The 43,011-nt window shown below is 58.9% G+C and carries 34 protein-coding genes and 1 pseudogene (1 of these 35 only partly in view); 19 read left to right on the forward strand and 16 right to left on the reverse strand.

Translation table 11 applies throughout. The annotated features are described in order from the left end of the window. Positions 1-120 carry the start of an alkaline phosphatase D family protein gene (locus ACNQOP_RS17835; RefSeq protein ID WP_416405317.1) on the reverse strand. 1,533 nt of this gene lie to the left of the window's left edge, so the window shows 120 of its 1,653 coding nt (coding positions 1-120); it begins with the start codon at positions 118-120; its stop codon lies beyond the left edge, outside the window. Positions 121-234: 114 nt separating this feature from the next. On the opposite strand from ACNQOP_RS17835, the gene paaA reads away from it, so the two are divergent. The 7 genes from paaA (at position 235) to ACNQOP_RS17870 (ending at position 6,810) form a co-directional block, all read left to right on the forward strand. Continuing rightward, positions 235-1,230, forward strand: a complete 996-nt coding sequence (paaA, locus tag ACNQOP_RS17840; RefSeq protein ID WP_416405318.1) for a 1,2-phenylacetyl-CoA epoxidase subunit PaaA — start codon at positions 235-237, stop codon at positions 1,228-1,230. Next, complete coding sequence (paaB, locus tag ACNQOP_RS17845) at positions 1,230-1,607, forward strand: 1,2-phenylacetyl-CoA epoxidase subunit PaaB (RefSeq protein ID WP_235517303.1); 378 nt, start codon at positions 1,230-1,232, stop codon at positions 1,605-1,607. Before paaA ends, paaB begins: the two co-directional genes overlap by 1 nt. After that, complete coding sequence (paaC, locus tag ACNQOP_RS17850; protein ID WP_416405319.1) at positions 1,604-2,524, forward strand: 1,2-phenylacetyl-CoA epoxidase subunit PaaC; 921 nt, start codon at positions 1,604-1,606, stop codon at positions 2,522-2,524. Before paaB ends, paaC begins: the two co-directional genes overlap by 4 nt. A gap of 5 nt (positions 2,525-2,529) precedes the next feature. Next, positions 2,530-3,075 carry a 1,2-phenylacetyl-CoA epoxidase subunit PaaD gene (gene paaD / locus ACNQOP_RS17855; RefSeq protein WP_416405320.1) on the forward strand — a complete coding sequence of 182 codons (546 nt, stop codon included), beginning with the start codon at positions 2,530-2,532 and terminating at the stop codon, positions 3,073-3,075. A gap of 10 nt (positions 3,076-3,085) precedes the next feature. Next, a complete protein-coding gene (paaE, locus tag ACNQOP_RS17860) occupies positions 3,086-4,291 on the forward strand; it encodes a 1,2-phenylacetyl-CoA epoxidase subunit PaaE (RefSeq protein WP_416405321.1) in 1,206 nt (401 codons plus the stop codon). A 9-nt stretch (positions 4,292-4,300) separates the two neighbouring features. Beyond that, positions 4,301-5,080, forward strand: a complete 780-nt coding sequence (locus ACNQOP_RS17865; protein ID WP_235517299.1) for an enoyl-CoA hydratase/isomerase family protein — start codon at positions 4,301-4,303, stop codon at positions 5,078-5,080. Between the two features lie 266 nt (positions 5,081-5,346). Next, entirely contained in the window at positions 5,347-6,810 is a 1,464-nt protein-coding gene (locus tag ACNQOP_RS17870; RefSeq protein ID WP_416405322.1) for a protein adenylyltransferase SelO, read from the forward strand. A 52-nt stretch (positions 6,811-6,862) separates the two neighbouring features. On the opposite strand, the gene ACNQOP_RS17875 is transcribed toward ACNQOP_RS17870, so the two are convergent. The 5 genes from ACNQOP_RS17875 to ACNQOP_RS17895 all read right to left on the reverse strand — a co-directional run bounded on the left by ACNQOP_RS17875 (position 6,863) and on the right by ACNQOP_RS17895 (position 10,490). After that, entirely contained in the window at positions 6,863-7,042 is a 180-nt protein-coding gene (locus ACNQOP_RS17875; RefSeq protein WP_235517296.1) for a hypothetical protein, read from the reverse strand. Positions 7,043-7,186: 144 nt separating this feature from the next. Then, positions 7,187-7,603: a MarR family winged helix-turn-helix transcriptional regulator gene (locus tag ACNQOP_RS17880; RefSeq protein ID WP_257371367.1), complete on the reverse strand. Its 417-nt coding sequence runs from the start codon at positions 7,601-7,603 to the stop codon at positions 7,187-7,189. Positions 7,604-7,681: 78 nt separating this feature from the next. After that, on the reverse strand, positions 7,682-8,194 hold the full coding sequence (locus ACNQOP_RS17885) for a hypothetical protein (RefSeq protein ID WP_416405323.1): 513 nt from the start codon (positions 8,192-8,194) through the stop codon (positions 7,682-7,684). 109 nt (positions 8,195-8,303) lie between these two features. Then, complete coding sequence (locus ACNQOP_RS17890; RefSeq protein WP_416405349.1) at positions 8,304-8,885, reverse strand: DUF1349 domain-containing protein; 582 nt, start codon at positions 8,883-8,885, stop codon at positions 8,304-8,306. A 78-nt stretch (positions 8,886-8,963) separates the two neighbouring features. Further along, positions 8,964-10,490, reverse strand: a complete 1,527-nt coding sequence (locus ACNQOP_RS17895) for an S-layer homology domain-containing protein (protein ID WP_416405324.1) — start codon at positions 10,488-10,490, stop codon at positions 8,964-8,966. A 139-nt stretch (positions 10,491-10,629) separates the two neighbouring features. Between ACNQOP_RS17895 and ACNQOP_RS17900 the strand changes: the two genes are divergently transcribed. Further along, positions 10,630-11,436, forward strand: coding sequence for an alpha/beta fold hydrolase (locus tag ACNQOP_RS17900; protein ID WP_416405325.1), 807 nt, complete (start codon positions 10,630-10,632; stop codon positions 11,434-11,436). A gap of 79 nt (positions 11,437-11,515) precedes the next feature. On the opposite strand, the gene ACNQOP_RS17905 is transcribed toward ACNQOP_RS17900, so the two are convergent. Further along, the gene (locus tag ACNQOP_RS17905) at positions 11,516-12,592 is read right to left on the reverse strand and encodes an LCP family protein (protein ID WP_416405326.1); all 1,077 of its coding nucleotides are present in this window, start codon (positions 12,590-12,592) and stop codon (positions 11,516-11,518) included. Positions 12,593-12,689: 97 nt separating this feature from the next. Continuing rightward, positions 12,690-14,390 carry a hypothetical protein gene (locus tag ACNQOP_RS17910; RefSeq protein WP_416405327.1) on the reverse strand — a complete coding sequence of 567 codons (1,701 nt, stop codon included), beginning with the start codon at positions 14,388-14,390 and terminating at the stop codon, positions 12,690-12,692. Positions 14,391-15,305: 915 nt separating this feature from the next. On the opposite strand from ACNQOP_RS17910, the gene ACNQOP_RS17915 reads away from it, so the two are divergent. The 7 genes from ACNQOP_RS17915 to ACNQOP_RS17945 all read left to right on the forward strand — a co-directional run bounded on the left by ACNQOP_RS17915 (position 15,306) and on the right by ACNQOP_RS17945 (position 26,415). Then, positions 15,306-16,586 carry a glycosyltransferase family 4 protein gene (locus ACNQOP_RS17915; RefSeq protein ID WP_416405328.1) on the forward strand — a complete coding sequence of 427 codons (1,281 nt, stop codon included), beginning with the start codon at positions 15,306-15,308 and terminating at the stop codon, positions 16,584-16,586. Continuing rightward, a complete protein-coding gene (locus ACNQOP_RS17920; RefSeq protein ID WP_416405329.1) occupies positions 16,583-18,334 on the forward strand; it encodes a glycosyltransferase family 4 protein in 1,752 nt (583 codons plus the stop codon). The genes ACNQOP_RS17915 and ACNQOP_RS17920 overlap by 4 nt, the downstream gene beginning before the upstream one ends. Continuing rightward, positions 18,334-19,221, forward strand: coding sequence for an ABC transporter permease (locus tag ACNQOP_RS17925; RefSeq protein ID WP_416405330.1), 888 nt, complete (start codon positions 18,334-18,336; stop codon positions 19,219-19,221). The genes ACNQOP_RS17920 and ACNQOP_RS17925 overlap by 1 nt, the downstream gene beginning before the upstream one ends. Before the next feature lie 52 nt (positions 19,222-19,273). Next, on the forward strand, positions 19,274-20,098 hold the full coding sequence (locus ACNQOP_RS17930; RefSeq protein WP_416405350.1) for an ABC transporter ATP-binding protein: 825 nt from the start codon (positions 19,274-19,276) through the stop codon (positions 20,096-20,098). A 200-nt stretch (positions 20,099-20,298) separates the two neighbouring features. Beyond that, positions 20,299-22,008 carry a glycosyltransferase family protein gene (locus ACNQOP_RS17935; protein ID WP_416405331.1) on the forward strand — a complete coding sequence of 570 codons (1,710 nt, stop codon included), beginning with the start codon at positions 20,299-20,301 and terminating at the stop codon, positions 22,006-22,008. 25 nt (positions 22,009-22,033) lie between these two features. Beyond that, complete coding sequence (gene wecC / locus ACNQOP_RS17940) at positions 22,034-23,302, forward strand: UDP-N-acetyl-D-mannosamine dehydrogenase (RefSeq protein ID WP_416405332.1); 1,269 nt, start codon at positions 22,034-22,036, stop codon at positions 23,300-23,302. Positions 23,303-23,493: 191 nt separating this feature from the next. After that, the gene (locus ACNQOP_RS17945; protein WP_416405333.1) at positions 23,494-26,415 is read left to right on the forward strand and encodes a glycosyltransferase; all 2,922 of its coding nucleotides are present in this window, start codon (positions 23,494-23,496) and stop codon (positions 26,413-26,415) included. A gap of 522 nt (positions 26,416-26,937) precedes the next feature. Here the strand turns inward: ACNQOP_RS17945 and ACNQOP_RS17950 are convergent. The 8 genes from ACNQOP_RS17950 to ACNQOP_RS17985 all read right to left on the reverse strand — a co-directional run bounded on the left by ACNQOP_RS17950 (position 26,938) and on the right by ACNQOP_RS17985 (position 36,937). Beyond that, on the reverse strand, positions 26,938-29,454 hold the full coding sequence (locus ACNQOP_RS17950) for a hypothetical protein (protein ID WP_416405334.1): 2,517 nt from the start codon (positions 29,452-29,454) through the stop codon (positions 26,938-26,940). Position 29,455: 1 nt separating this feature from the next. Beyond that, complete coding sequence (locus tag ACNQOP_RS17955) at positions 29,456-31,120, reverse strand: CgeB family protein (protein ID WP_416405335.1); 1,665 nt, start codon at positions 31,118-31,120, stop codon at positions 29,456-29,458. Further along, entirely contained in the window at positions 31,117-31,914 is a 798-nt protein-coding gene (locus ACNQOP_RS17960; RefSeq protein ID WP_416405336.1) for a hypothetical protein, read from the reverse strand. Before ACNQOP_RS17960 ends, ACNQOP_RS17955 begins: the two co-directional genes overlap by 4 nt. Before the next feature lie 317 nt (positions 31,915-32,231). Further along, positions 32,232-33,374 carry a non-hydrolyzing UDP-N-acetylglucosamine 2-epimerase gene (gene wecB, locus ACNQOP_RS17965; protein WP_416405337.1) on the reverse strand — a complete coding sequence of 381 codons (1,143 nt, stop codon included), beginning with the start codon at positions 33,372-33,374 and terminating at the stop codon, positions 32,232-32,234. Between the two features lie 90 nt (positions 33,375-33,464). Beyond that, complete coding sequence (locus tag ACNQOP_RS17970) at positions 33,465-33,794, reverse strand: hypothetical protein (protein ID WP_416405338.1); 330 nt, start codon at positions 33,792-33,794, stop codon at positions 33,465-33,467. Positions 33,795-33,988: 194 nt separating this feature from the next. After that, positions 33,989-35,638, reverse strand: coding sequence for a hypothetical protein (locus ACNQOP_RS17975; protein ID WP_416405339.1), 1,650 nt, complete (start codon positions 35,636-35,638; stop codon positions 33,989-33,991). A gap of 202 nt (positions 35,639-35,840) precedes the next feature. Next, a complete protein-coding gene (locus ACNQOP_RS17980) occupies positions 35,841-36,413 on the reverse strand; it encodes a YdcF family protein (protein ID WP_416405340.1) in 573 nt (190 codons plus the stop codon). A gap of 59 nt (positions 36,414-36,472) precedes the next feature. Then, positions 36,473-36,937, reverse strand: coding sequence for an Lrp/AsnC family transcriptional regulator (locus tag ACNQOP_RS17985; protein WP_416405341.1), 465 nt, complete (start codon positions 36,935-36,937; stop codon positions 36,473-36,475). 170 nt (positions 36,938-37,107) lie between these two features. Here ACNQOP_RS17985 and pdhA point away from each other — a divergent pair, with 170 nt between their 5' ends. The 4 genes and pseudogenes from pdhA to ACNQOP_RS18005 form a co-directional block, all read left to right on the forward strand. Next, on the forward strand, positions 37,108-38,301 hold the full coding sequence (gene pdhA / locus ACNQOP_RS17990; RefSeq protein ID WP_416405342.1) for a pyruvate dehydrogenase (acetyl-transferring) E1 component subunit alpha: 1,194 nt from the start codon (positions 37,108-37,110) through the stop codon (positions 38,299-38,301). Next, complete coding sequence (locus tag ACNQOP_RS17995) at positions 38,298-39,386, forward strand: alpha-ketoacid dehydrogenase subunit beta (protein WP_416405343.1); 1,089 nt, start codon at positions 38,298-38,300, stop codon at positions 39,384-39,386. Before pdhA ends, ACNQOP_RS17995 begins: the two co-directional genes overlap by 4 nt. 2 nt (positions 39,387-39,388) lie before the next feature. Then, on the forward strand, positions 39,389-40,831 hold the full coding sequence (locus tag ACNQOP_RS18000; protein ID WP_416405344.1) for a dihydrolipoamide acetyltransferase family protein: 1,443 nt from the start codon (positions 39,389-39,391) through the stop codon (positions 40,829-40,831). 208 nt (positions 40,832-41,039) lie between these two features. Then, positions 41,040-43,011 (forward strand): annotated as a pseudogene (locus ACNQOP_RS18005) (hypothetical protein); the annotation flags it as partial.

Genomic DNA, 43,011 nt, shown 5'->3' on the forward strand with positions numbered 1-43,011 from the left:
GAGCCTTTTGCGGACCAGGGGGATGGCGGCGTAGGCCGGAGTGGTTCCGCTGGCGATGCCCGCGAGCGTGAGGCCTGCAAGGGAGGTCTTGACCAGGGTGCGGCGTGTGAAGTCAGTCATGGTCCCACTGTGGCCAGTCCCAGTGAACGGCAGGTGAGTTGGAAGTGGACCTTGACTGAAAACAGCCGCTCCGCATATTCTGAACGAACGGTCGGTAATTTATTAGGAGCAACCATGGCATCGCAGAATCTGCAGTCAGTGCCCGCTGAGCTGTCCCCGGAAGAGCAGGAGCGGGAGGCAGCCGGACAGGCGTATTTTGATCGCATCATTTCGGAGGACTCGCGCATCGAGCCGCGCGACTGGATGCCTGCGGCTTACCGCAAGACCGTGCTGCGCCAGATCTCGCAGCACGCACACTCGGAAATCATTGGCATGCAGCCCGAAGCCAACTGGATCACGCGCGCGCCGAGCCTGAAGCGCAAGTCCATCCTCATGGCCAAAGTCCAGGACGAGGCGGGCCACGGCCTGTACCTCTACTCCGCCGCTGAGACCCTGGGCCAGTCCCGGGACCAGATGATGGAAGACCTGATTGCCGGCAAGGCCCGCTACTCCTCCATCTTCAACTACCCCACGATTTCATGGGCCGACATGGGAGCCATCGGCTGGCTTGTCGATGGTGCCGCCATCTGCAACCAGGTGCCCCTCTGCCGCGCCTCGTACGGTCCTTACGGTCGCGCAATGGTGCGCATCTGCAAGGAAGAATCATTCCACCAGCGCCAAGGGTTCGAGATCCTGCTTGAACTCTCCAACGGCACGCCTGCGCAGAAGCAGATGGCCCAGGACGCAGTGAACCGCTGGTACGCACCGTCGCTGATGATGTTCGGCCCGCCGGATGAGGATTCCCCCAACTCCAAGCAGTCAATGGCCTGGAACATCAAGCGCTTCAGCAATGACGAACTGCGCAGCCGGTTCGTCGGCATGATGGTGGAACAGGTCCGGGTACTCGGCCTGACGCTGCCTGACAAGGACATCCGTTTCAACGAAGAAACCAAGAAGTGGGAACACGGACCCCTGGACTGGAACGAGTTCAAGGAAGTCCTGGCCGGCCGCGGTCCCTGCAACTCGCAGCGCATCGAGCGCCGCCGCGAGGCACACGAAAACGGTGCCTGGGTTCGCGAAGCCGCTGTGGCGTACGCCCGCAAGCAAGCACAGAAAGAGAACGCAGCATAATGGCTCCCCACGGAAACCCCGAAGCACCTGGCAGCGCCGCCAGCGACATCAACCGCGAGGCTCCCAAGGTCGCGGCCACCACCGAGCAGCACCAGGAATCGCCGTGGTCTCTTTGGGAGGTCTTTGTGCGTTCCAGCCGTGGCCTGTCGCACGTCCACGCCGGCTCCTTGCACGCCCCGGACGCGGCCATGGCCCTCCGGAACGCGCGTGATCTCTACACCCGCCGCAACGAGGGCGTTTCCATCTGGGTTGTCCCGGCCGAGGCGATTTCCTCCAGCGATCCCGACTCCAAGGGTTCCTTCTTCGAGTCCCCGCAGGGCAAGGACTACCGCCACGCAACGTACTACACCAAGAGCGAAGGCGTGAAGCACCTGTGAGCACTCCAGAGACCACTGACTTCGTCATCGAGGGACACGGCGACATTTCCGTTGGTGTCCACGGAGCCGGCGCATCAGGCGACGGTTCCGCCAGCGCCACCCGCATTACCCCGGGCAACGCACTTCGCCCCGAGGACATCGCCCTGGAGATCAGCCGCGGGAAGGTCAAGCCCAGCGAGGACGTCGCCCAGTACGCCCTCCGGATCGGCGACGACGGCCTGATCCTCGCCCAGCGTTTGGGGCACTGGATTTCCCGTGCCCCCGAGCTTGAGGAAGACATTGCCCTGGGGAACATCGCCCTGGACCAGTTGGGACACGCCCGCTCGTTCCTGACCTACGCAGGTGCTGCCTGGGGTAAGTCCGAGGACGACCTCGCCTACTTCCGCCGCGAGCACGAGTTCCGCTCGGCGCACCTTTTCGAGCAGCCCAACGGCGACTTCGCGGTCACCATCGCCCGCCAGTTCATCGTGAGCTACTACCAGTTTGAGCTCTACACGGCGCTCGCCGCATCGACCGATCCCACCCTTGCCGCCATCTCTGCGAAGGCCGTCAAGGAAGTGGATTACCACCGCGACCACAGCGCCCAGTGGGTGCTGCGCCTGGCCGGTGGCACGGACGAGTCCCGGAAACGCATCATCCAGGGCTTCAAGCTGGTGTGGCCGTACGTGGACGAGATTTTCGAGGACGACGAGCTCACCACCCGTCTCGCCGAGGCCGGCGTCGCTGTCCAGCCGTCCAGCCTCCGGGCAGAATTCGACCGCCTCACCGGGGAAATCATGGCCGAAGCTGAGCTTGAGATCCCCGGCGTTCCGCAGTCCCTGGGCGGCGGCCGCCGCGGCAAGCACTCCGAATTCCTGGGCTACATCCTTGCCGAGATGCAGGTCCTGGCCCGCGAACACCCCGGCGCGAGCTGGTGACCAAAATGTCAACGATGGAAAAGACTGAAGAGCAGCGGGTCTGGGACATCGCGTCCACGGTCTGCGATCCGGAAATCCCGGTCCTCACCATCGAGGACCTGGGAATCCTTCGCGGCGTTCAGGTCACCCCGACAGGGGCGACGGAAACGCACGACGGCGGCCCGGCGGGTACCGCCGTCGAGGTCACCATCACGCCCACGTACTCGGGCTGCCCCGCCATGGACGCCATTGGTGACGACCTGCGGAAGGCTTTCGAACGGGAGGGTTACGCCAGCGTCCATGTGAACCTGGTGTTGTCCCCGGCATGGACCACGGACTGGATGACCGAGTCCGGCAAAGCCAAGCTGGAGGAATACGGGATTGCCCCGCCCAGCGGCATGGCTGCTGCCGGCGGCCACTCCGGTCCCGTGCGCCTGAGCCTGGCGGTCAAATGCCCGCAGTGCAACTCGTTGAACACCAAGGAACTCACCCGTTTTGGTTCCACGTCCTGCAAGGCGCTGTTCGTCTGCCAGGACTGCAAGGAACCGTTCGACTACTTCAAAGTCCTCTAAGGAAGCAGCCATGACCACCGAAACACAGACGGCCAGCCGCCGTCGTGCGTCTTTCCACAACCTGACCGTCGCGGAAGTCCGGCGCCTCACGGACGATGCCATTGAGGTCACGTTCGGTGTACCCGCTGAGCTGGCGGGCCAGTATGACTACCTTCCTGGCCAATACGTCGCCCTGCGAACCACGCTGCCCGATGAAACCGGTGAGCCGCATGAGGTCCGCCGCAGCTACTCGATCTGCGCAGAGCCGCGCAGTTTCGCGGACGGCAGCAGCGAGATCCGGGTAGCCATCAAGAAGGACCTGGGTGGCATCTTCTCCACCTGGGCCAACGCCGAGCTGAAGGCCGGAGACGTCCTGGACGTCATGAGCCCGCAGGGTGCGTTCATTTCACGCCACGGGAAGGACGGTGCGGCCGTCCAGCACAACGTCATGAACTCCATGAACCACCCGGAGGAACTGGCGGGGGAGCCGGGGAACTTCGTGGCGATCGCCGCGGGCTCGGGCATCACCCCGGTGATCGCAATTGCGCGGACGCTGCTGGCCGCCAACTCGGAAACAACGTTCGATCTTGTCTACGCCAACAAGGCCGCCATGGACGTCATGTTCTTGGAAGAGCTGGCGGACCTGAAGGACAAGTACCCGTCGCGCCTGGCACTGCATCACGTCCTGTCGCGCGAGCAGCGTATCGCGCCGCTGATGACAGGCCGTATCGATTCCGAGAAGCTGCAGGCTCTCCTTTCGTCCGCGATCCGCTCCGAAGATGTTGACGAGTGGTTCCTATGCGGGCCGTTCGAATTGGTCCAGCTGTGCCGGGACACCCTTGCCGCCCGCGGAGTTGAGCCGGAGCACATCCGCTTTGAGCTGTTCACCACCGGCCGTCCGGACCGCCCCGAAGGTAACGCCGGCCGACCGGTGATAGCTGACGAATCTCAGGACACGTACAAGATCACCTTCAAGCTCGATGGCCTGACCGGAGACGTCGCCAGCCCCACGCACGCCCGCGAGTCCATCCTCAACGCTGCCCTGCGGGTCCGCCCGGACGTTCCGTTCGCGTGTGCAGGCGGCGTGTGCGGTACGTGCCGCGCCAAGGTGGTCTCCGGCTCCGTGACCATGGATGAGAATTACGCCCTTGAACAGGACGAGTTGGACAAGGGCTACGTCCTGACCTGCCAGTCCCACCCCACCAGCGAAGAAGTTACCGTCGACTTCGACGTCTAAGGAGTCCCCATGATCGAGCTCTCCATTGCCAACGGCATCGCCGAAATTGTCCTCAACATCCCGGAAAAGCTGAACTCGCTCAACGAGGACGCGCTTGCCGAACTGGATAAGGCGTACGACGACGCTGCTGCCGCCGCCTCACGCGGTGAGGTGCGGGCGCTGCTGCTCCGTGGTGAGGGCAGGGCCTTCTGTGCCGGCCGCGATATCGCCGCAGTGACACCTGAATCCGATGACGCGCAAGCATACCTCGGTGGCCTGGTGGAGCCGCTGTTGAAGAAGATGGCTGCGTTTCCTGCTCCCACTTTCGCCGCAGCCCATGGGGCATGTTTGGGTGTCGGGCTGGGGCTGCTCTTGGCCACCGACGTCGTATATGTGGCGGAGAACGCGAAGTTCGGTTCACCCTTTGCCAAGCTTGGCGCCACCCTGGATTCCGGTGGGCACTGGTACTTCACGGAGCGTTTGGGCATGCACCGCACGCTGGACCTCATCTACACGGCTGACCTCATTTCAGGTGCCGAAGCCGTTGCCCAGGGAATGTTCAGCCGGGCGATGCCCGCCGATGTCCTGCTTGAGGAGACGCGGGCAATTGTCTCCCGCGTGGCCTCGGGCGCGACACAGGCCTTCAACGCCTCCAAGGAACTCGTGGCCCACATCCGCGACCAACGCCTGGGCCTCTGGGCGTCCATGGCGGAGGAAAACACCGAGCAGGCCCGTCTCTGCAAGACCGACGACTATGCCGAGGGTTTCAAGGCGTTCCAGGAGAAGCGGGCACCGGTTTTCAAGGGGTAGTGCCGCGGAATAAAGCTGTCGCACGGTCCGGTTGCGTCATAAAATTGGTCATCGCGGTAGTGCCTTGAACGGAGGCGTCCATGCTCCAGATGATTATGTGCAAACTCAACTTCCGCCACGTTTGGCACGTCGAGTCGGCGGAGGACGGGAGCGGACGCTACAGGCGTTGCACCCGATGCGGGAAGTTCGACCGGGATTGGGATGGCAGCGGCTTCATGCACTGATGCCCCGCCCTTTACCGGCGGAGCTGCAGATATCCTTGGTTAATGAGTGACATCGCGCATTCCACCATTGCCTTCGAAGGCCATTTCGCCCGCGACTTCCCGGAGCTGGCCATTCCGTGGCGGGCGGAGGAAGCCCCGGATCCTCAGCTGTTGGCACTTAACGGGCCACTCGCCGTCGAGCTTGGTTTTGATCCGGACTTCCTGCGGAGCCCGGAGGGCGTGCGGCTGCTGCTGGGCAACGCCGTCCCGGAGGATGCGACGCCGGTGGCCCAGGGCTACTCTGGGCACCAATTCGGCTTTTACTCCCCGCGGCTGGGAGACGGCCGTGCCCTGCTGCTGGGCGAGGTGGTGGGCGCCGACGGGAAGCTCCGCGACATCCACCTGAAAGGTTCGGGCCGGACGCCTTTCGCCCGCAATGGCGACGGCCGGGCGGTCATCGGCCCTATGCTCCGCGAGTTCATCGTGAGCGAGTCGATGCATGCGCTGGGCATTCCCACTACCCGTTCCCTTGCCGTCGTCGCTACGGGGCGCCCGGTCCAGCGTGAGACGGTATTGCCCGGCGCGGTCATGACCCGGGTGGCCAGCAGCCATCTGCGGGTGGGCAGTTTCCAGTATGCCCGGGCCTCCGATGACATGGAGTTGCTGCGGCGGCTCGCTGACCATGCGATCGAACGGCACCACCCGGCGTCATCCGAGGAGGACAACCGATACCTTGGCCTCCTGAAAAGCGTCATCTCCGTGCAAGCGGAATTGGTGGCCCAATGGATGCTCGTGGGGTTCGTACATGGGGTCATGAACACTGACAACATGACCATTTCGGGCGAAACCATTGACTACGGACCGTGTGCCTTCATGGATGGGTTCGACCCCGTGGCCGTGTACAGTTCCATCGATGAGATGGGCCGGTACGCCTACCGGAACCAGCCCGTGGTTGCGGAGTGGAACCTTGCACGTTTCGCCGAAGCAATTGCGCCGCTGATCCACGAGGACCAGGACCAAGCGGTAGCCATGGCCGTTGAGGCCCTGGGTGGGTTCCGGCAGCAGTACAGCGCGGCCTGGTTCAGCGGCATGAAGGCCAAGCTGGGGCTGCCTGAAGAGATTGACGACGGCGTTTCCTCGCCTTTGGTGGACGACGTGCTGAACCTGGTCCAGGAGGCGCGCGCGGATTACACGTCGTTCTTCCGCAGCCTGGGCAAGGCGGGCCGGGGGCAGGCGGAGCCAGCCAGGGGCATGGTGCTGGACTTGCCCGCCTTTGACGCGTGGCTGGTGCGTTGGCGGGCCCTTGCGCCTGATGCGGATGCCATGGACGCGGTGAACCCTGTCTACATTCCCCGCAACCACGTGGTGGAGGAGGCACTCGCGGCCGCAACAGCGGGAGACATCGGACCGACGGAGGACTTGCTCGAGGCTTTGGCGTCTCCGTATGAGGAACGTCCCGGCCTGGAAAAATACGCTGCTCCCGCGCCTGACAGTTTCGGGCCGTACCGGACTTTCTGCGGAACGTAGGGGGAAGCGGCGCAGACCCGCTCGCTTCCCCTCACCTGGCAGGGATTGCCTGCTAGCCCCAGATGGCTTTGACCACCATGCCCGGGCCTGCCGCCAAGTGGCTGCCGGTGTGCCCGTCATCCAGGATGCACATGTCTTCCGAGCCTGGGGGGCCCGTCGAGACCAAGCACTCTGTGGCCCTGAAACTCAGGAGGTCTACGGGAAGGTTGTCGCCGATGCGAAGTTCACTCATGATGCCCTTTTCGTTGTCCGGGCGCGGTGTGAGGCTCCGCCCGGTAGCTGGAAATATGGATTTCCCTTGTCGCCGGACTTCATCAGCGAATAACTCCATACTGCCTTGGTCTACCGGGTTCCTCCAAGTGGGCCTTGTGAACCCCTAGTTGATTTTTGTGTCCCGAACGATGGCAATGAGTTCAGCCCGAAGGCTTTCGGAGTCCAGATCGATGCCTTCGAGTACGGTGTTTTCCTGCCCGTGGGACTTGTTCAGCAAGTCCAGTCCCAACTCGGTGATGGACACGAGTTGGCCGCGCCGGTCGAAACGGTTTACCTCGCGATGGATTAAACCCCGGGATTCCAGCCTGGTCAGCAGCGGACCCATGGTTTGGGCTTGCACACGGATGCTTTCGGCCAGCTTGCCCGGGGAGATGGGCCCAGAAGCCGCCAAGGCATCGAGCGTGAGCACCGTTGGATATGTCAGTCCCAAGGGGCGGAGCCGCTCGTTCCACCCAAGCTCCACTAGCCGCGCTGCGGTGGACAGCAACCGGCTTGTTGGCCAATAGTCCATGTCAGGCATTCGGGCCCCCAGCCTCATAAGAATAGTCAGCTTCCTTACTAAGACTACATCCCAGGGGCTGGATGATGGATTGTGGGGTCAGGAGAGCTCGAATCCGGAGTGTCCCGTGTTGCGCTCAGCGCTGTGCACGTGAAGTGCGTGCCGCATCGCCTGGCGGTTTTCTTCGGCCGATTCAGGCTGGCCTGCGACGCGGTAGAGATCGGCGGCCCACTGGAATTCGTCGGCAGCGGAGCGGAAGCGGGCTTCATCAAAGAGCCTCCGGCCGATGTGGTGGCGGACGTAGGCTTCCTCTTCCGGTGTCCGCGCTGTCCGGAGTGCCTTCTCATGGAGCACCGCGGCGTCGTGCCAGCGGTACTGGCGCTGCTTCACCTGGGCGAGGATCAGGAGGAGTTCCCGGCGGTCGGGTGAATCGGGGAGAAGCTTGAAACCCTCATCCAAGGCCTCGGTGTCCCGGCGGAGCAACGCCAGGTATCGAATGCGCTCCACTGGTGGACACTCGCCTGCCAGGGCCTCGTTCAGGGCGTCGCGGTTGATCACCACGTCGCGGAACGTCGCAGGGTCAGTTCGCCAAAGACTTGCAGTATCTTCCACCGTGATGCCCCCCATAGGACTGTAACGGAGCCAGCTCAGTTGCGGCCTGGGTCATCGGGCCGCAGAAGACTCCATAATCTCACGAACGGTCAGGCCCGCAAGTTCCGAGTCAGTGAAGTTGGCCGTCCGGGGGAGAGCTCCGCCATGTGTGGAACGGGACCGTCAGCCCGTCCCGCGTCGGTGAGCAGGCGAATGGTCCGGCTTGGGCGGTCAGTGTCGGCTCCAGCGGCACAACCCGCACCAGTTGGAGTTCCCCGCCTTCAGCCGCGGCCCGAATGGTAAGGGCGTCGCCCGCGCGGCTGACGCGTATGCGGATACGTCCCCCGTTCCAGTCGGGAACGGGTGCCAAGGACCAGTCCGAGAAGCGGTCGGTGACAACCGCGCCCAGCTGCGCGGCGCCGTCGGCGTATTCCACGCCGGCCTTGATCCAGTGTTCCGGGCTGATCCGCACGAAGATGCCCGCCTGGTCGAACTGCTGGGAAAACGCGGCCGTGAATTCGACCTCCATGGCACTGTCCTGCGGAAAGGGTGCCAGGAGGGCGTGTTCGGTGTCGTGGATGAAGCCATAGGACGTGATGCGCCAGGCGTCGCTGCCCTCAGCGGCGGTTACCAGGAGGTCGCCTTCCAGTTCGACGACGGCGCCCGGCTGGTTGGTCCATTCGCCGCGGCTCCATGGAATGTCGGTCATCAGTGGTCTCCTCGTTACTGGTTTCGCGCAGCAACCGGCGGGCCCTGGCAATCAAGCCACGGCCCGCCGTCGTGCGTCTAGTTATGGGTGACCGGGCAGGCTCTGGCAAGCGATGCCGTCGCCATCGCCGTCCAAGCGGGCGATATCACCGTAGTGCGGGTAGTAGTAGTTGAACCAGTCCTGGGCCTGGCGCCACGTGCTGAAGTCCTTGCAGTTCTTGGTGTCACCCGGGTTGGCCGGCTTTGGCGGCGTCACCACCGGCGGCGGGGGTGTCACCGGGGGCTTCGGCGCGGGCGGCGGCGTCACGACGGGCGGCGGGGGAGGCGAGCAGTTGCTGCCCGTGATCCCGCCATTGCCACCGTTGACGAAGCGGTACATGAACGCGGCCATCGCATCACGCGCCACTGGCTGGACCGGGTTGTAGGCGCGGCAGCCGTAGCCGATGTCCCAACCGGTGGAGATGCCCTGGGCAGCCAGCCACGTGATCTGCTTGTAGAACTGGCTGCTGACGGGGACATCCTGGAAAGGCGACGTTCCCGGTGCCGTGAAGGCTGGGTTGCCTCCATAGCGGTACAGGAAGGCGGCCATGGCGTCGCGGTTGACGGGGCTGAGCGGACGGAAGGTCTTGGTGCCGTTGGCTTCAGTCCAACCGGTGGAGATGCCGCTGGCGGCCAGCCAGGTGATTTCCTTGTAGAACTGGCTCGACGGCGTGATGTCACTGAAAGGCGACGTCGCCGGGGGAGTGAAAGCGGGCTTCTTGGCCAGGCGGTAGAGGAAGGCGGCCATGGCGTCACGGTTGACGGCGTTTAGCGGCCGGTAGGTCCGGGTGCCGTTGGCTTCCACCCAGCCGGTTGAGATGCCCTGTGTCGCCAGCCAGGAGATCTCTACGTTGAACTGTGTGGAGGAGTTGACGTCGCTGAAGGTGATCGGTTGCGTGGGGGCCGTGTCAATGGCGATTGCCGGTACGGTGACCTGCGTGGTTCCGCACGAGCCCTGCAACGTGTTCGAGACCGCCGCGGATTCGGCCGCGTCCATGGTCAGCTGCCAGCGGTATTTCACCAGCACCCAGTCCGTAGCGTACCTGCAGGCAGTTCCGGCCAGCGGCGGCATCCATTCTGCAGGATCGCGGTCGCTCTTGGACTGGTTCACGTTGTCGGTCACGGCTTCCAGGCCGACGTCCAGTGTGAGGTCGTTCGCATAGTCCCGGCGCTGTTCGGCCGTCCAGGCGCTTGCGCCGGAACCCCACGCTTCGGCGAGTGGGACTAGGTGGTCTATGTCGACGTCGGACGCGTTGGTCCACGTCGCTCCGTCATACCAGGAGTTCCATCGGCCAGTGGCCACCGTGCAGGTTCCGGGATTGAAGGTCACCGGCGTGAGCGACTCCTGCTGGAGCACCTCTGACCGGGTGTCGCAGCCGTTGCTGTCAGCGTCCACCCAGTGCTGGAAGAGGTCGCGGTTGTACCCGGTGTTAGTTTCCTGGGTGACAGTCAGTGAAGAGAAAAGTGTGGCGACGCTTGCCGTGTTTGAGGCCGTCGCGGTTTGCGGCAAAAAGACAGCCGCCGACGCGGTCAGCGATAGGATCGCCAACCACGAAAGAGCCTTAGGCATCTGGGTTCCCCATATTCGATTAGTGCGCTCTGAGCAGCGCATACATCATGGGATCGTACCGGCGCGGGCCAGCTAATCAGGAACCTTGCAGTGGTGTGACGCCCGTGTTTCCTTCCGGCGCGGGGCGTACGCTGGGCCCATGGAGTCCGGGGTGAGGACGCTGGCTTTGAATACGGGGATCAGCGTGCCGTGTTTCGTTCAGGGCCGCCTTGATGAAACGCGCTACGACGGCGACGCACCGTTGCTTTTATTGCACGCCTGGGGCGAATCCTGGCGCAGTTTTGAGCGGCTGATTGCCTCGCTTTCGGATTTACTGCTGGTAGCTCCCGACTTACGGGGGCACGGTGGTGCCGACAAGCCTTTGGAAGGTTACTCGTTGGCCGAGGTGGCACGTGATGCTGTGGCGGTCCTCGATGGGCTGGGCGTCCGCCGGGCTCACGTGTTGGGTTCCTCAAGTGGGGGATACGTGGCGCAGCAGTTGGCTGTCGGGTATCCGGAACGGGTCTCGTCGCTGGTGTTGGTTGGAGCCCCGTTGAGCCTGCACAGTAGGCCGGCCTTCGCTGACGAGGTGGAAGCTTTGGCTGATCCTGTGCCGGAATCCTGGGTTCGCGAATCGCTGTCCTGGTACCGACTGCTGCACACTGTGCCGCCCGCTTACATCGAGGATCGGGTCCAGGATGGCCTGGCCATGCCTGCGGCCGTGTGGAAGGCGTCGCTGCGCGGGCTGTATCAGGCTGTTCCGCCGACGGAAACGGGCCATGTTTCAGCTCGCACCCTTATTCTGTGGGGCGCGCACGATCACCTGGTTCCGCGGAAGCACCAGGAGACCTTGGCTGCCCGTATCCCCGCCTCCCTTCTGAAGATTTACGGGGAGACCGGGCATCTGGTGTTGTGGGAGTCTCCGGAGCGGGTGGCGGGGGATGTGGTGGGGTTTCTGGGTTCCTAGGTTGTTGGTGGGCGGTGAAAAAGCAAACCCCACGAACGGAGGACCGTTCGTGGGGTTTGACTGGTTTGAAGGCTGTTTGTTAGTTGCCCTTTTCGAGGGCATGCGCAGTGACATAAGCCCCCAATTGGTCCTTGGAGAGCGCTCCTGCAATATCCGTAATAGCAGTGGTATCCGCTACGACAATTGACTGCCCATCAGCTGAAGTACCTGTACCGAGGGTGGGCAGCGTGAACATGACGGTGTCGTTGGCCCGGAGGTCCTTCATACCCAAAGCAAGACTGCCGATTGCTGCGGCGTCGAAGCCCTTATCGACGCTGATGAACGGTGACACAGCGCTGACCATGCTGTTCACTGTCACGGGGTTAGTGAGCGTTTCACGGGCGATTGTCTTGCTGATGATGGCTTTCATGTACGCCTGCTGGTTGCGCACACGCTGGTAATCGCCATCGCTGAACGATTTGCGTTCGCGGACGAAGGCAAGAGCTTCGTCGCCGTTCAGCGTCTGCTTACCGGCTTGGTAGAAATGGCCCTTCATTGGTCCGGATGCCGGTGCAAACGGGATCTTGACGTCGACCTCCACGCCACCCAGGGCATCGGTCAGGCCCTTGAATCCTTCGAAGTCCACCATTGCTACGTGGTCGATCCGCTGCTGGAACAAAGACTCAACCGTCTGAACCACGAGGGGTACGCCGCCCAGGGCGAGGGCAGCGTTGATTTTCGATTCGCCGTGACCCGGAATATCGACCCAGAGGTCACGCATGAGGGAGACTGCGTAGACGTTCTTACGGTCGGCGGGGATGTGGACCAGCATGAGCGTGTCAGCCCGCTGGTCGGTCGCCGTCTGGGTATCAACATCCAACTCGGCGGTGCCGCGGGTATCGCTGCCCATGACCAGCACGTTCATCGCCGCGGTGCCGTTGACAGGCTCAGCCTTCTGGGGACGCGTGGATTCTTCCGGGAAAGCCGAGTCGATTTTGGTGGTCCCGGAGTTGAACGTCTGCGCCAGGTTGAAGATATAGGCGCCCCCGATCAATCCAGCCACCAGGACCGCTGCCGCGAAGCCGAGGAGCACGTTCCGGGCGGTTTTCTTCCCGCTCTTCTGACGTCGGGGACGGGACTCTGCAGAGGGAGTTTCAGTATCTGTCGGGAGCGTCATGTGTTCCTTGGTGTCGGCATCAGCAGAGACGATTCTATCAAGGGTGCGATTGGGGTTGGCTCAGGGACTTCACGCGTGAAGCCGCTGGCCTTGTAGTTCAGGAGAGCAATGAATCGAATTCCGTAGCTTTGGCACCCCAGCTGTTCGTGACGTTTACGGAGAACGCCTTGCCTTTTACTATGCTCGTGGCGCCGATGTTGACCGAAATCATCCCAAGTTGGGGGTTCATTCCGTGCTTGACGCCGTATGAAGGGTCAAAGCTGGCCGCTTTCCCCGACTTTTCCGTCTCTTCTCCGTCTTTATTCGTCCAATTCAGAGTAGCCGTACCCCCCTCCAGATTGAACCCAATAATTTCAAGCGTGCCCGTATCGGGCTGAAGCGTCACGTCGGTGATTATGGGTGTGGTCAGGCCTGCTTCGACTTGCTTTTTAAGGGTGGTTCCGGTTCCTTTGCAGGTGTAATACGAGTCCCACATGAATGAAATGACCTTCCGAGCGGCGGCGACTTGTTGAAGCTGCCGGTCGATCCTCGCCTTCGTGGTCTGTCCCCGGAGGCTGTCTCCACAGGGATTCTGCTTGGTTGCGGGCGCCATGCCCTCCAAATTTGCCCAAAGGACAGCGCCGGTACCCTTTATCCCCGCTGCTGCGGCTGTGAAGTAGTCCTTGTTGGGTGCGAGGTATTTACTGTTCCAAGTCCCTTGGCCAACGATGGTGGCTGCGTAGGGGTCAACCGCGGACGCTGCCTCGCTGGGGGAGAACGCGCCGCCCTTGCCCGTGCCCATTCCATCCTGGATGGCGATGTTGAGCTGGACGCCGGCCGCTGTTTGGGCCATCCGGCGAATTCCCCTCCGTGCATCATCGACGCTGATGCCTGATTTATCGACACGCGCATCGATGTAGGGACTGATAATCGCCTGCCGGGTTGGAAGGATGCGGTGAATTGCATCGTTTTGGCTTGCGTAAAGAGCAAACACGGAATCGAACGTTGCGCTGTCGGTGAGGGGCATCTCGGTGTGATGGTAGAACCCGGCCAGGCCTGGCAAGTCATTTGCATCAGCTTGGTACTTCAAGAACCGGTCCGTGAAGAGGTCGAGAATCGCCTTATAGGAGAAATCGGGTAGATAAGGCAGGTCAGATCGTTTTGCTGGTGCCGGCAAGCCGGCAAAGTACTTCAGGCCGAGCTTTGTCGCTGCCGTTGCAAGGGATTTGGAAGGGTCTGTAGAGGACGCAGGACTTCCTCCAGCCACCACGATGTTGTATTTATCGTCGGTCGATGTGCACGATTTTCCCGCGTTCGGGAGGACGAGGACAGTGTAGGACTGTCCGTTGTTGGTGACTTGTCGGTCGCCAGGGCACTGCAGCGCCTCCGGACCCCACTTGCTTGCGTCCAGGAACGTGAAATAGCGCTCAACGGTTCTGGGCCCAGCGGCGACTCGGGCGCAACTCTTGCCGTCAACGACGCAGTCAGCAGGAAGGTCGTCGGCTGTCGCCGGTTGCAGAGTGGATCCAAAAGTTATGACCGTGTCGCCGCCGAAAGCCTTGATGTCCTGCAGCTTCCCAAAGTTTGTCTCGTCACGGGAACTGGCCGAGATGAAGTAGCCGCTTATGGGGAAGTCTGGCTCCACTGTGCCCGACCTTGGAAGGGCGGGGGTATCCGGAGGCGCACTGTCGGGCTGGCCAGTAAGGACAACGCTCACCACGCCGGCTCCCACGAGAAGAACGGTGAGTGCAAGGAGTGCAGATACTAAACGGATGGACGTGCGACGTTCTCTGTTGCTGTCGTTTGTCCGCGTTTTCATGTTTTCCTTGGTGTTGGCGTCCGCAGACACGACTCTAACAAGGGCAATTGAGGTTGAGTTGCTGGGTGGCCCCTCCGTGCTGAGCTACGCGTCCAGCAGGCAGCTTCGCGACCGGAGCTAGTCCATACGATAAACTAATTCGGGTCGCCCTCCGATGGTGGCCGTCCGCGCGCTGTCATGACGTTAGACAGATGAGCATGAGCCGGGGGTGCGGAAGCATCCTTATGAACACAAAACGGGGGAAAGATGGGAAAGGCGATCAGACGCGTTCAAGCCGCAAGTGCCGTCCTGATGCTGGCCATTCTTGGGTTTTTCGGAGCCCAGCCTGCCGTGGCCACGGAGACGAGCCCCGGTCCTGGCACTGAACAGCCTGGCGAAACTCCAAACCCGGATCCTAATCCGATCGACCCCCTACCGGTCGACCCCATCCCTGGTAACCCCGTCCCAGTCGATCCACCCGTGATCCCGACGGACCCAAGTCCTGCCCCGACTGATCCGACGCCGGCCCCCGTGCCGCCGCCTGTCGTCCAGCCAGTCGCACCAGTTGCCCCGCCGGTTGTGATCCCGGCTGTACCTCCTGTGGTTTCGTCTGCATCCCCGGAGCCTACGACAACAGCTCCCTCGCCAGAGGAGAATCCGGCAATCGTTGAACCAGTACTCCCCATTGAGCCGGAGACGTCAGTGTCACCGGAGCCAACGCCGACGCCTACCCCTGTAGCGACCAAGACGGCTGCCCCGCCCGTAGTGAGCGCCGACCTTGCCGGTCCTTTGAAAGTAGCGCTGGCTCCAGTAGCTGAGAACAATCCCCTTGTTCAGGGAGCCACCGTTTTGGTGCTGCTTCTGCTGGGCGCCGCGTACTTCCGTGCTCTGCGATCCAAGGGTGTTCGCAGGCCCCGCCTCAGTGGCAAATAAACCATGAGCAGCTCCCTACCCGGGGATAGTGCTGAGCAAGATCAGGTTGAAGCGCCGCTGCGCCTCATGCTTCTCACCCATTCCTATTGGCCCGAACACAGTCCGCCGCAGCGTCGGTGGGGCGCACTGACCCGCGAGTTCCGCAGTGCGGGTTGGCACGTCGACGTCGTTGCACCCGTTGCGCACTACCCTAACGGCCGCCGTGACTTGCCCCGGCGGCAGGCAGGTTTTGCTCTTAGTCACCAAAAGGGGCCGCATGGCGAGACAATTCGCCGCGTTCCATACCTCCGCCACATCGGCACCTCATCGGTGGCGCGGCTCGTCGATCAGGTTTTCTCGGCCGTGCTGTCAGTTCCTGTGGGGCTCTCGGGCAAGAAACCCCACGCTGTCCTCGCCACGGCACCGAGCCTTCCCACCCTTGCTGCTGGCCTAGTCCTGTCCAAGTTGCGCAGGGTTCCCTTCATTGTGGAAATGCGCGATGCCTGGCCGGACTTGGCACGTGATGCCCGCATCGTCCAGGGCAGCGTGAAAAGCGTCGTGGAGCACGTGGTGGAGTTCGTCCAGCGCAAGGCCGATCTGGTCGTGACGGTCACCGAAGGATTCGCGGACACGCTCCGCGCCAGGGGAGTCAGAAACGTCATCACCGTCAGTAACGGACTGGACCTGGGCGCCATGCCGTTCCTTGATCCGCCGCCCCTGGAACGTGATGGCTTCCACGCCCTCTATCTGGGGAACCACGGCAAGAGCCAGCGGCTGGATGTGCTGATCAGGGCAGCCGCTTTGCTAGGCGAGGGCTTCCACCTGACCTTGGTTGGTAGCGGAACCAGCAGGCCGCAACTGGTGAAACTGGCTCGCGAACTGGATGCTCCGGTGACGTTCTACCCGTCCCTCCACGGACCGGCCGTCATGGAAAAATATCGTGAAGCCGATACCTGCATCGTTTCCCTCCGGGATGACTGGAAGTCGTTTGAAACCACGGTGCCGTCAAAAACCTACGAAGTTTTGGCCATCGGCCGTCATGTCACAGCCATTGTCCGTGGTGAGGCTGAGCGCATCATCCTGGATGCGAAAGGCGGCGACGTGGTGACCTCCAAGGCCGAGGCCGTGGCTGAACTGTGGCGGGAACTGTCGAAGGATCGCGCCAGGCTCTCGGCCGGCAAGAGTGGCAGGGAATGGGTGGAAAACCACGCTGAATACTCCAAGCTTGCGCGGAATTACATGGGTCACATTGCAGAGCTGGTTGGCCAGGGCTCCAGCGCACGCAGCCAGGAGCGTGTGGCATGAGGCCCCTTCTGAGAAACATGGTCTTGGCCTTCGGCACGGTCTCGGAGCACCGTTCAGAGGCGCCGTTTGTGCTGGCCCTTCAGGTCCTGCGGCGTCTTCCTTCGAGGATCGTACGGCCGTTGGCGCGTGCCTTCTCGGGCGCACTCCCGGACTCCACGAGTCCGCTTCTGATGATGGCCAGCCATGCTGCCGGTGACGGGGAGGCCTTGCAGCGACGGTTCCGTAACGCACGGGCCGATGTGAAGTCTTCAGAGCACGCCCGCAAAGCTGGCGAGGTGGCTCTCGCAGCAGAGCAGTCCGACTGGGCGGATGCCTTCCTGGATCTCGCAGGCTCCAGCCCACAAGCAGCAGCAACCACGGCGCGCCGTCGCTGGTATGCCGGCGACATGAGTGGGGCCGTCCGCGCCCTCGATGGCCAGCCCGGAAACATGGCGAAGCAGCAGCGTCGTCTTTCTGCCGAACTCAGCGTCTTTGAGGGGTGGCGACCATCGTTGGACAAGGCTGTCTCGCAGCCCGCTCCGAAGCGCGTACTCCATCTCCTGACGAACTCCTTGCCCCACACCGGTAGCGGGTATGCGCGAAGGACCCATTCGATCCTAACCGCTCAGCAGGCCGCGGGCTGGGACACCTTGGCCGTTACCCGCATCGGCTACCCGGTCCAGATTGGCGTGCTCACTGCCAAGGACACTGACGTCGTGGACCGCGTGACCTATCAAAGATTGCTGCCGGGCAAGCTGGCCAAGACCATGGATGGACGGTTGCAGCAGCAAGCGGAAGGACTGCTGGCCGTTGCCCGCGACTTCCAACCCAGCGTCATACACACCACCACACACTTCGTTAACGGTCTTGTAGCCCGTGAGGTTGCTCACTCGATCGGCGTTCCGTGGGTCTACGAAGTCCGCGGCCAGCTCGCAGACACGTGGGCGTCAACCCGCGGACCGGAAGCGCGGGGGAGTGAGCGGTACCGCTTGTTCATGGAGCGCGAGGCCGAAACCATGCGGAGTGCAGACCTGGTGGTGACACTGGGGGAGGCCATGAAAAAGAACATTGTGGCTGCTGGAGTGCCTGCGGAGAAGGTTCTGATCACCCCTAACTCGGTGGGTGGGGACTACCTCAACGAGCCCGTGTCCCACCACGATGCTCGTAGTGTTTTGGGTCTGGACTCCGGGCTGCTGTATATAGGCACAGTGACGAGTTTGGTTGATTACGAAGGCATCGATGATCTGGTCACAGCATTTGCGTTGCTCGCGCCGCGACTGCCAAAGTTGAGGCTGGTTGTGGTGGGCGACGGCACCTCTGCTCCGGCTCTTCGGAACCAGGTGCAGCGGCTGGGGCTCGCGGGGAAAGTGGTCTTCACCGGTCGTGTTCCCGCTGAGCAGGCCAGGCTCTACCACCAAGCCTTGGATGTTTTTGCGGTGCCCCGCAAGGATCTGTCTGTAACCCGTTCCGTAACGCCCTTGAAGCCGGTGGAGGCCTTGGCCTGCGCGCGACCCGTGGTCGCCAGCCGGTTGGAGGCCCTGTGCGAGATAGTGCACGACGGCGTCAACGGCCGGGTTGCCGAGCCGTCAGACCCAGCGGGGCTGGCTGAGGTGTTGTTGGAACTGTTGGAGGATGAAGGTTTGCGCATGCGTCTTGGAGCTGCGGGGAGGCAGGGCGTTTTGGCGACGAGGACGTGGAAAGCGAACGCTGAAGCGTACGGGCGTGCTTATGAAACTTTGGTGTCCCACGATCTAAGGAAGGCTGGCTGATGTCGGCAAAGAAGGCTGTCTTGCCAGAGCCAGCGGCTATCCAGCAGACGTCTGTAGACATGCGAAAGCTCTCCAGAGTTGGGTCGCGACCTGCACTCTTGGATTACCTGGTTCAGCTATGGGAATACCGACAGTTCATTTTCTATGACGCAAGAGCACGAGTTCAAAGCGGCTCTCGACGAGATCGTCTGGGAAGTGCTTGGCTTCTACTCAACCCAGTCTTTAACGGATTAACCTATTACATAATATTTGGCTTATTGCTGCAGACAAGCCATGGTGTTCCTAACTTTGTGGGTTACCTTGTCGTTGGCATCTTCATGGCGCAGTTTAGCACTGGCGGAATAACGGCTGTCGCCAGATCGGTTCGAAGTGGAAGATCTGTAATACAAGCTTTCAATTTTCCCCGTGCCGCCTTACCCATCGGCGCGAACGTGAGGGAACTCTTAGCCGCAGTTCCACTCTTCATTGCCATGTTCATGTTAGTAATTCTACTCCCGCCTGTAGAGCAGATAACTTGGCTCTGGCTTCTCGTTTTGCCTGCAATTGCCTTGATGTGGTTGTTTAATCTGGGCGTCGGAATGATGCTGGCGAGATTAATCTCCAAGATTCATGATGTGACTCATCTATTACCCTTCGCTATTAGAGCTTGGATGTATGCATCCGCCATCTTCTACTCCTATGAGCGTTTTGTCAAAGCCCCTGAGATTCTGGAAATACTCAAACTGAATCCGCTTTTCAACGTCATTGATATTGTTCGAAATTGCCTGCTATATAATCAACCGCCTAGTCTACACTCGTGGCTCTCTCTGGCGCTGTTTTGTATTGCTGCCTTGGTCCTAGGATTTTTCGTCTTTTGGCGAGGTGAAGAGAAGTATGCGAGAGACTGAAGTCCCAGTTTTCCTTGATGGACCACCGTGTGTTGTCATCGACAAGGTCGCGATGTCCTATCGAGTTCCCTCATCTCGCGAGCCGCTGGCACCTACGCGAACTGGCTTAAGGAGCACCGTAAGACGAGTGCTGCATCGACCCAACCTAATCACCGTCAACGCGCTGTTCGAGCTTTCGTTGATAGTAGAGCGGGGTGAGTCCGTGGGAATCATAGGCCGGAACGGGTCTGGCAAAAGTACTCTTGTTAGGTTGATTAGCGGGCAAGAGGCGCCCACGCGAGGAGCTGTGTTCGCGTCCAGCACGCCTATCATGTTGGGAGTCAATGCTGCGCTTGTTCCTGAGTTATCCGGCGATCAAAATGTCGTTCTAGGATGTCTCGCCATGGGAATGGACAGAGAGCTCATCAATAGGAAGTTTGACAGCATCGTTGAAATGTCTGGGCTTGGTTCTGCTATTTACCTGCCGATGAAGTCATACTCCTCGGGCATGGGCTCTCGATTGCGGTTTGCCATTGCAGCTGCGGTTGATCCAGAAATTCTGCTAGTAGATGAGGCGCTCAACACCGGTGATGCTCAGTTCGCGAACCGAACTAAAGCTCGGATGGATGAACTACGCGCCCAAGCCGGGTGTGTTTTCATCGTCAGCCATAGTCTCGGAACAATCACCGATATGTGCTCGCGAGCCATTTGGCTAGATAAAGGACATCTCATAATGGACGGGAATCCAGAAGAAACCGCCGATATTTATCGTGAATTTACGAATCAACTGGCTAAGGGAAATGGGATCACCGCAGCTCGAATTCGTGATGAGGCCCGAGGCAATCTTCAGACTTCTGAGGTATTAGCTAGAAGTAAGGCCCGTAGGAGCAAAGCGTGATATACAGCGTTGCAAGTCTGCGTAAGGCCGCTTGGCACTACAGAGCCGGGGGATTCAGGCAGGTGCACGCCTGGTACAAACGTCAGCGAGCCCTGTCCGGTAGTAGAACGGTCGCTAGGAGCGTTGCCGCTCGTTCAACGACAGCTCAACAGCGGGGAGAAGCACGGCAACTTACCTTTCCTGCCTACGAGTATCCCGAAGTGGTCCCACGCCGCGATGACCTGACGGTGGCCGTTATCCTAGACAACTTCTCGGCCAAGGCCTTTGCCTATGAATGGAACCTGGTCTTCCTCACGAAGGACGGCTGGCCGCAGCAGTTGCAGGAACAGCGCATCGATTTCCTGTTCGTCGAGTCCGCGTGGGAAGGCAACGGCGGTTCTTGGAAGTATCAGCTGACGGGGACCAGCGGGCCCAAGCCAGACTTCCTGAACCTGATGCGCTGGTGCCGGGAAAATGGCGTACCGACTGTCTTCTGGAACAAGGAAGATCCTCCGCACTTCCACGATTTCCTGCCGGCGGCCCGTAAGTTTGATGTGGTCTTCACTTCCGACGAGAACAAGCTTCCGGACTACAGGCAGGCGCTCGGACACAACCGCGTGGACGTGCTGCCGTTCGCTGCTCAGCCGGCGATCCATAATCCCGTTCGCCCAAGGGAGGGCCGCCACTCACGTGACGTTGCCTTCGCGGGAATGTACTTCGCCCACAAGTATCCCGAGCGGCGTGAACAGATGCGGCTGCTGCTCGACGGCGCCATGGCTGGCTCTGACAGGGTGAAGCACGGCCTGGAAATCTTTTCGCGGCAGCTTGGCGGCAATCCGGACTACCAGTTCCCGGAGCCGTACGCATCCCGCGTTGTTGGTTCCCTGTCCTACGATCAGATGCTGAGCGCGTACAAGGCCTACAAGGTCTTCCTCAACGTAAACTCCGTGGTGGATTCACCAAGCATGTGTGCGCGCCGTATTTTTGAGATCACGGCATCGGGCACTCCGGTGGTAACCATGCCGAGCCCGGCATTGCCGCGGTTCTTTCCTGACGGTGAGATCCACAGCGTGGAGACCAAAGAGGATGCCGAGTTCATCATGCGGGCCCTGATGAGGAGCCCGGAACTCAACGACCGTTCTGTCCATCTCGCCCAGCGGCGGATTTGGGGAGAACATACTTACGCCCACCGAGCCGAAAAGGTAGTGGCACTGGCGTTGCCTCACCGGGTCCGTCCTGTGCAACTGGAGTCGGTCAGCGCACTGGTATCCACCATTCGTCCTCACCAGCTCGAACATATTTTCAAGACCGTCGGATCCCAGCAGGGTGTCGACGTCGAACTGGTACTCCTGACGCACGGCTTCAAACCCAGCTGGTGGAAGATCTGGCGCTTGCGCCGCAAATACGGTGTCCGCCAAGTGACGCTTCTCCATGAGCCGCGGACTGTCAGCCTTGGTAGCTGCCTGAATCTTTGCGTGGCGGCAGCGACGGGCGCGGTACTTACGAAGATGGACGACGACGACTACTACGGTCCGAACTACCTGCGGGACCAAGTGAACGCACTAATGTTCTCGGGTGCCGACGTTGTGGGAAAACTGGCGCACTTCATGTACATCGAGAGCCGGAATGCCACGGTGTTGAGGTTCAACCACATGGAACACCGCTTCAGCCACATGGTTATCGGTGCAACGATCATGGCCAAGAAGGCAACCTTCGTACGTTTTCCCTTCGAGGAACTCGGGCGCGGGGAGGACACCGCGTTCATGCGCGCTGTCAGTGACGCCGGCGGAAAGATTTATGCGTCCGACAGATACAACTACTACGTGCAACGCTCGGCTTCGGGGCATACCTGGACCGCCAAGGACGACCAACTGCTTGCTTCTGGAGACATTCAGTTCTGGGGCAATCCGACCGAACACATCACTGTTTAGATAACCAACGAAAAAATCGGGGAATATGTTGAACACTATTAATCGCGTAGCAGTCGTCGGCCTGGGGTACATCGGGCTTCCAACTGCAGCCATTCTGGCAACCAACGGCATCGAAGTTGTCGGTGTTGACGTCAACAGCGGAACCGTGGACGCCGTCAACCGTGGCGAGGTTCCCTTCGTGGAGCCGGACCTCGGCGTACACGTAGCCGGTGCCGTTAGCCAGGGCCACCTGAAAGCCACCACCGAAACGCCTTCCGCCCAGGCATACATTGTGGCGGTACCGACGCCATTCCGTGAGGACCGCTCCGCTGATCTGAGCTACATCGAAGCGGCAGCTCGCGGCATTGCCCCGCAACTCCAGGGCGGCGAGCTCCTGATTCTCGAATCAACGTCTCCTCCGGGTGCCACCGAGCACATGGCCAACTACATTCTTGAACTGCGTCCTGACCTCAGCCTGGACGGATCGGACTCGCGTCCGGCGCTGCTGGTTGCCCACTGCCCCGAGCGCGTTCTGCCCGGCCGGGTCATGATTGAACTGGTCACCAACGACCGGATCGTGGGAGGCATGACCCCTGAGGCCGCCGAAGCCGCAAAGGAGCTCTACGCTGTCTTCTGCCAGGGCGAGATCCTGACCACCGATGCTGTTACCGCGGAGATGGCAAAGCTCGTTGAGAACTCATACCGGGACGTGAACATTGCCTTCGCCAACGAGTTGTCCGTTATCAGCGACAAACTCGGAATCGATGTCTGGGAGCTTATTCGGCTCGCAAACCACCACCCGCGCGTCAACATCCTGCAGCCGGGGCCAGGCGTCGGAGGTCATTGCATTGCCGTGGATCCTTGGTTCATTGTCGCCGCCGCCCCAGATGATGCCCAGCTCATTAGAACAGCGCGCAACGTGAATGATGCAAAGCCTCTGTGGGTGGTTGAACAGGTTGCAGCCCACGTGAATTCTCTTGGGAAGGACGACGTAAAGATTGCTGCTTTGGGGCTGTCGTTTAAGGCGAACATCGACGATTTGCGTGAATCCCCGGCCGTAGAAATTGTTTCGAATCTGGCTGGACGAGCAGCCGGGCATCACATCGTCGTGGTAGAGCCGCATGTTTCTGAGCTACCTAGTAAGCTTGCAGACATTGACAACGTAACGCTCGTCGATCTGGAGCATGCGGTCGAACAAGCGGACGTAGTGTTGCTGCTTGTCGACCACGATGTGTTCAAAGATCTTTCGCCGTCCGACCTTGGCCACGACCGGGTTATCGACACCCGGGGGATGTGGAGCGCACTGGCCGGTTAGAGGCGGTGAGCACACGGTGTGCCACACAAGCTTCAGGTCAGGCAGCATTGAGAACGGATAGTTAATTGACAGCGCAACTAATAGCCACTAGTCACGCACATTTTGGTGTACCCGTGTACTCATTGGAATCGACGGAGGACTTCAAACCGGGGCGGCAGGCAGGGATCTATCAGCTCCCGCTCTCAGACGGTATGACTCTTCAGGTCATGGCGCGTGTGGTTGCCACTGTCGATCAGCCACTGATTGTAGTTTCGCACGGAGCCAAGGAAGCAAACGTAGGGCTTCCCTATTTTAATAGGGTCTCGTCGCTGATGAAGACGGACCGTTCATTCATTATTGTTTCGGACCCCACCTTGGGGGTCGATGAGACACTTGCACTGGCATGGTACGAAGGTACTCTGGACACAGACCCCTTGGACGCCATAGAGGCACTAGTTCGCCGCGTGTCGGCCGACTGGGGAATCCGTCAGGTCTTGTTCCAAGGGAGCAGTGGAGGCGGCTTCTCCTCTCTTCGGCTGGCTGCCAGGTTCCCGGACAGCGTGGCACTAGTATTTTCTCCGCAAACTGACCCCTTCATGTACGAAGGTGGGCGCTTTGCTCGAATACTCTCTGAACGTACTTTCGGCGGTCGGAGTCGAGAAGAACTCGAACGTCAATTCCCTGGCCGCTTCTCGATGCCAAAGCTGTACGCTGGACTCGAGAGTCCACCGTTTGTTTACTATGTACAGAATTCGGGTGATAAGTCGCATATCAAAGATCATCTGGAGCCGTTCCTAGAAGCCAACGGCCTTGATGTGCTCTCGACAATTGACAAGAACGCTCGTGTTCATCTAGCCCTGGTCGAGCAGGGACCGGGACATATTCGTCCGACCCTAGATATGTGGAACGAGCACGAGGCCTTGGCTCTCGAAATGATGGCCAACGTACCCGGCGCTATGCATGAATCTACAGGAATAAGTCCAGGTGATGTTTCAAAAGTTTCCTATGAGGTTCTAACCGAAGATAATCAAACTGTGCCGCTGCACTCAATAAAATTGGAGGGGAGACTAGAGTTTAGAGCGAAGGATCTCACTGACTTTAGTGCCGATTTCAGATCTTCGCCTTCTCCTGATCTGCTTCGCGTCTTCTTCCACGGCGCCATTAATAGGGAACATGGCATGGCCGGAGCTCTAGATTCTCGGATCGAACCCTCGGAGCGAGTCGCTGATCTGCATGTCATTGATCCATTTGTCAGCAGAAGTCTTGAAGTTGGCGTCGCTTGGTACGCAGGTGGCGCTAATCAAGCACTAATGCGCGACCTATCGCAGTTGATCAAGGAAATGGCTCAAGTTCTTGGAACCACAAAGGTTCTCGCTGTGGGCTCCTCCGCCGGAGGTTTTGCGGCCTTACAACTTGCCGCAGAATCCGATGATATAGCGGCGCTCGTCTTCAGCCCAGACCTAAGCATTCGACGTTTCGCAAAAAGACACAGGGATGCATTCCTTCGGGAGGCAGGTTTTGATCTTGACCATGAAGGTAGCTTCGCACTTGAGCGGCGACTGAACCTGGTTTACAGGCTGGCTTCTCGAAAAGGAAGACTGCACCCCGCTACAAGGGTTTTCCTCAACGCTGATGACACAGATTACGCAACCGAGCAGACGGCATATCTTTGCTACGCAACGCATAGGATCGACGCCGTTAGCGGTTGGCGCCAACTTGGTCTGGATGCTGCGTTTATTCCATTCGACACAAGCATTAGGAAGCCAGCATGGGGTGTCCTTTCCCGACACCTTGAAGAGGCGACTCAGACGATGCTTTCGAGAACGAATGATCCTGCTGCGCCTGTCCACGAAATTGACGACGGCGAGCGAACTGCGGGGGACTTGGAGCTCAGTGTTCCATTAAATCTCAACGACGTGAAAGTGATTGCCTATACGCGACTGGGAATCGGGGTCTTCGATCCTGAATGGTGGAATATACGGCTGAGCCTGTTTGAGGCTATCACCCTCCCGTCAATATCACAGCATGTTCGTCCTGGTTTTACTTGGGTGATTTTCTTGGATACCGAGGTTCCCGAAGTTCATCTGGAAAGACTCAAGAAATCTGTGCGAAATAGCGCACTGTCAGATCACGTTACATTTCACTTTTTGGATTTCATTTCCGACTATAGGAGCGGTTTTGTCTCCGCATGTCGAAATATTTTGGCACGAGATGAGTTCGCGATATTTCATGCGATAGACGACGATGATGCGATCTCAGTCGACTTCTATTCTAATATGTGGAAGGTAATCTGCTCTCACAGTCAGGCAAAGCGTCAAATTGTGACAGCCCCCATTTTCTACGATTACAATCCTGAGTTTAATCTTGTTTCGCCGTCCACGTTTGGATTCTATACTTTCAACACGGTCTACTATGGGACGTATCATGATGTGGAACCCATTCTAGAGGTCTCGCATGAAAGTCGTGGTAAATGGGCGGAGGAGAATGGTTTCATAGTCACCTCCTTGACTGACTCGGATAAGCCTTCGGGCTTGTATACCCAGCATGGGCTAGCCGATACGGACTATCCAAGTAGAGTTAGGCGACTCAAAGAAAATCCTGGAACCGTTGACTGTACTGAATCCATCGCGGCACGCTTCGGCATAAGTCTGCCTTTGATTGAGGTTTGGTCAGAACGTCAGTCGAGTATTCCTTTTATTCATGGCACAACTTGGAATAAGCCTGGACCTATTCTTGGAAAGGCCCGTCAGTCAAGTCTCGCGAGGCGGACGCTCAAGGAAGAATTACGAAAATCTATGGCTAGTGTTGTTGAGACAGAGGTTCCTCTGGATGCGGCTGGCACTGAGTTTGCCGTCAGCTGCCGTCCGGCCCCCACGGTGTCCCTAGTCAACGTTGCGGCGGGACAGGTCCTCTCCTCTGGACCGAATACGCTTTACGGTTCCGCACCTGCAAATGTCGGAGTTGAGATCTGGCTAAATGGAAAGATATATCGAAAGGTGCGCTCGACAGAAACTGGTTTTTGGTCTGTACAAATTAGCTTTGGCATTTCCCCCAACTGGCGGTTGGCTGCTCTCCGGAGCGGGGATTCGAGCCCTGCTCCCGAGGACGTAGAAGTGACTTTTGCGGTCGCCTGACCATTATGTTAACGGCCCGGACATACCGAGTCGGGCCGTTAAAGGCTAGCGTTGAGATGTACCCATTCAGTGCGTTATGCCGCCGAAGGATGGCGCTGAACCCGGCGTTCCTTCCCGCGTGCTGCGATGGTCCACAGGTCGCTCCGCCCGGCTACTGGTGTGTTCGATGATGATTTGCCGACCCTCACCACGCACATTAATTGGCCGCCGGTGGGCAGAAATTAATGGCTGTTGACAGCCGGCTAAGGCTGAGCAGTCATTGACTCCATTCGGACAACCAGGCCACCCATCACCGGAAGTAGAACTGGCAACACCCCCAGAAGACCGAACAGGCCACACCCGACTGCCCGACAACAGAAAAGAAGCGCAGGTCAACAGTGCAGATAAGCCTGCGACCATTCTTGCCGGTCGTGAAAAGGCCAGTGGTAGACAGATAAGTTGAAACCGATGCCTTTTGGCACCGGTTTCAACTTGTAAATGCTCGTTTTTCGGTCCTGCTGGACGTTGGTCTGGCGTCCCTGTTTAGCTATTGGCGTACAGCTCAAGCCGTCCGGACTGTGATGAACTTCGTATGGTCAAGTGATCCACGGGATCTGGACTAGCCGACCAAATGGCTTCCTTAAGGGTGCTGCTCACAAATTTCTTCAAGACATCGTTAAGGTCTCTCTCGTGCAACTTAAGGGACACGGCTAGTCTGGCAACGGTCGGGGCCTTAGGATATTGGATCTGGAGCTTAGATACCGTTCGCGAAGCATCGACGGTCTCCAGATATGTGAAATCATCGTCTGACGAGCGCACGATGAGTGTAAAGGGCGAGTTCAATCCCTCAGGGAAGAGGTTGGAGAATGTGAGGCTGAGCAGCGTCGTGGCTGAGGATCGCGGTGTGGACTCGATCTGAACCTCGACGCCCTCAGAGACTACGGATGCGGTCTCATTTACAACGAGTTCTTGTGTCAGTTGAATTCGCTCTAAACGTGAAATCACCTTAGAAATCTGGCGTTCGGCGTTGAGCTTATCCGCGACGAGCTTCCTGGCTTCCGCTAGATACGCTTCAAGAGTCGACGTTGATACAGCAAGTCGCGCGAGCTTCCTCAGAAGCTCCCCCTTCTCGCGGACACTTATCATGGCCGTGCCCGCTTCCGTCACATTCATTGGTCCAAGCGCACGTGGTACAGCCACTAGAGCACCGGAAGCGAGTGCAAAAGGAAGGAGCTCTGAGGGCAGAGGACCCGGGAGACTGGAATCGTGGGGTGCGAGTAGGACGGAAACGTTGAGCTTCTCCGCCAAGGCATCAAGACTTAGCAGGGCGTCGGGCATCTCTTCGACATACATATGCTCTAGTGTTCCGCCGTCCAAGTCCCTCAGGGCTGCGGCTTGCGTCTCGTAGTGCAGCTTCCGCTTAGCTACAGAGACTGCAGCTGATCGTCGCTCACCTAGTTGTCCTAATGCCTTGAAAAATCCTCGGTCAACGAGTGGAGGAAGGAATACGACGTTCTCGTGTCCAGTTTCGATCAGGTTCTGGGTGAACTCGGCATTCAATAGGCAGACGAGGTCCATGCGCTGCAATAGTCTCCGCATCCTCGCATCCAGAGACTTATGGTGCACACCGATGGCGCACACCTTTATTCCCGCTGAGTGCAGTTTTTCTAGACCACTTTCCGTCAATCCGCAATCTATACCACTGAGAAAGACTGCCGCTGGTATCTCATTAAGCTCACTAAGGAGTTTGTGGGCGTTTATGACAAATCTAAATTCACCGTTTGGATCTGGTACCAGAAAATTGCTGAAAGCGGCATCGTATGTTTTCACGTCGTGGCCAAGTTCGGTCAGTCCCCGCGTGAGAACGGAAGTTGTCGATGTTACTCGACGCAGGTCAGACCCCACGACGACAAACGACGTCGACGCCATCGTCTCCCTGTTCACCTCGACAGACGGTCTCCGCCATACGACCTCTGAAGCTGGTGTTTCGGTGAACCTCGCCTGCTGAGCATCGGCGTCGAACTGTGTGAACCACATCGAGCGTTCCCACGCGTTTAGCTTCTTCCAGGAGTCATCTTCCAAGACCGATTCGAGTGCCAGCACCCTGGCTTCGGCTGAGTAGTTTTTCCTGAAACGAAGATGGGTTTCAACGCTCAGCTGTTGAAGGCTCTCCGAATTGACAATCTCGTGGATGGTTCGATCTAGCTCTTCCATCGAAGGTACGGTCATTACCTCCGGAAATGATGATAAGTCGGAGGGCGTAGGAACGACCGAGATTATGGGCAGGCCCATTGCTGCGTACTGAATAACCCGGCTCGGATACTGGAAGAACCCAAGCTCATCGAGTCCAGTAAACCAAGTCTCGAGGCCACGGTGATCACGAAAGTATTGCGGAATGTTAATTGCAACACCGGCTCTAGCCCCGGCCTGGAGTACCTCTCTATCGCTGTCGAGAAAGCCGCCCCAGACATTAAAGTAGTCGCGACCGACGGCTCCGTGGATTCGTACGCTTGAATTCAAGCCGCCGAGGTCAAAGTATCGCTTTCGTCGAACCTCGTCATGAACATTGCCCAAAAACATAGCATCCGTTTCCCTTTCCTCAGTACCGAAGACGTACGGAAACGCTTTCGAATCTGTCCAAAAAGGAAAGTTCACGCCAGTTGGACGGCCGAAGCTGTCTTGATAAAACTGCAGAACTCTCTCGGTGCCGCAGTGCAGCACGATATCGTATTGTTCGATTACCGGACCATATGTAAGGTCCCAGAGGACGGGGTCGTCGGAGAGCCAGACGACAAGTCTGGCTCCAGTCGATTTGGCACGACGAAGAAGTTCCGGGGGCAGGCTGGCGGGTCTGAATACGAATATGACATCGGGCTCGAACTCCAAGACCTTGTCGAGTTCGCGTTTTAGTTTTCCGATGGCAATGGAACCAGTCGCAAACTTGAAACCATGGCCGATCTTCCCGGTGTTGTATACCTTGTGTCCGGCAGCCACAAGCGCTCTTTCAAGAGAGGACGCAACGTGTGTCTCAACAATGCCATCAAAAAAAGCAAACTTCATTTTAGATAACCCAGTCTGTAGTTCTGGAGGTTGAGGCTTCACGAATATTAAACCTGTCCGTAAGAGTCACGAACGCATCTTCAGAGATTCTCTCGGATGGTGAGCACAGAATTCGCTTAATGCGTTCAAACCAGGACCCGCTTGCCCGCGTCATCCAGGCACCGGCCAAGAAAGAGTGGCTTTGGATGTCCTCCGGCCAGCCGCCTTGAACATAAGCCGAAGCAGGTTTGGCCACAGTTCCAGTCATACCCTTAGCGACTGTTTCCGTTGCAGAGTAGTGTTCCAAATACAGTCGCATGTCGAGAAGGTAGTTCGGCGCGATGTCGTAGCGGTCCGAGATGAATGCGATGAAGGCCGTGTCAGCTGACACTATAGGCTGACGATCTAGGTTAGCCGCGATCGATAGTTTCCATTTCGTACCTAGATCATTCTGGATCGTGGCGGCCTCTGGCCCGGTTAGCTTCAGATCCTGTCCAACGAGTGTCACCTGAGCTATGTTTACGCATGCTTGGGACGCCAGCTGGCTCAGCAGCCGACGAACAGATTCGGTCGAAGAAGCGTGCAGGAAAACATGAACTGCATCTGGAAGGTGTGGTGTTGGAAGTCCCAGAACTGAGATTATAGATTCAATTCTGTTGCGATATAGGTGCCGAGTTGCTGTGGTACGCCACGCCAGGTGCGTTGCGGATTCACGGAAGCGGTGATCCAGAGTTAGCCTCCCCAGAACGTCCGCTGCTTCTGCACTGGTCTTTACGGTGAAGACCTCATTGCTGGAATAGGCTTTGTGAATTGCGCTGCTGTGGGAGCTAACAACGGCTGTTTTTGAGCTCGCGAGTTCGAAAATCCGACGTGCACACATGCTCTGGGACTCGGGAACAGAATTAACGTTCAAGTAGACTTTGAAGCGCCTGTAGGCATCGACCATTTGATGATACGGAAGCGAGCCAACGACGTTTTTTTCGTAGCGTTCGGGAAAGGCGTAGTTCTTATCGCCGCCAAGCATCCTCGAAAAGATGCTTAGTCCAAGTTCCTGGGCGGGTGGAAATAGCATGTCCATTTGTTCCCTTCGTTCGGGGAACTTGTGCGCAAAATATTGACCTGCGAATGCGATGTTTCCAGCTCTGAAACCGTCAATTTGGAGGGGGCTGTGGATCGTCGGTTGTGCGCCGAACTGCAGGACGTTTACATTCTCATGCCCGGCCGCCTTCATATATGCAGTTACAAGAGACTCTTCGGTGGTAAAGATATAGTCGAATTCCTTAGCCGCTGGCAAGAACTCCTGGAAATGCGGTGGATCTTCCTTGTTCCAAAATACTGTCGGTATCGACCTATTGCGGCATGCGGTAATTAGATCATAAAACGAATCCTTTGGGCCCGAGTCGCTTGTGAGTTGATAACGCCATTCGCCCTCACTTCCATTCCACGCCGATTCCACGAGCAGAAAATCTGGGGAGAAATGGTCCAAAGCTGCATCGATATCTCGGCGCGCCAAGGACCAGTAGTTCAACTCTGGAGCGAAACACTGGGTTGAAAAATCGTCGAGTATGCCTAAGACCGTTGGCCTATTTTGCGGATTTTTGAGGTAGCCGTATTTGAGAAGCTCTTCTGGGCGCCCACCTAGGAGCACCTTCAAACCATTGGAAATTGACTCCGCAGATGTAATCATTTGATGGCTCGCTTGATCTTGAGGTGAAAATCATTTCCTGAACCGACGGATGCCACGAGGTCCTCTCTAGAATCCAACAATATTTTGGCTGCCAAGATAGGTCTGAGTCGTGAGGAATCTACGACAATTGCATCCGCTTCTGGACGTAGCCAATGCCAATAGAGGCTGGGAATTCGTTCAGCGAGCTGTGCGGGGTGACTAAGGCATCCGAAGTCGACAATCATTAGATCGACTTCGGTTGCTAAAGTATTGCCAATTGAAGCGGCCGGCGGCGGGGCATCATCGAGCAGGGTTAGCTGAACATTTTTGGACCAAGGACGGTAGGCGATATGTTGCTCAAAATCTGCAAGGGCTGCTTGATCGGGAAAGGCGAACGTTATTCTTTCAGCCGCATTGTCATTTCTAAGCATGAGATCGTATGTCCAGGCTGCTGATGCCATGCCGCCTATATGGACAACAGTTGTGTAAAGCCGGTTGTCGAGACATTTAGTTATGGCATCAGCGGAACTCTGTGGAAACTCCCTAAAATTATTCTTTGTGAACTGTTTTCCCCAGTCATCAAAATGCCGATATTTCTTTACAAGTTCTACCTGTTCGACTTGAATGTCGGTAATATGATCAATAGAGGCAATTGTCTTTTGGTAATTTGATCCTAGTTGCCTAAGCTCTTTGTTCGATTCTCCCAGTGTTTGTCTGAGTTTGAGAATTGAGTTTTTGGTAGCTTCCTGCCCCGACGCATGTCGGTCGCCTATTTTACCGATACTTAGATCTTGGTTTGTAAGCCTGTGGTCCAAGCGCTCGAGTGCAGTTAGAATTTCGGCGTGCTGGGATCTGAACCTTAAGTCAGTCCGCAACATTGCTGATCGTGTTCGGTGCAGGGACTCAGCGAGGAGTCCGAGCAGGATGCCGAGGGAGGCGGTCCCCAAGAGGACTCCCGCCGCCGGAAGGCCGACAACTGCTAGGACTGACGCAAGGATCAATCCAGCTGTAGTTGCGAGGACTATCTTTCCTCTAGTTGAACGCACGAAGAAATGCATATATGTTCCTGGTCACTAGTGCTTAGTTGTCAATGCACTTGGTCATGACCTGTGCATGGTGCGGGCGCTAAGAGTTATCCGCGAAATGCGGCAATTCTGGTCCCAATGCCGAGGAGTTGGGCGGCGGCCGCGACGGTACGCTCGGCGGCCTTGCCATCACCGTATGGATTGACGGCGTTGGCCATGGCGTCAAAGGCGTCCTGTTGGTTGAGAAGGCGGTCCACTTCCTTGACGATGGTTTCCTCGTCAGTACCGATCAACGAGACGGTGCCGGCATCCACTGCTTCGGGACGCTCGGTGTTGTCGCGCATCACCAGCACGGGCTTGCCCAAGCTGGGAGCTTCTTCCTGAACTCCACCCGAATCCGTAAGGACGATGTGGGCGAGGGAGAGGAGACGGGTGAACTCGCCGTATGCGAGTGGCTCCGTGACAACCACGTTGGTCTTGCCCTCAAGTGCCGGGAGTACGGCTTCGCGTACCACCGGGTTCTTGTGGGCCGGCAGTACTATGACCAGGTCCGGTTCGGCCTCTGCGATACGAGCCAGCGCCCGGCCAACTCCGCGCATTGCGTCGCCCTGGTTTTCACGGCGGTGCGTGGTGACAAGAAGGATGCGGCGTCCGCTGGCAGCCAGTTCCTCCAACTGCGGATCGCTGAACGGCAGCTGCTTGTCGACAGTGGTAAGGAGGGCATCGATAACCGAGTTGCCGGTCACCACAATGTCATCCTCCGCGATGCCTTCTGCCAGCAGGTTCGCCTTGCTGGTGCTGGTCGGGGCCAGGTGAAGACTGGCGATCTGGCTGGTGATCTTTCGGTTCGCTTCTTCCGGGAAGGGGGAGAACAGGTCTCCGCTGCGCAGGCCCGCTTCGACGTGGATTACTGGGATCCCGTGGTAGAACGCTGCGATGGCGCCAGCTGTAGATGTAGTGGTGTCGCCCTGGACGATTACTGCGTCCGGTTTCTCCTCCGTGAAGAGCTTATCCAAGCCATCAATCGTACGGGTCATAATCGCCGAGAGGGATTGACGTTGCTGCAGGATGTTTAGGTCGTGGTCGGGGGTGATGCCAAATAGCTCATTGACTTGGTCCAGCATCTCGCGGTGCTGGCCCGTCACCGTAACGATGCAGTCGAACTCTGGCGACTCTTTAAAAGCGCTGACGATCGGAGCCATCTTGATAGCTTCGGGACGGGTGCCAAAAATGGGCATGACGCTGGGCATGAATTTCCCCCGGAAGTGGTGTTGAGTGACTCCCCGATGCTATCGCACGTCGCACGTGCCGCTTCAATTTGTGTAGTAAAAGTGCCAGAATTACCGGGCAAGGATCAAAGTCATGGCCAGCACTGGAATGCTGGCTGAGACAATAATCACTACGAGCAGTGCAATTTGGCGCTTGCGACGAAGCGGCATCACGGATGGTTGAGCTCCTGGGGCCTGCGATCCTGACGGAAGGATGTCTTCGGTTCCGTCCGAGACTTCCTTTTCTTCAGCACCATGGGACGGCTGTAACCCGGACTTTCCGGTTGTCGCCGTCTCGTACCCGGCCATGAGGCTGGTCGGCGTTTCGCTTCGAAAGCGGCGTTTACGCAGATGGCGAGGGGCGGGAGAGCTGGCCGAGAGCTGGCGGGCTGGTCCGGTCACGTTTACCTCCTCAGCGACCTCCGGATGAACTGTTGCCACGACCCAATTCTTGCATCTGGACTGCCCCACGCAACATTCGGGGGCGACACAGGCAGGCGCCTCCTCTCTGTGCGCTGGTGCGCGGTGCGAGATTTAGGGCCGGCGAAGAAAGGAAGGGCGGCCCAAAAAACGAGGCCGCCCTTCCTCACAAACCGTCAGCCGCGGTCTGAGTACAGCGCGTCGTTCTTCTGGCCCGAGCCGTTCACCACGTCAATGAAGTAGTTCTTGCCTGAAGCCAAAGACGTGCTGCCGAGCTTCGCTGTGACCGATTCCAGGAGCGGATTGATGCCCAACTCCTTGCCATACGAGGGGTTGTAGTTGGACGCAGTCACTGTCTTGTCAAGCGCCCTCCCTGAGTCGTCTACCCACTTGACCTGGACAGTCCCCCCGCTCAGGTTTTGGCCCGTGACCAGCACGTCACCGTTGCCGTTGAAAATTGAATCTGTGATGATCGGTGTTGTACTGCCCGACTTAAGCCGGTCGATCATCGGGATGCCAGTCCCGGCGCAGGTGAAGTACGGATCCCACATGAAGGAAATGACCTTAACTGGCGTGTTTCCGAATTGCTGCACCTGTTTGTCCAGGCGGGCTTTGGTCGATTGGCCTCTCGTGCTGCCACTATCGCAAGGATTTTGTGACGTTGCCGGCGCCATGCCCTCCAAATTTGCCCAGAGGTCTGCACCCGTTCCTTCGATTCCTTCGGCCATAGCCCAGAAGTAGTCGCGGGTTGGTGCCAGGTACTTGCTTCCCCAGGACCCACTTCCGACTATCGATGCGGCGTACTGGTCAACATTGTTGCCGCTTTCGCTCCCAAAGAAGGAGCCTCCCTTGCCTGTGCCCATGCCGTCCTGAACGGCGATGGAAAGATGGACGTCGCCCGCCGTATCGGCGATGTTGGCGATAGCGTTCCGTGCTTGGTCCACTGTTACGCGCCCACCGAAGTTGGAACGAGAATCGATATAAGGACTGACAACGGCGGAACGACTCGGTTGATACTGAGCGATTCTGGCGTTTTGCATGCGGTATACCGTCAGGACAGCGTCCCACACGGCTCCGTCGCTGAGAGGCATTTCGGTGTGGTGATAGAAGCCGGCAAGCCCGGGGACGTTATTGACTTTGCCTTGATATATCAAAAAGCGGGCTGTGAAAACCGACAGGGTGGCTTGATACGACAGGTCAGGGAGATACGTCGTGGTGGTACTCATGACTGGAGCCGGAAGGCCGGCGTAGTATTTCATTCCCAAGCTGGTGGCGGCCTTTCCCAATGACACTGACATTGAGAATGAGGTTCCGCCACTAATGACGACTACGTCGTAGCTTCCACTCGGAGAGTTACACCCGCTTCCTTCAGTAGGCAGGACCATGACTGTGTAGATCGTGGTGCCACTTGTGACTGTTCTGTCGCGTGCACATAAGAGGGCAGGCAACCCCCATGAGTTTCCATCGGAGTAGGTGAAGTACCGCTTCACCTTGACTCCGGATGCGGCAGCTGTCGCGCAATTGACCCCTGAGATGGTGCATCCAGCGGGGATAGTGGAAAGCGTGGCTGGTTTCAGTCTGGAACCAAAGGTGATGACAGTGTCTCCGCCAACGGACTTGATGTCACTCAGTTTCTTAGTGTTCGCTGCGTCGCTTGTAATTCCATAAATGAAATATCCGCTGATGGGATAAACGGGAGCGGGCGCCGCGGTGGCTGCGGGTGCATGAATAAACCCGACGACCAAAAAGAGTGCGGCCAGTAGGCCGGCGCCAGTACGCCGACCATTTGAGATGAAGGTGGAGCGCGGAAGCCTGATTTTTTCCACGATGGATCCTTGGGCTCGTAGGGTGAGACCTTGGACCTATGCCAAAAGGATGAACCGACGAGTCAGCAGAACTCAAGTCATTGACGAAAACCTTCAAGCGCCTAAATAGATGTCAAGAACCGGGAGATAGTGTTGACTTGGGCTGTTGGATATTTGTGGTCGCTTAACAGCTGTTGTCATGGCCTTCAGCACGGCAGCGTCTCTAGTGAGAAGAACACTCCGGCTGCATCCACACGTCAATCAGGCCGCCCGTTTCGACCACGAACCGGTCCAGCCAGGCGCCCGCGGAAAGATCGGGACGGGACCCCACCATCTGTATCTCCGCAGGCGTACATTGCTCGATCAATGTACCCGCGCGCATGAGATGGTATTCGGACGTCACGATCGTTACGGATTTCCAGCCGTGCTCCGCAATCAACGAGCGCAGGGCTTCCGCTTCGCCCCTCGTGTTGAGCGGCGAGGGGCGGAAGCACACCAAATCAGGGTCGTCTGGGTTCTCGTCGCATAACGAGTCGCCCTCAACATTGCCCGCAAGACCAGTGGTGGAAACAACGAGGACCGGTATATCCAAATCCTTCTGCAGTTTTTCGGCCGCCGGCAGTCTCTCCTTGCTCATCCCACCCAGGACGACAATCGCGTCGGTGTGGCGGGGATTCGCCTGGGGAGGATCGTAGAGGAACTGGAAGGCGGCAATCAGCCAGAGGAGTGCCGCCAAAAAGCAGGCCGCCACGAAAATGCCAATGACACGCGTGGCGGAGGCGGTTTTGAGGGGCACGGGGACAGTCTAAGGTCAGGAAATGAGCGCTTCCTCCCAGCTGCGGACCACGGCATCGGTTACCTCGTATCAACATCCTCAAAAACAAGGAAAGTCTGCGTATCCAGAACGCCATCCATGGACTGCAACTGGTCGAAGATCACACGCCGGAGGTGGATGTTGTCCGTTGCCCGGACGAGCAGGATGACGTCGAAGTCTCCACCTACCAGGGCAATGTGGTGAACTTCCGGAATGGCGCGGAGCTCTTCCTTGAGTTCGCGCCATGAGTGTTGCTGGACCTTGAGAGTCACATAGGCGGAGGAGCGCAACCCGGCCTTTATGGGATCCACCAGGGCAGTGAACTTTGTGAGAACCCCTTCGCCAGTGAGCCGTGCGATGCGCGAGTAGGCGTGGGCCCGGCTGATGTGCACGTTCTCAGCCACCTGCGTGATGGACATGCGGCCGTCCGTGGTGAGTTCGCGGATGATGTCCCGGTCCACCGCATCCAACAGCACTGCCGCCTGCTCTGCCTCGGTCTCGCTCATAGCACTCCAAATCGTCTACAGCACAGGCTCGTTACCCAGCTCACAATTACATTTCGTCTTTCAGAATAGTCACTTTGAGCAAGCTCTTCCATGATTTTGGCAAAAGCTGGATACGAAACTTCACTCGGGAACATACTGGAAGCACATAGTGGCTAGAGAAGGACGGACCAATGACGATCCACGCAGACCACTCTGCGCCGGAAACGGCTGTAGAGGACCACGCTGCTGACGTTCGGACAAAATTCGGCATCAGCGTTGAGGACTACATGCTCCCCGCCCGACACCAGATCCAGATGGTGAACCCCGACGGCACCCTCCGTTCCCATGACGAACAAGGCACCGAACCCGGCCACGAGTACCCCACGCCCAGCGACGCTGAACTTATGGCCGCCTACGAGCAACTCGTCGTCGGACGTCGCGTCAACGATCAAAACTCCGCGCTCGTCCGGCAGGGCCGTATGGCCGTCTACCCCTCAAGCCACGGTCAGGAAGCCTGCCAGGTAGCGGCAGCCATGTGCCTCAGCGAAGGTGACTGGTTGTTCCCGACCTACCGGGACGCAGTCGCCGTCATGACCCGCGGGGTGGATCCCGTTGAGGTCATGACCATCTTCCGTGGCGACTGGCACGGCGGGTATGACCCTCAAGAGCACAAAGTGGGTATCCAGTGCACGCCGCTGACCACGCAACTGCTGCACGCTGTCGGCGTCGCGCATGCCGCCAAGCTGCGCGGTGAAGACACCGTGGTGATGGCCATGTGTGGTGATGGCGCCACCAGCGAAGGCGATTTCCACGAGGCCCTGAACTTCGCCGCGGTCTTCCACTTGCCCGTCATATTCTTCGTGCAGAACAACAAATACGCGATCTCCGTGCCGCTCAGCCACCAGTCTGTGGCGCCGTCGTTAGCCCACAAGGCCGTGGGTTACGGCATGGCAGGTGAGCGTGTTGACGGTAACGACCTCGTCGCGCTGCTCGCTGTCATGGACCGTGCAGTGAAGCTGGCCCGTGAAGGCTCCGGCCCGCTGCTGATCGAGGCGCACACCTACCGCATGCAAGCGCACACCAACGCCGACGATGCCACTCGGTATCGCCCTGACAGCGAGGTCGCCGAATGGCAGGCGAAGGATCCGCTGACCCGCATGAAGTCGTACCTTACGGATAAAGGACTGCTGGATGATGCCGCGGACCAGAAAATTGCCGAGCACGCCGAAGCAGTAGCCACCCAGCTCAGGGAAGGCCTGGGGGAGGATGTCCCGGTGCAGCCGCTGGACCTCTTCAAGTACGTCTTCTCCAAGCCCACCCCACAGCTGAAGGAGCAGTCCGAACTGCTCGCCGGCGAACTCGCCCGTGAGGAGAGCGCAAAATGACAGTCACCACAACCGTCAATGGCAACGTGAGCGCAGCGACCGCCAGCGCCGCCGCTTCCGCTGCGGCCACCGCCGACGCCGCCGGCCCGCAGAGCCTCACCATGGCCAAGGCCCTGAACACAGCCATGGCCGACGCCATGCGCGCTGACCCATCCGTCCTGGTTTTCGGTGAGGACGTAGGAATGCTCGGCGGAGTCTTCCGCATCACGGACGGGCTCATGGCGGAGTTCGGTGAGCAGCGCTGCTTCGACACCCCGCTCGCCGAGTCGGGCATTGTTGGCATGGCTGTCGGAATGGCCATCAACGGAATGCGTCCCGTCATCGAGATGCAGTTCGACGCCTTCGCCTACCCCGCGTTCGAGCAGATCGTCAGCCACGTGGCCAAAATGCACAACCGCACCAAGGGCAAGCTCAAGATGCCTATGGTCATCCGCGTGCCTTACGCCGGCGGCATCGGGGGAGTGGAGCACCACTGCGACTCCTCCGAGTCCTACTACGCCCACACAGCCGGCCTCAAGGTCTACACGCCGGCCACCGTGGCTGACGGCTACCGCATGCTCCGCGAAGCCATCGATTCCGATGACCCGGTCATGTTCATGGAACCCAAGAAGCTCTACTGGTCCAAGGACCAGGTAGACCTGGGTGCGTTGCGCGCAGAGCACGACGCCGGTACCTCCACCGAGGGTTGCGCGGCTGTGGCTCGTCCCGGCACTGATGCGACGCTCATTGCCTATGGACCGTCCGTCCCCACCGCGCTCGCAGCTGCCGCCGCGGCCGCCGAAGAAGGCCGCTCGCTCGAGGTGATCGACGTACGGACCCTGGTTCCTTTCGATGACGAGACCGTCTGTGCGTCCGTACGAAAGACCGGACGCGCCGTCGTGATTGCCGAAGCTCATGGCTTCGCATCCGTATCCTCCGAGATCGTGGCCCGTGTCCAAGAACGGGCGTTCCACTATCTCGCCGCGCCGGTTCTCCGTGTCACCGGATTCGATGTTCCGTTCCCGTCACCCAAGCTGGAGCACTACTACCTGCCAAGCGTCGACCGCATCCTCGACGCCGTCGACGACCTTCAATGGGAGGACTAACCATGAGCTCAGATATGCAGGTATTCCGTCTGCCGGACCTAGGAGAGGGCCTCACGGAGGCCGAACTGGTCAACTGGCTCGTGGCCGTGGGCGATGAGGTCCGCGTGGACCAGCCCATCGCCGAGGTCGAAACTGCCAAGTCCATGGTGGAGGTGCCCTCGCCGTATGCGGGCACCGTCGCCGAACTTCACGGAGAGGCCGGTGAGACGCTCGACGTCGGCAAGCCGTTGATCTCGATCGCCCGCGCCGGTGCCGCTCAAGCTGCGCCGGAAGCTCCATCAGGCACCGACGGTGCCGTATCAACCGGTGTTGCGACATCGCCCGAGGTTGAGGCGGCCGCCGAGACGTACAGGACCGAGGAGAGGGCCGGCTCCGGCAATGTGCTGATTGGATACGGCACGGCTGGTGGGGCTACCGGAGGCCGCACCCGTCCGCGGAAGGCGGGCGTCGCCGTCGTCGAGCCTGTCACGGAGGCTCCAGCTCCGTCTCTGGAGGCTGCTCTTGCAGCAACCCGGATTCCTGGGAAGCTGAGCGCGGTCATTTCCCCCTTGGTGCGAAAGATGGCGCGCGACCACGGTGTCTCACTCGACGCCATCGAAGGTTCAGGTGCCAGTGGACTGATTATGCGAAGGGACGTCGAAGCCGCCATTTCGGCGCCGGGAGCTCCGGCCGCGCCTGCTTCGCCAGTTACCGTTGGTGCCGGCGCCGCGGAGGGTTCTGTCGATGGCCGGACCGGCCTCGGTGTTTCGGCCAGGACTCCCGTTCGTGGCGTTCGGAAGGCCGTCGCCGCCAACATGACCCGCAGCCGCTCAGAGATTCCTGAGGCCACCGTGTGGGTGGATGTCGACGCAACCGCACTGCTGGAGATGCGGGCCGAACTGAAGAAGCGTGCGCCGCATGACACCCCCGGCCTGCTGGCCTTCATCGCTCGTTTTGTCACGGCTGGGTTAAAAAAGTACCCGGCCCTCAACACGCGCTTTGAGACGGCCACCGACGGGTCACAGGAGATCGTGGGCTTCGAGGGAATCAACCTTGGCTTCGCAGCGCAAACGGATAGGGGGCTTGTGGTTCCCTCGGTGCGCAATGCGCATGAGTTGAGTGCCCGTGAACTCGACGCAGAGATCCGACGCCTCACCGCCGTCGCGCGTGAAGGAAAGGCCACGCCCACTGAACTGGGCTCCGGTACCTTCACGCTCAATAACTACGGCGTCTTCGGGGTTGACGGCTCTGCTGCGATTATCAACTACCCCGAGGTTGCAATGCTCGGGGTGGGTCGCATCATCGACAAGCCGTGGGTGGTCAACGGCGACTTGGCTGTCCGCAAGGTCACCGAGCTGACCTTGGCCTTCGACCACCGGGTATGCGATGGCGAAACCGCTGCCGGTTTCCTTCGGTACGTCGCGGATGCCATTGAGAACCCTGGTGGGGCTCTCGCGGATATGTAGCTGCGCAGGCACGATACGACAACAACCTGATCTATGGATCAGGTTGTTGTCGCTTAAATCAATCAAATGACTTGTCATAAACGTGTAATTGGCAAAGCGCAAGTCAAGTGTCTGCTTAGAATCTCCCTGGGGGATCAGCTGTGGTCTCCAGCTGTCTGCGATCGGTCGACTCAGGGCTGTTCGCAATATCCTTAGGATTCCCAGAAAAATGCATAAGAATTACCGCGCCCAAACGCTGACCGCGTTGGGCACAGCTTTGACTACGCTCGTTATCAGCGGAGGAGTCGTTGCACTTCCTGCTTCGGCCAGTGTTCGCGAAGTTCCAGCTATTGCCTCGCTGCTTGAACGCCCTACCGTTGCGGAGCCTGCACAGTTTCTTTTGACCACCAAAGACGGTGTCGATGAACCTGCGATCAAGGCTGGAGCAGCTGCTCAGGAGGCCGCCGCGCATCTTGGTGTGGAAGTAAAGGCGCTCACTCAGAAGAGTCCGGACGTCTTTCAGGTCGAACTTGAAAAGGCTCTCACAGCTGATGATGGCGCCCTTTTCCTGACATCGCTCCAAGCGGACGCTTCCGTGAAGGTCGCCGTCTCCGAGGATGATGCTGAGAAGCAGACAGCTTTTGCTGTCAGCCCCGGCTCTCCTGATATGGCAGCACCGGTGTTGGTGAGTTCTTCGGTGAACAAGACGTCGTTCAACTTGGCGGATGGCCCGGCTGTGGTTACGGCTAGGGTCCGTTTGACGGATGCCACTGGTGTAAAGGCTCCGACCGTCATTTTGAGCCATTCGGCCACGGGGCAGCAACAAGGCTTTGGCTCTATGTCCTTGGTGTCGGGAACGCCCCAGGATGGCGTTTGGGAGCGGACGATGACGATTCCGCTGGGCTCTGCCACGGGGCAATGGGATGTGTCGCTTTATCCCGTAGGGGATGTGTTGGGCAACTCCGGCGGTGGGTTCAGAACATTGGCGACTTTGAACGTCTCGGGTGCGGTGGCGGATGTTTCAGCACCGGTCTTGGTGAGTTCTTCGGTGAACAAGACGTCGTTTAACTTGGCGGATGGCCCGGCTGTGGTTACGGCTACGGTCCGTTTGACGGATGCCACTGGTGTAAAGGCTCCGACCGTCATTTTGAGCCATTCGGCCACGGGGCAGCAACAAGGCTTTGGCTCTATGTCCTTGGTATCGGGAACGCCTCAGGATGGCGTTTGGGAGCGGACTATGACGATTCCGCTGGGCTCTGCCACGGGGCAATGGGATGTGTCGCTTTATCCCGTAGGGGATGTGTTGGGCAACTCCGGCGGTGGGTTCAGAACATTGGCGACTTTGAACGTCTCGGGTGCGGTGGCGGATGTTTCAGCACCGGTCTTGGTGAGTTCTTCGGTGAACAAGACATCATTCAATCTTTTCGACGGTCCTGCTGTTGTGAAGGCGTCGGTCCGTCTGAAAGATCAGACGGGTGCCACGGCCCCGACTGTCATCCTGAGTCATTCGGAGACTTGGCAGCAACAGGGGTTCGGTTCCATGTCGCTGGTCTCCGGAACGCCGCAGGACGGAGTTTGGGAGCGGACTATGACGATTCCGGAGTGGGCGGCTACAGGGAAGTGGGACGTTACCTTGTACCCCCTCAGGGATGCCATTGGGAACTCCGGCGGTGGATTTAGGACCCTCGCAACTATTGATGTTCAGAATCAGGCACCCCGCACGCCTGTGACCCCGGCTGCCGTTACCTTTACGGATAAGGACGGTACGAAGGACGACGTCTATGTTGTCCCGGCCGTGACGGGTGTTGAGTATCTAATCGGTGGGGAGGTTGTTGCTGCTGGGACGTATCCGGGTTCGGGGACGGTGACGGTGACTGCGCGTGCGTCGACGGATTATGTTCTGGCACCCGGTGCAACGGCATCGTGGTCGGGAACGTTCAAGGCGACTCCGTTTGTGGTGACCCCGGCTGCCGTTACCTTCACGGATGAGGACGGTACTAAGGACGACGCCTATACGGTTCCTGCTGTGACCGGTGTTGAGTATTTGGTCGGTGGGAAGGTTGTTGCTGCGGGGACGTATCCGGGTTCATGGACGGTGACGGTGACTGCCCGTGCAACGACGGATTATGTTCTGGCACCCGGTGCGACGGCGTCGTGGTCGGGAACGTTCAAGGCGACTCCGTTTGTGGTGACCCCTGCTG

The sequence above is a fragment of the Arthrobacter sp. LFS091 genome (genome assembly GCF_047977885.1).
In the GTDB taxonomy this organism is placed as follows: Bacteria; Actinomycetota; Actinomycetes; order Actinomycetales; family Micrococcaceae; genus Arthrobacter.

Excerpts from the sequence above, each read along its gene's own strand:
- paaB (WP_235517303.1), top strand. The coding sequence starts at position 1,230 with ATGGCTCCCCACGGAAACCCCGAAGCACCTGGCAGCGCCGCCAGCGAC.
- wecB (WP_416405337.1), bottom strand. The coding sequence starts at position 33,374 with ATGCCCAGCGTCATGCCCATTTTTGGCACCCGTCCCGAAGCTATCAAG.
- paaD (WP_416405320.1), top strand. The coding sequence starts at position 2,530 with ATGTCAACGATGGAAAAGACTGAAGAGCAGCGGGTCTGGGACATCGCG.
- ACNQOP_RS17895 (WP_416405324.1), bottom strand. The coding sequence starts at position 10,490 with ATGCCTAAGGCTCTTTCGTGGTTGGCGATCCTATCGCTGACCGCGTCG.
- pdhA (WP_416405342.1), top strand. The coding sequence starts at position 37,108 with ATGACGATCCACGCAGACCACTCTGCGCCGGAAACGGCTGTAGAGGAC.
- ACNQOP_RS17920 (WP_416405329.1), top strand. The coding sequence starts at position 16,583 with ATGAGGCCCCTTCTGAGAAACATGGTCTTGGCCTTCGGCACGGTCTCG.
- ACNQOP_RS17900 (WP_416405325.1), top strand. The coding sequence starts at position 10,630 with ATGGAGTCCGGGGTGAGGACGCTGGCTTTGAATACGGGGATCAGCGTG.
- ACNQOP_RS17910 (WP_416405327.1), bottom strand. The coding sequence starts at position 14,390 with ATGAAAACGCGGACAAACGACAGCAACAGAGAACGTCGCACGTCCATC.
- ACNQOP_RS17945 (WP_416405333.1), top strand. The coding sequence starts at position 23,494 with ATGACTCTTCAGGTCATGGCGCGTGTGGTTGCCACTGTCGATCAGCCA.
- paaE (WP_416405321.1), top strand. The coding sequence starts at position 3,086 with ATGACCACCGAAACACAGACGGCCAGCCGCCGTCGTGCGTCTTTCCAC.
- ACNQOP_RS17995 (WP_416405343.1), top strand. The coding sequence starts at position 38,298 with ATGACAGTCACCACAACCGTCAATGGCAACGTGAGCGCAGCGACCGCC.
- ACNQOP_RS17925 (WP_416405330.1), top strand. The coding sequence starts at position 18,334 with ATGTCGGCAAAGAAGGCTGTCTTGCCAGAGCCAGCGGCTATCCAGCAG.
- ACNQOP_RS17985 (WP_416405341.1), bottom strand. The coding sequence starts at position 36,937 with ATGAGCGAGACCGAGGCAGAGCAGGCGGCAGTGCTGTTGGATGCGGTG.
- ACNQOP_RS17905 (WP_416405326.1), bottom strand. The coding sequence starts at position 12,592 with ATGACGCTCCCGACAGATACTGAAACTCCCTCTGCAGAGTCCCGTCCC.
- ACNQOP_RS18000 (WP_416405344.1), top strand. The coding sequence starts at position 39,389 with ATGAGCTCAGATATGCAGGTATTCCGTCTGCCGGACCTAGGAGAGGGC.
- ACNQOP_RS17915 (WP_416405328.1), top strand. The coding sequence starts at position 15,306 with ATGAGCAGCTCCCTACCCGGGGATAGTGCTGAGCAAGATCAGGTTGAA.
- ACNQOP_RS17955 (WP_416405335.1), bottom strand. The coding sequence starts at position 31,120 with ATGATTACATCTGCGGAGTCAATTTCCAATGGTTTGAAGGTGCTCCTA.
- wecC (WP_416405332.1), top strand. The coding sequence starts at position 22,034 with ATGTTGAACACTATTAATCGCGTAGCAGTCGTCGGCCTGGGGTACATC.
- paaA (WP_416405318.1), top strand. The coding sequence starts at position 235 with ATGGCATCGCAGAATCTGCAGTCAGTGCCCGCTGAGCTGTCCCCGGAA.
- ACNQOP_RS17880 (WP_257371367.1), bottom strand. The coding sequence starts at position 7,603 with ATGCCTGACATGGACTATTGGCCAACAAGCCGGTTGCTGTCCACCGCA.
- ACNQOP_RS17875 (WP_235517296.1), bottom strand. The coding sequence starts at position 7,042 with ATGAGTGAACTTCGCATCGGCGACAACCTTCCCGTAGACCTCCTGAGT.
- ACNQOP_RS17950 (WP_416405334.1), bottom strand. The coding sequence starts at position 29,454 with ATGAAGTTTGCTTTTTTTGATGGCATTGTTGAGACACACGTTGCGTCC.
- ACNQOP_RS17930 (WP_416405350.1), top strand. The coding sequence starts at position 19,274 with ATGTCCTATCGAGTTCCCTCATCTCGCGAGCCGCTGGCACCTACGCGA.
- ACNQOP_RS17870 (WP_416405322.1), top strand. The coding sequence starts at position 5,347 with ATGAGTGACATCGCGCATTCCACCATTGCCTTCGAAGGCCATTTCGCC.
- ACNQOP_RS17865 (WP_235517299.1), top strand. The coding sequence starts at position 4,301 with ATGATCGAGCTCTCCATTGCCAACGGCATCGCCGAAATTGTCCTCAAC.